The following is a 57,031-nucleotide window of genomic DNA, read 5'->3' on the forward strand; positions in this document are numbered from 1 at the left end:
GTGGTGTCGTCCCTGGCCGCCGCCGGTGTGTCCGGTGTGGCCGGCGGTTCGCTGCTGCTGATTCCGATGGCCACCAGCCTGTTTGGCGTCGATACCGAAATCGCCATGCAGGTCGTGGCCATCGGCTTCGTCATTGGCGTGGTGCAGGACTCCTTCGAGACGGCGCTGAATTCCCACACCGACGTCCTGTTCACCGCAGCAGTTTCCTACGCTGGCGAGGCAGCCATGGAGCAGGCGACTTAATCTCCCGCCGATCCGCAAGAAACGCGCCCCAGGGCGCGTTTTTTATAGCCGGTGAGGCTACACGTACTGTGCCGCGGCGTAGCCCGAGGCCCAGGCCCACTGGAAGTTGAAGCCGCCCAGGTGGCCGGTCACGTCCAGCACTTCGCCAACGAAATACAGACCGGGAGACTTCAGCGACTCCAGGGTCTTGGACGACACCTCGCGGGTGTCGACCCCGCCCAGGGTGACTTCCGCCGTGCGGTAGCCCTCGGTGCCGGCCGGCACCAGCTGCCAGTCCGACAGGCGCTCGGCAATCGCCTTGAGCTCGGCCGCTGGGTACTGCTTCATCGGCTTGGAAGCGAACCAGTGCTCGGCCAACAGGCCGGCCATCTTCTTGGTGAAAAGCTCGCCGAGCAGGGTTTTCAGCTCGCTGTTGGGGCGCTCGCGCTGTTGCTCCAGCAGCCACTCGGGCAGATCGATGTGCGGCAGCAGGTCGATGCTGACGGTGTCGCCGGGTTGCCAGTAAGACGAGATCTGCAGGATCGCCGGACCGCTGAGGCCGCGGTGGGTGAATAGGATGTTCTCCACGAAACTCTGGCCATTGCAACTCACCCGGCAATCCTCCACCGAGGTGCCGGATAGCTCCGTGCACAGGGTTTTCAGCTGTGGGTCGGTGAGCGTGAAGGGCACCAGGCCGGCGCGGGTCGGCAGCAGCTCGTGGCCGAACTGGCGGGCGACCTGGTAACCGAACCCGCTGGCGCCCAGGGTTGGAATCGACAGCCCACCGGTGGCGATCACCAGCGACTCACAGGCCACCGCGCCAAGGCTGGTCGCCAAGCGGTAACCGGTGTCGGCGCGTTCGATGGCGCTCACCGAGGTATCCAGGCGCAGGTCGACGCCGGCCTGCTGGCACTCGTCGAGCAGCATGGCGAGGATGTCGCTGGACTTGTTGTCGCAGAACAGCTGGCCAAGCTTCTTCTCGTGGTAGGGCACGCCATGCTTGGCGACCAGGGCGATGAAATCCCACTGAGTGAAGCGCGCCAGCGCCGACTTGCAGAAATGCGGGTTGTGCGACAGAAAGTTGCCGGGCTCGCAGTACATATTGGTGAAGTTGCAGCGCCCGCCGCCCGACATGAGGATTTTCTTGCCGGCCTTGTTGGCATGGTCGAGCAGCAGCACGCTGCGCCCGCGGGCAGCGGCGGTCATCGCGCACATCAGCCCGGCGGCGCCGGCACCGATGATGACAACCTGGGGTGAAAGCACGGCATGTTCCTCATTAACGCTGGGCGCCGCTCATGGCCGGCGCGAAACGGCCTAGTTTACCTGAAGGCAGGGGCCAGCCGGCGCCGCTTCAGCGCCAGCAGACCGGCCGGCGCGTTTCTCGAACCGGCGCTATATACATGGGTCTAGCAGCTAGAGGGCAAGAGCTGGGCTGCACTGGCAATTTGCCGCTATCTTGTCTATTCAGCACCGCTGTCGCCCATCCCGGCGCGGCGGTTTTCTCTTCCATCTGCAGGGCTTGCCATCATTGAACATCTGGCGCTTGTGGTTGCTATCGCTGGTGTTGTTGCCGTGGGCTGCTGGCGCGCAGCAGTTACGTCTGGTTGCCGACAGTTGGCCGCCGTTCAGCGACCAGCGCTTGCCGGGCAACGGCATGGCGGTGGAGCTGGTGACCACCGCGCTGAGCCGCGCCGGCTATACCAGCGATTACCGCGAAGTGCCCTGGCAGCGCGCGGTACTGGGGCTGCAGCGGGGCGACTACGATGTGCTGATCACCGCCTGGCACAGCAAGGAGCGTGAAGCTTTCGGGTATTTTTCCGCGCCCTATCTGGTCAACCGCATTCGCCTGGTGGCGCGCAAGGATGCCGGCATCACATTCAACAGGCTTGCGGATCTCCACGGCTACCAGATCGCCGTGCGCCGCGGTTATGCCTATTCGGCGGCGTTCGCGGCCGACCCCGGGCTGAGTACGGTGGAGGTTGGCAGTTTCGAAAGTGCTGCGCACATGGTGCAGCTTGGTCGGGTGAGCCTGGCGCTGGAAGACGAATACGTGGCGCGGTTCCTGTTCAACACTGCGCTCAAGCCGATTGCCGATGACCTGGAGTTTCTGCCCGTGCCGTTGAGCGAGAATGGCCTGCACATTCTCATTCGCCTGAGCCATGGCGAGCACGCCGAGATCGCCCGCCGTTTCGATGCTGCCATCGCCGCCATGCACGCCGATGGCAGCTATGCCACGATCATGGCGCGCTATGGCCTGCACAGCCTGCAATGACCGCTCATTGCCAGTTGGTGCGCCCGCGGCCCTGACGCTTGGCCTGGTAGAGCTGCTGGTCGGCAAGGTGCAGCAGGCTTTCCAGGTCTTCGGGCGCGCCGTGGTAGATGCCGGCACTGAACGACAGCGGTGGGGCGCCGACGGCGTAGTTGACCTGCCGGCACTGCTCGCGCAGCGCATTGAGGGCCAGGCTCAGCGACTCGGCATCGTGCGGGCTGACCATGGCGAACTCTTCGCCGCCCAGGCGACCGAGCAGGGCCTCCGGAAAGGCTGCACGGAAGGCCCGGCTGAAGCCGATCAACGCGGCATCGCCCGCCGCGTGGCCATAGTCGTCGTTGATCTGCTTGAACAGATCCATATCCAGCATGGCCACGCTCAGGTTGTGGCCACTGCGCTGCGCCTGCTGGAACTGCTGCATGCCTTGTTCGTAGAAGGCCCGGCGGTTGTTCAGGCCGGTCAGGGCATCGTACTGAGCGGCTTTCTTCAGGGCGCGCAGCATGTCGCGCCGTTCCAGGGTGAACATCACCCGGCAGGTCAGCTCCTCGGGGCAGAACGGCTTGCGCAGGAAATCATCGGCGCCATGCTTGATGAACCTGGCGCTGAGCGAGCCCTTGGTGTCGGCGGACAGGCCGAGAATCACCAGGTCTTGGCGTTTCATCTTCTGGCGCAGCAGCTTGACCAGCTCGAAGCCGCTGATGCCCGGCATGCTGTGGTCGACCACCAGCATGTCGATATCCGGCTGCTCCCTGAGGATGCTCAGGGCTTCTTCGCCGTCGCCGGCATCGATGAGCTGATAGCGGTGCGGCACCAGCACATGGCGGATGAAGTTGCGGGTGGCTTCCGAGTCCTCGGCCACCAGGATCTTCACCTGGCTGTTGTTCTCCAGGCGGTGCAGCAGGCGAAAGGCGTATTCGTAGGAGTGCTGGCTTTCCTTGAGCACGTAATCGACCACGCCCTTGAGCAACAGCTCGTCGCGGCGCCTCTCGTTGTACGAGCCGCTGAGCACGATGCAGGGCAGGCCGTAGCGCATCACCAGGTCGACGCTCTCGCCATCCGGAGCATCGGGCAGGTGCAGGTCGACGATGGCGGCGAAGAACAGCGCTGCGGAGGTTTCCAGCATCATCTCGGCTTCGCCGAGCGAGGCGCAGAACACCGGCTGCAGGTTGGGTTCCTGACGGAACAGGTGCTCGAGAATCTTCAGCACCAGCGGGCTGTCTTCGATGACCAGGATATTGCGCACGGAACCCCCTGTGCCCGCCTGCCGATAGCTTCAGTCTAGAGCGTGCGCACGCGCAGCGAGCGACCTTTTATCTTGCCTTCGCTGAGGCACTTGAGCGCTTGCACGGCCAGGCTGCGTTCAACGGCGACATAGGCCTGGAAGTCGAAAATGGCGATCTTGCCGACCTGCGCCCCGGGGATGCCGCCCTCGCCGGTGAGGGCACCGAGAATATCGCCAGGGCGCAGTTTGTCCTTGCGCCCGGCACCGATGCACAGCGTCATCATCAGCGGCTGCAGCGGCGCGCCGCCCTGATGTTTCAGGCTGCTCAGCGGGTGCCAGTTCAGCGGCGACCTTTGCAGGTTTTCGATGGCCTGGGCGCGATGGCCTTCGGCTGGGGCAACCAGGCTCACCGCCAGGCCTTTCTCGCCGGCACGGCCGGTGCGGCCAACGCGGTGGATGTGGATTTCCGAATCGCGCGCCAGTTCGACGTTGATCACCATGTCCAGGGCGTCGATGTCCAGGCCACGTGCGGCCACGTCGGTGGCGACCAGAACGGACAGGCTGCGGTTGGCGAACATCGCCAGCACCTGGTCACGGTCGCGCTGCTCCAGGTCGCCGTGCAGGGCGGCGGCGGAAATGCCCTTGGCGGTGAGGTGGTCGACGACTTCCTGGCACTGCTGCTTGGTGAAGCAGAAGGCCACGCAGGAGGTCGGGCGGTAGCTGTTGAGCACCTTGACCACGGCGTCCATGCGCTCTTCAGGGGCGATCTCGTAGAAGCGCTGCTCGATCTGGCTGTCGTCGTGCAGGGCTTCGACCTTGACCTGCTGCGGGTTGCGCATGAAGGTCGCCGACAGCTGCTTGATGCCGGCCGGGTAGGTGGCCGAGAACAGCAGGGTCTGGCGGCGCTCCGGGGTCTGGCCGATGATCTCGGCGATGCTGTCGTAGAAGCCCATGTCGAGCATGCGGTCGGCTTCGTCGAGCACCAGGGTGTTCAACCCATCGAGCTTCAGGGTGCCCTTGGCCAGGTGCTGCTGCACGCGGCCCGGGGTGCCGACGATGATCTGTGCGCCGTGCTCCAGGGAGCCGATCTGCGGGCCGAACGGCACCCCACCACACAGGGTGAGGATCTTGATGTTGTCTTCGCCGCGCGCCAGGCGGCGCAATTCCTTGGCGACCTGATCGGCCAGCTCGCGGGTCGGGCACAGCACCAGGGCCTGGCAGCCGAAATAACGCGGGTTGAGCGGCGCCAGCAGGCCGATGCCGAAGGCGGCGGTCTTGCCGCTGCCGGTCTTGGCCTGGGCGATCAGGTCCATGCCCTTGAGCATCACCGGCAGGCTCTGCGCCTGGATCGGGGTCATCTGCGCGTAACCGAGGGACTCGAGGTTCGCCAGCATGGCGGGCGACAGGGCAAGCGAGGAAAAAGCGGTGGCAGTCACGGTACGGGCCTGAAGAGCGTCGAAAAGAGCGCTAGTGTAGCAGGCGCCAGGCTGCGGCCTGACGACTGCTCGTCATTCGTCGACGTCGACCTTGACCCGCCGGGCGCTGCGCCCGTCTTCCGGCGCCAGCTGCAGGAAGATGCCGGCTGCCAGGATGGTCAGCAGGCCGATGCACAGGTAGGTGGACTGGAAGGCGCCCAGCACGCCATCGGCGGCGCTCTGGTTGTCCAGGCTGAAGCCGCTGAGCAGGGCGGCGCCGGTGGCGATGCCCATACTGATCGACAGCTGTACCACCACCGAGAGCAGGCCGTTGCCACTGCTCGCGTCGCTGTCGGGCACGTCGATCAGCGTCACCGTGTTCATCGCGGTGAACTGCAGGGAGTTGAAGGCGCCGATCAGGCTCAGCTGGATGGCCAGCTGCAGGTGCGAGGTCTGCCCGTCGACCAGCGCCATGCTGGTGATCAGCAGCCCCAGCAGCACGGTGTTGAAGGTCAGGATGCGGCGGTAGCCGAGGCGGTCGATCAGCGGCTTGGCCAGCGGCTTCATGGCCATGGCGGCGAGCGCTAGGGGAATCATGCTCATGCCCGCCTGGGCCGGTGAATAGCCCATGCCCAGTTGCAGCAGCAACGGGGTGAGAAATGGCAGGGCGCCGGTGCCCAGGCGGGCGAAGATATTGCCGAAAATCCCCACCGCGAAGCTGCGCGTGTTGAACAGCCGCGGCGGGAACAGCGCATTTGGCGTGCGCGCGGCGCGCAGCCAGTAGGCCGCCAGGCAGGCCAGGCCACCGAGCAGCAGGAGCACCACGCGCATGTGCGGCAGGTGCAGCTCGCCCAGGCCTTCGAGGGCCATGGTGATCAGCAGCATGCTGGCGCCGAACAGCAGGAAGCCGAGCAGATCGAAGCGGGTGCGCTCGCTGCCGCGCAGCTCCGGCATGAAGCGATAGGCGGCCCAGCAGCCGAGGGCGCCGACCGGCAGGTTGAGCAAAAAGATCCAGTGCCAGCTGGCGTACTCCACCAGCCAGCCGCCCAGGGTCGGGCCGATCAGCGGGCCGAGCAGGCCGGGCAGGGTGATGAAGCTCATGATCCGCACCAGCTCGGTACGCGGGTAGGCGCGCAGTACCACCAGGCGCCCCACCGGCATCATCAGTGCGCCGCCCAGGCCCTGGATGATGCGCGCGATCACCAGCATGCTCAGCGATTGCGAGACCGCGCAGAGCAGCGAGCCGAGGCTGAACAGGGCGATGGCGCCAAAGAAGATGTGCCGCGTGCCGAAGCGGTCGGCCAGCCAGCCGGAGGCCGGAATCAGCAGCGCCACGGTGAGCATGTAGGCGATCACCACCGACTGCATGCGCAGCGGGTCTTCGGACAGATCGGCCGCCATGCTGGGCAGCGCAGTGTTGAGGATGGTGCCATCGAGCGTTTGCATGAAGAACGCGATGGCGACGATCCAGGGCAGCAGGCGGGCAGTGCGGGCGTCGAGCAGGGTCATGGCGGACGGTGATCTGCGAGGAGTCAGGGCCGTTTGACTCGGCCCTGGGGTAAATGTCTCAAGAAGTGTAGCGGCGCCGTCGCGTCACTGCTGCTGACGCGACGGCGGCGTATTGCTCAGGACGCCGAGCGCATGTCCTCGACCACCCGCTGCGGCGTGCCGCGCACTGGCGCGCCGTTGGCCACGTAGTAGGGCGCGGTGCTGCGTGGCAGGGCGGCACGCTCGCGAATGCGGTCGGCGATCTTCTCGGCGATCATGATGGTGGTGGCGTTGAGGTTGCCGGTGATGATCTCCGGCATGATCGACGCATCCACCACACGCAGCCCTTGCAGGCCGTGCACCCGGCCCTGGCCATCGACCACCGCCATGTCGTCGGTGCCCATCTTGCAGGAGCAGGACGGGTGGAACGCGGTCTCCGCATGCTCGCGGACGAAGGCGTCGAGCTCCTCGTCGCTCTGCACATTGGGGCCCGGGCTGATCTCGCGGCCACGGTACGGGTCCAGCGCCGGCTGGTTGATGATCTCGCGGGTGATGCGAATGGCGTCGCGAAACTCCTGCCAGTCCTGCTCGCTGCTCATGTAGTTGAACAGGATGCTCGGGTGCTGGCGTGGATCCTTGGATTTCAGCTGTACGCGGCCGCGGCTGGGTGAGCGCATGGAGCCGACATGGGCCTGGAAGCCGTGCTCCTTCACGGCGTTACTGCCGTTGTAATTGATCGCCACCGGCAGGAAGTGGTACTGCAGGTTCGGCCACTCGAACTCCGGGCGCGAGCGAATGAAACCGCCGGCCTCGAACTGGTTGCTGGCGCCGATGCCTTCGCCGGCCAGCAGCCACTTGGCGCCGATGCCAGGCTGGTTGAGCATCTTCAGCGCCGGGTACAGCGACACCGGCTGCGTGCAGGCGTACTGCACGTAAACCTCGAGGTGATCCTGCAGGTTGGCGCCGACGCCTGGCAGTTCGTGCACCACATCGATATCCAGACCGCGCAGCAGCTCGCCCGGGCCAACGCCGGAGCGCTGCAGGATCTGCGGCGAGGCGATGGCGCCCGCGCACAGCAGCACTTCGCGGCGCGCATGGGCAATGGTCGCCTGGTTCGCGCTGCCGACCAGGTAGGCGACGCTATTGGCGCGCTTGCCCTCGAACAGGATGCGGTCGGTGGTGGCGTGGGTGACGATGGTCAGGTTCGGCCGCTCGCGGGCCTGATCCAGATAGCCGCGGGCGGTGCTGGCGCGACGACCTTCGGGCGTCACGGTGCGGTCCATCGGGCCGAAGCCTTCCTGCTGGTAACCGTTGAGGTCATCGGTACGCGGGTAGCCGGCCTGCACGCCGGCCTCGACCATGGCGTGGAACAGCGGGTTGTTGCCGGCCTTGGGCGTGGTCACGCTGACCGGGCCGCTGTCGCCGTGGTAGTCGTTGGCACCGATGTCGCGGCTCTCCGCCTTGCGGAAATACGGCAGGCAATCCAGGTAGCTCCAGTCTTCCAGGCCGGGCTGCTTGGCCCAGTTGTCGAAGTCCATGGCGTTGCCGCGGATGTAGCACATGCCATTGATCAGCGACGAGCCGCCGAGGCCCTTGCCGCGCCCGCACTCCATGCGGCGGTTGCCCATGTGCGGCTCGGGGTCGGTTTCATAGGCCCAGTTGTAGCGGCGGCCCTGCAGCGGAAAGGCCAGGGCGGCGGGCATCTGGGTGCGGAAATCCAGGCGGTAGTCGGGGCCACCGGCTTCCAGCAGCAGTACGCTGACATCCGCATCTTCGCTCAGGCGGGTCGCCAGCACGTTACCGGCCGAGCCGGCGCCAATGATGATGTAATCGAATTCCTGGGTCATGGCTCCTCCTGTTACCCGGCTGTGATCCGGGAAAACGCGGTGACTGTTCCCGGAGGGCTTCCGGGCTACGGGGCAGCGACTTTTGTGGGAGCGGATTCATCCGCGATGCTTTTCGCGGCTCAAGCGCTGCGCCGCCCGGCCGCTCCCACGCTGTGCTGGGGTTCAGAACACCGAGGCGTAGTCGCCCATCTCCACCTGCACGGACTTGATGCGGGTGTAATGGGCCAGGGTGGTCAGGCCGTTCTCACGGCCGACGCCGGATTGCTTGTAGCCGCCGACCGGCATTTCCGCCGCCGACTCGCCCCAGGTGTTGATCCAGCAGATACCGGCTTGCAGCCTGTGGATAACCCGGTGGGCGCGGTTCAGGTCGCGGGTGACGATGCCGGCAGCCAGGCCGTAGGTGGTGTCGTTGGCGCGGCGGATCACTTCGTCTTCGCTGTCGTAGACGAGGATGCTCATCACCGGGCCGAAGATTTCTTCGCGGGCAATGGTCATGTCGTCCCGGCAGTCGGTGAACACAGTCGGCGCCACGTAGGCGCCATTGGCGTAGTCGCCATCGGTAACGCGCTCGCCACCGATCAACAGGCGCGCGCCCTGCTGGCGGCCCTGCTCGATGTACCCGAGCACCCGCTCCATGTGGGCGAAGCTGACCAGCGGGCCGAAGTTGGTGGTGTCGTCCTGCGGGCTGCCCAGGCGAATGCGCTTGACCCGCTCGACGATCTTGCTCTCGAAGCGGGCCTGCAGCGCGCGGGGCACGAACACCCGGGTGCCGTTGGTGCACACCTGCCCGGAGCTGTAGAAGTTGGCCATCATGGCGATGTCCGCGGCGCGATCCAGATCGGCGTCTTCGCAGATGATCAGCGGCGACTTGCCGCCCAGCTCCATGGTCACTTCCTTGAGCGACGAGCTGGAGGCGCTGGCCATGACCTTCTTGCCGGTCACGGTGCCGCCGGTGAAGGAGATCTTCTCGATGCGCGGGTGCTCGGTCAGCCATTGACCGACTTCGCTGCCCAGGCCGGTCAGCACGTTGAACACGCCAGCCGGCACGCCGGCTTCGCTGTAGATCTCGGCCAGCTTCAGGGCAGTCAGCGAGGTGACTTCGCTGGGTTTGAAGATCATCGCGTTGCCGGCGGCCAGGGCCGGGGCGGATTTCCACAGGGCAATCTGGATCGGGTAGTTCCAGGCGCCGATACCGGCGACCACGCCCAGCGGCTCGCGGCGGGTATACACGAAGCTGGTGTCACGCAGCGGGATCTGCTCGCCTTCGATGGCCGGAATCAGGCCGGCGTAGTACTCGAGCACGTCGGCGCCGGTGACGATATCCACATAGCGGGTTTCGCTCAGCGGCTTGCCGGTGTCGAGGGTTTCCAGCTCGGCCAGCTCATCGTTGCGTTCACGCAGGATATCCACCGCGCGGCGCAGGATGCGCGAGCGCTGCATGGCGGTCATCGCCGCCCACACCTTCTGGCCTTGCTCGGCGCTGGCGACGGCGCGTTCGACATCGTCCTGGCTGGCGCGCTGCACGTTGGCGAGCACTTCGCCGTTGGCCGGGTTGATGCTTTGAAAGGTGGCGCCACTGCTGGCGTCCACGTACTGGCCGCCAATATAGAGCTGCTGGTCTGCGAATCGGGCCATGGGGCGTCCTCCTGAGCGGGGCAAGACGCGCTGCGGGCGCCTTGGCGAATGAGTCGGCTGAGCGAGGTGAAAAGGAATGTCAGCCGATTTGGTTAAAAAACAGCCTAGTTTATTTTTATTGATCGATCAATCAATAAAAATCCCAGGCACGACCAGAACCGTGCCAGATGCGCCATGGGCGCTGGCTTTCGAGGAGATTTTGGCTGCGGTCGAGATACCAGGATGGGTCACTGTGGGAGCGGGCCATGCCCGTGATTTCGCGCCCATGGACCTAGGCGTCCCCGCACGCTCCCACATATGAGTTCGTAGGATGGGTGAAACCCATCGAGGGTTGATGGGTTGCACCCATCCTACGGGCTGCGTTGGGATTTTTAGGATGGTTCGGGCCGCGCAGGTGAAACCCATCAAATGATCAGGTTCATCACCTCAGCGGGTCACCGTGGGAGCGGGCCATGCCCGCGATTTCGCGCCCATGGACTAGGTGTCCCCGCACGCTCCCACATGAGTGTCGGTCCAGCGAAGGCGGCTGGCTTTACTCGGCTTTGGCCAACTGCAAATCGAGGTAGTCGTAGGCGATCTGCGCGGCCTGGCGGGTGTCGAAGCTCTCGCCGGTCAGGGCACCGCGCAGCCACAGGCCGTCGATCAGTGCGGCCAGGCCGCGGGCCGCGGCGCGGGCTTGCGGTTGCGGCAGCACGCGGCGGAACTGGCCGCACAGGTTGGAATACAGGCGCTGGTCGTTGACCCGCTGCAGGCGGCGTAGGGCCGGCTGGTGCATGCTGCTGGCCCAGAACGCCAGCCAGGTTTTCATCGCCGGGCCGCTGACCTGGGTTTCGTCGAAGTTGCCGTCGATGATGGCGCGCAGGCGTGCCCGCGGAGTGTCTTCGCGCAGCAGCCGATAGCGCGCGTGCACCGCCTCGCGCAGGGCCTGCATGAGGTGGCGCATGGTCGCTTCGAGCAGGCCGTTCTTGTCCTGGAAGTAGTGGCTGATGATGCCGTTCGATACGCCGGCAAGCCGCGCGATGTAGGCGATGCTGGCATCGCTCATGCCAACCTGGTCGACGGCTTCCAGGGTTGCCGCAATCAGCTGGGAGCGGCGGATCGGTTGCATTCCGACCTTGGGCATCGTGTTCTCCGGCAGGGGGTGTTTTTCGAGTCTAACAGAGCGCGTGGAGTTGCCGGCGCGTTCAAGTTTCTCAGAGCCTGTTCACGATTTTTATGCGTATGAAGCGGCAACTACAAGTCAAAGGCAGCCGACATCGACCTATTGTGGGAGCGGGCACTGCGGCGATGACCGCTAACGCCGCTTAGCTACCAAAATCGACGAATCTGAGCTGAAAGATCATGAACAGGCTCTCAGGCGATCAGCCGGTAGCCGACACCCGCTTCGGTGACGATCAGCCGCGGTGACGCCGGGTCGTCGCCGAGCTTCTGGCGCAGGTGGGCGATGACGATACGCAGGTAATGGCTGTGCTCGGTGTGGGTCGGGCCCCAGATATCGCGCAGCAGTTGCTGCTGGGTGACGACCATGCCGGGGTGGCGCGCCAGGGTTTCGAGCACCGCGTATTCCTTGCGGGTCAGGCTGACCTCCTGATCCTCCAGAGTGACGCGGCGAAAGGCGAAGTCGACCCGTAGCGGGCCACTGGCCAGGGCGGCGGCAGGTTTCTCGCTGGCCGGACGGCTGCGCAGCAGGGCGCGCACGCGGGCGAGGAATTCCTGCACGCCAAAGGGCTTGCTGACGTAATCGTTGGCGCCGTTGTCCAGGGCCTGCACCTTGTCCTTTTCGCCCGCACGTACCGACAGCACCAGCACCGGCACGGCCGACCATTCGCGCAGGCGGGTCAGCACCTCCTGGCCGTCCAGGTCGGGCAGGCCAAGGTCGAGCACCACCAGGTCGGGTTGCTCCAGCGCCGCCAGGCGCAGCGCCGCTTCGCCGCCATCGGCTTCCAGTACCTGATAACCCTGGGCCTGCAGGCCGATGCGCAGGAATTTGCGGATCGCCGCCTCGTCGTCGACCAGGAGGATGCGCGTTTCAGTCATGCCGGCTGTCCTCGGCGGGCTGTTGCAAGGGCAGTTGCAGGATCAGGGTGGTGCCCTGGCCGGGCGCCGACTCGACCCGCGCCGTGCCGCCGTGGGCGTTGAGCATGCCCAGGCAGATCGCCAGGCCCAGGCCGGTGCCCTGGCCGCCGCGATCACCACGGGCCGCGGTGTAGAAGAGGTCGAAGATCTGTGCCTGTTCCTCGACGGGAATGCCGGGGCCCTGGTCGCTGATGGCGAAGCAGAAGGTCTCGCCATCATGGCTCAGGCGAATGTCGATCACCCCAGCGGGCGGCGAGAAGCGTGCCGCGTTGTCCAGCACGTTGACCAGCGCCTGTTCGATCAACGCGCCCTGCACCCACAGCAGCGGCAGGTCGGCGGGCACCTCCAGGTGCAGGCGCAGAGGCTGCAGCACCGGCTGCAGGCGCTGCAGGGCGGCGGCGAGCAGGTCGCCGGCAGCCACCCAGTCACGCTCCAGGTGCAGGCCGCCGTGGCCCAGGCGGGTCATGTCCAGCAGGTTCTGGATATAGCGGTCCAGGCGCGAAGCCTCGCTGGCGGTGCTTTGCAGCAGGTCGTCGCGGGTCGCCGCATCAAGGCTGTCGATGAACAGCTGCAGGGTTTCGATATTGCCGCGCATGGCGGTCAGTGGCGTGCGCAGGTCGTGGGATACCGACGCCAGCAGGGCGCTGCGCAGACGCTCGGTTTCATGTTGCAGGCGCGTCTGGCCGAGGGTCTCGACCAGTTGCACGCGGGCCAGGGCATGGGCCAGCAGGGGCAGCAGCACGTCGATCAGCTGGCGCTGCTCGCCCGCCGGCGGGTCACCCTGGGCGGTGCGCATGCCCAGCAGCGCCAGCGGTTGGTCGCCGTCCATCAGCGGCCACCACCACCAGTGCGGATGGGTCAGGCTATGGCTGTCGTAGCCGCGCGGGCGGCGGCTCTGCCAGGCGTGTTCGGCGCTGATGCGCTCCAGCTCGCTGAGCGCCAGCGGGCTGCCGTTGGCCTGCTGCCAGTGGCCCTGGGTATCGCGGCTGAGCAGGCACAGGCGCTCGGCCGGCAGGTCCAGCTGGCTGAGCATGGCGGCCAGCAGGTCGTGCTGATCCTGGGCGCTGGACAACCGCTCGGCGAAGCCCAGCAGGCTTTCGGTCTGCCGCTGGGCTACCTGCAGGTCGCGAAACTGCTGGCGCTGGCGGGCGGCGAGGTTGCCGGTCAGCAGGGCAATCAACAGGAAGAACAGCAGGGTCAGCACGTCCTGCTCGCGGTGCACCACCACCGACCAGGTGGGCGGCAGGAAGCAGAAGCCGTAGGCGGCGAACGACAGCAGGGCACACAGCAATGCGGGGCCGATGCTGCTGCGCGCCGCCACCACCAACACCACGGCGAGAAACACCAGGGAGATGTTCGGCAGGTCCAGCCAGCGCGAGACGCCCAGGGCCAGCAGGCAACCGAGGCCGGCGCCGAGGGCGGCCAGCAGATAGTCACGCGCGGGGGCGGTGGGGCGGTGGGGCAGGCGATCGACGGCGGTGGGCATGGGGATGTCCGGTACGGTGCGTAGGCAGATCATGGCGTCGTGCAAGGTTGGCGTAAAGAAGCGCACGCACGCGTAAAGAAGCCGTAAAACTGTATGAAGCGAAGCTGCCGAACGCCTGAAGCCGGCGTATACCTAGGGGCAATCGAGTCCACCTGGGATACCCTGCAACGTGAGCACCCCCTCCCGCACCTCGCCCATTGCCTTGCTGGTCGGCGCCGCCGGCATCGTTTACGGCGATATCGGCACCAGCCCGCTGTACAGCCTCAAGGAGATCTTCTCGCCGCATTATGGCGTCGGCCTTTCCCAGGCCAGCGTGCTGGGCATCCTGTCGCTGATCTGCTGGTCACTGACCCTGGTGGTGACCGTCAAGTACGTGATGTTCATCCTGCGTGCCGACAACGGCGGCGAGGGGGGCATCATGGCGCTCACCGCCCTGGCGCAACGGGCCGCCGCCGACTACCCGCGGCTGCGTACCCTGCTGATCATGCTCGGTTTGTTCGGCGCCGCGTTGTTCTATGGTGACAGCATGCTCACCCCGGCGGTATCGGTGCTCTCGGCGGTGGAAGGCGTGGGCCTGGTGGTCGACGGCATCGACCACTGGGTGGTGCCGCTGGCCTTGCTGATCCTGATTCCGCTGTTTCTGCTGCAGCGCCACGGCACCGCACGCATCGGCTACCTGTTCGGCCCGGTGATGGTGGTCTGGTTCCTGGTGCTCGGCGCCCTGGGCGTGCATGGCATCGTCCAGCGCCCGGAAGTGCTGCTGGCGCTCAATCCCTACTGGGCGCTGCACTTCTTCATCGCCAACCCGCTGATCGGGCTGACGGTGATGGGCGCCGTGGTGCTGACCATCACCGGGGCCGAGGCGCTGTACGCCGACCTTGGCCATTTCGGTCGCAAGCCCATCGTCCACGCCTGGCTGTTTCTGGCCTTCCCGGGCCTGCTGCTCAACTACTTCGGCCAGGGCGCCCTGTTGCTGATCGACCCGGCAACCGTACGCAACCCGTTCTATCTGCTGGCGCCGGGCTGGGCGCTGATCCCGCTGATCGGCCTGTCCACGGTGGCCACCATCATCGCCTCCCAGGCGGTGATCACCGGCGCCTTCTCGGTCACCCGCCAGGCCATCCAGCTCGGCTACGTGCCGCGCATGCAGATTCTCCACACCTCCAGCGCCGAGCAGGGGCAGATCTACATTCCGCTGATCAACAGCCTGCTGCTGGTTGGCGTGGTGCTGCTGGTGCTGGGCTTCCAGTCGTCCAGCGGCCTGGCCGGTGCCTACGGCGTGGCGGTGACCGGTACCATGTTGTGCACCAGCTTGCTGGTGTCCTCGGTGATCCTGCTGCTGTGGCGCTGGCCGAAGGTGCTGGCCGTGCCGCTGCTGGCGGTGTTCCTGCTGGTCGACGGGATCTTCTTCGCCGCCAACGTGCCGAAGATCATCGGTGGCGGCGCGGTGCCGATGATCGTCGGCATCCTGTTGTTCGGCCTGATGAGCACCTGGAAGCGCGGTCGCCAACTGGTGCTCGAGCGGCTCGATGAACACTCCCTGGTACTGCGCGACTTCATCGCCAGCATCGCCCTGCAGCCGCCGCATCGGGTGGCCGGCACTGCAGTGTTCCTGACCAGTCGGGTCGAGGTGGTACCCCATGCACTGCTGCACAATCTGCTGCACAACCAGGTGCTGCACGAGCGGGTGATGCTGCTTACCGTGCTTTACGAGGATCGCCCGCGGGTGCCGCTGGCCGAGCGTTTCGAGCTGGAGGCCTACGACCAGGGCTTCTACCGGGTGCGCCTGCGCTTCGGTTTCATGGAGGCCCCGGACATTCCCCGTGCCCTGGAGCAACTGAGTGACAAGGGCATCGACTGCCCGCCAATGCAGACCACCTACTTCCTCAGTCGCGAGACGGTGATCCCGTCCGAACGCATAGGCATGGCCATGTGGCGCGAGCGCCTGTTCGCCGTGCTGCAGAAGAATGCTGGTAGTTCGCTGGGCTTCTTCAGGTTGCCGGTGAACCGGGTGATCGAGCTGGGCACGCAGGTGGAGATCTAAGCCGCTACATGGTGCCTTCTGCGTGGTAATGCCTCTTGGGCGCTCTGCGTCCGCTGTTGAGGGCGGCTGGATAGCAGAATTGAGCGCAGAGCGCTGTTCCACGAGCCACTCAAGTCTGAGAATTTTCCAGGGCATGCGCACTGCAACGGTGCGCGATAACGCGTAGTGGTGCGCGCTACTGAGGCCTGTCACCGCTATGTGGGGCCTGGGGTAGCACGTTGGCCCCAGGTGCCGGCGCAACGCTGTATCACCCACGAGAATTTATCTGGCTGATTTGCAAGCTGTTTGTTGCTTGCGGTTTCCCCTGTTGCTGCGTATGGCACACTTTCTGCTGTTTATTCCGTTGTTACATACCAAGTTCCGGTATAGCGGAATAAACAACTCCTGGAGTGCTTGCCATGCATAACCGACCTTCCGTGTCTAAAGCCTGTGTTTTTCTCTTCGCCGCATCGGCTTCCCTCGCAAGCGTCGTGCACGCGGCGGACAGCAAGCTCGATGATGTGCTCAAGCGCGGGCACCTGATCGTGGGTACGGGCAGTACCAATGCGCCGTGGCACTTTCAGGGAGCGGATGGCAAGTTGCAGGGTTTTGATATCGACATCGGCCGTGTCGTGGCCAAGGGTTTGTTCAACGACCCGAGCAAGATCGAGTTCGTGGTGCAGTCGTCCGACGCGCGGATTCCCAACCTGCTGACCGACAAGGTCGACATGAGTTGTCAGTTCATTACCGTAACCGCCAGCCGCGCGCAGCAGGTGGCCTTTACCCTGCCGTACTACCGTGAAGGGGTGGGCCTGCTGCTGCCGGGCAACAGCAAGTACAAGGAAATCGAAGATCTGCAAACCGCCGGCGATGACGTCACCGTGGCCGTGCTGCAGAACGTGTATGCCGAAGAATTGGTGCACCAGGCGTTGCCGAAGGCCAAGGTCGACCAGTACGACAGCGTCGACCTGATGTACCAGGCCGTGAACTCCGGTCGCGCCGATGCCGCCGCCACCGACCAGTCCTCGGTCAAGTACCTGATGGTGCAGAACCCTGGTCGCTACCGCAGCCCGGCGTACGCCTGGAGCCCGCAAACCTACGCGTGCGCCGTCAAACGTGGCGACCAGGACTGGCTGAACTTCGTCAACACCGCGTTGCATGAAGCCATGACCGGTGTGGAGTTCCCCACCTACAAGGCTTCGTTCAAGCAATGGTTCGGTGTGGACCTGCCGGAGCCTGCGATCGGCTTCCCCGTCGAGTTCAAGTGATTCTTGAAAACCGGGGCGCCGCCAACGGCGCCCCCATCAGGTACTGCTGACCATGAACTATCAGTTGAACTTTGCCGCCGTCTGGCGTGATTTCGACACCTTGCTGGCGGGGCTCGGTCTGGGCCTGCAACTGGCTGTGCTGTCGATCGCCATCGGTTGCGTGATCGGCCTGTTGATGGCGTTTGCCATGCTGTCCAGGCACCGCGCGTTGCGCATCTTCGCCTCGGTGTACGTGACGGTGATCCGCAATACACCGATCCTGGTGCTGATCCTGTTGATCTACTTCGCCTTGCCCAGCCTGGGTATCCGCCTGGACAAGATCCCCTCGTTCATCATCACCCTGTCGCTGTATGCCGGTGCCTACCTGACCGAGGTGTTCCGCGCCGGGCTGCTGAATATTCCCAAGGGCTTGCGCGAAGCCGGGCTGGCCATCGGCCTCGGCGAGTGGCGGATCCGCGCCTACATCACCGTGCCGGTGATGCTGCGCAACGTGCTGCCGGCGCTGTCGAACAACTTCATCTCGCTGTTCAAGGACACCTCGCTGGCCGCTGCCATCGCGGTGCCCGAGCTGACCTACTACGCCCGCAAGATCAACGTCGAAAGCTACCGGGTGATTGAAACCTGGCTGGTCACGACCGCGCTCTACGTGGCGGCCTGTTACCTCATTGCCATGCTGCTCCGTTACCTGGAACAGCGTCTGGCGATCCGTCGTTAAGGAGGTTTGCATGTACGAGTCTCCCAGCTGGTTGCATGAGCTGTGGATCGCCCGGGAGACCCTCTGGGCGGGGTTTCAGACCAGCATCTATTGCTCGGCGCTGGCGATTATCTTCGGCACCCTGATCGGCATCTTCGCCGGGCTGGTGTTGACCTACGGCAAGTTCTGGATGCGTGCGCCGTTTCGGCTCTACGTGGATCTGATCCGTGGTACGCCGGTGTTCGTGCTGGTGTTGGCGTGTTTCTACATGCTGCCGGCGCTCGGCTGGAAAATCAGCGCCTTCCAGGCTGGCGCCGTCGGGCTCACCCTGTTCTGCGGCTCCCATGTCTCGGAGATCGTGCGCGGTGCGCTGCAAGCCATTCCCCGTGGTCAGCTGGAAGCCGGCAAGGCGATTGGCCTGACATTCCGGCAGTCGCTGGCCTACGTGCTGCTGCCCCAGGCGCTGCGCCAGATCCTGCCGACCTGGGTCAATTCCTCTACGGAAATCGTCAAGGCCTCGACGTTGCTCTCGGTGATCGGCGTGGCCGAATTGCTGCTCAGTACCCAGCAAGTGATCGCGCGTACGTTCATGACCCTGGAGTTCTACCTGTTCGCCGGTTTTCTGTTCTTTGTCATCAACTACGCCATCGAGTTATTCGGGCGCTACATTGAAAAGCGGGTGGCCTTGCCATGAACCAACCTCAAACAACCCACCCGCTGCTGAGCATTCGCGGGCTGCGTAAACAATACGGCGAGGTCGAAGTGCTCAAGGGCGTCGACCTGTCCATGCAGCGCGGCAACGTGGTGACGTTGATCGGCTCCAGCGGCTCGGGCAAGACCACCTTGCTGCGTTGCGTCAACCTGCTCGAAGAGTTCCAGGGCGGGCAGATCACCCTGGATGGCGAGTCCATCGGCTACAGCGACATCGGCGGCAAGCGCGTGCGTCACCCCGAGCGCGTGATCGCCCAGCACCGGGCGATGACGGGCATGGCCTTCCAGCAGTTCAACCTGTTCCCGCATTTGAGCGCCATGCAGAACGTTACCCTCGGTCTGCTCAAGGTCAAGAAGATGGGCAAGGACGAAGCCGTGGCCCTGGCCGAAAAATGGCTGGACCGTGTCGGCCTGCTGGAGCGCCGCAATCATTTCCCCGGCCAGCTGTCCGGCGGTCAGCAACAGCGTGTGGCGATTGCCCGTGCGATTGCCATGAACCCCAGCCTGATGCTGTTCGACGAGGTCACCTCGGCCCTCGACCCGGAGTTGGTTGGGGAGGTGCTCAGCGTGATCAAGGGCCTGGCGGAAGAGGGCATGACCATGTTGCTGGTCACCCACGAAATGCGCTTCGCCTACGAAGTATCGGACAAGGTCGTTTTCATGAACCAGGGGCGGATTGAAGAGCAGGGCTCGTCGCAGGATATCTTCGAGCGGCCGCAATCGCCGCGCCTGGCGGAATTTCTCAAGAACATTCGTTTTTAATCAGGAGCATCGTTTTATGAGCATCACTCGTTACGGCACCGGCAGCACCGCCGGCGGTGGCCAACCCCGTCCTTTCGCTCGCGCGGTGGAGGCGGACGGCTGGCTCTACGTCTCGGGCCAAGTGCCTGCGGTGGACGGCGAAATCATCACCGGCGGGATTATCGAGCAAACCCGGCAGACCATGCGCAATGTGGTGGCGATCCTCGAAGAGGCCGGCTACGAGTTGAAAGACGTGGTGCGGGTGGGTGTATGGCTGGAAGACCCACGGGACTTCTGGAGCTTCAACAAGGTGTTCGGCGAATACTTCACCTCGGAACACGCCCCGGCACGGGCGTGCGTGCAGGCCAACATGATGGTCGATTGCAAGGTGGAGATCGATTGCGTGGCCTTCAAGAAAAAAAGCTAAATGAGCGTTCCCACGTGCCATGTGGGAGCCCTGCCCTGGACGCTCCGCGTCCGCTTTTGTGACGCGGAGCGTCACGGTATGCGTTCCCAAACAGAGTGTGGGAACGATCATCGGATCGAATTGCAATGACCGAAAACACCATCAAACGCCGCGCCAAGGGCCTGGACCGTGCATTCGATATTCTCGATTTTCTCAAGGAAGTCGGCCAGCCCCTGCGCCCGAATGATATTGCCAGCGGTATCGGCAGCCCCAAATCCACCGTCTACGAGCTGGTTGCATCGTTGCTTGAGCGGCGCATCCTGGAAACGGTGGGCAAGGACGGTCACGTCTACCTGGGCCGTCAGCTGTACTTTCTCGGCCAGGCGCATCTACGCCATTTCGACCTGACCCGCGAGGCCGACCACGCCTTGCAGGAGATCGTCAGCCAGACCCACGAAACCGCGCAGATGTGCCTGCTCAACGGGCGCAAATACACGGTTGCGCTGATGCGCGAAGGCGAGCGGCATTTCCGCATTTCCTCGGATATCGGTGAAGACGCGCCGATCCCCTGGACTGCCTCCGGGCGCCTGCTGCTGGGGCACTTGAGCGACCAGCAGATCATCGATCTGATCGACCACGACGACTTCATCCTGCCGGACGGCCAGCGCCTGCCGTTGGACACCTTCCTGGCACAGATCCGCCAGGCCACGCTCGATGGGTTCTTTTCCTTCGACAGCGTGGCAGACACCTTTACCCATTGCTTTGCCGCCCCGGTTCTGGACGCGCAGGGCATCTGCATTGCGACCCTGTGCATCGTCGCCCCCCGTGCCGATGCCAGCAAAAACTACAACGACTATCGCCGGGTGTTGATCGACACCGCCAACAACCTGGCCCGTCGCATCAACGAGTAGGAGCGTTTGCATGTCTGCCATCAACGCCGTTGAAAAAGGTGCCGCCGTCGTCGGTGCCCATCTGGTCCGCGACGTCAGCCTGCCGGCCCTGGTGCTGCACCGCGACGCCCTGGAACACAACATCCGCTGGATGCAGGCGTTCGTCAGCAAGAGCGGCGCCGAACTGGCCCCCCACGGCAAGACCAGCATGATGCCGGCGCTGTTCCAGCGCCAGATCGACCAAGGCGCCTGGGGCATCACCCTGGCCAACGCGGTGCAGACTCGCGCCGCGTATGCCGGTGGCGTGCGCCGCGTGCTGATGGCCAACCAACTGGTGGGCGCGGCGAACATGGCGTTGATCGCCGAGCTGCTGGTCGACAAGGATTTCGACTTCCACTGCTTGGTCGACCACCCCGACAACGTCGCTGACCTGGGCCTGTTCTTCGCGGCCCGTGGCCTGCGCCTGAACGTGATGATCGAATACGGCGTGCTCGGCGGCCGTTGCGGTTGCCGCAGCGAGCAGCAAGTGCGCGAGCTGGCCAAGGCGATCAAGGCCCAGCCGGCCCTGGCCCTCACCGGTATCGAAGGCTATGAAGGGGTGATCCATGGCGAGCACGCCATCAGTGGTATCCGCGCGTTCGCGGCAAGCCTGGTGCGCCTGGCGGTCGACCTGCAGGACAGCGGCGCATTCGCCATTCCCAAGCCGATCATCACCGCGTCGGGTTCGGCCTGGTACGACCTGATCGCCGAATCGTTCGAAGCGCAGAACGCCGCCGGCCGCTTCCTCAGCGTGCTGCGCCCGGGCAGTTATGTCGCTCACGACCATGGCATCTATAAAGAGGCGCAGTGCGGCGTGCTCGAGCGTCGCAGCGACTTGAACGAAAGCCTGCGCCCGGCGCTGGAAGTCTGGGCCCATGTGCAGTCGTTGCCAGAACCGGGCTTTGCGGTGATCGCCCTTGGCAAGCGTGACGTGGCCTACGACGCCGGTTTGCCGGTGCCGCTCAAACGCTACCGAGCCGGTATCCTGCCGGCCAAAGGCGATGATGTGAGCGCCTGCACCGTTACCGCCGTGATGGACCAGCACGCCTTCATGAGCGTGGCACCAGGTGTCGAGTTGCGCATCGGCGACATCATTTCCTTTGGCACCTCGCACCCTTGCCTGACCTTCGACAAGTGGCAGGTCGGTTGTCTGGTGGATGAGCAGTTGCAGGTGGTCGAGTCCCTGGAAACCCGTTTCTGAGTGTAAAACCATGACCACCGCCTTTCCACGCATCGCCCTGATCGGCGAATGCATGATCGAACTGCAACACCGCGCCGATGGCAGCCTGCACCAGAGCTTCGGCGGCGACACCCTGAACACGGCGGTGTACCTGCGCCGTGAACTGGGCGAGACCGGCAGTGTCGACTACGTCACCGCCCTGGGTGATGACAGCTTCAGCGACGCCATGTGCCGGCAGTGGGCCGAAGAAGGCCTGGGTCTGGCCATGGTCCAACGCCTGCCTGGGCGCCTGCCGGGCTTGTACTGCATCCAGACCGACGCCAAGGGCGAGCGCAAATTCCTTTACTGGCGCAACGAAGCGGCCGTGCGTGACTGCTTCACCATGCCTGCGGCGGAGCCGATCCTGGCTGCCTTGCCGGGTTTTGATGTGGTGTATTTCAGCGGAATTACCCTGGCGGTACTGGGTGAGGTTGGGCGTAAGCGCTTGCTGCAAACCCTTGTCGAAACCCGTCGTCGCGGCGGCCAGGTGGTGTTCGACAACAACTACCGGCCACGCCTGTGGGCGAGTGTCGAGGCGGCGCGTGCGGCGTATCACAAGGTATTGGCCGAGGTGGATATCGCCTTGTTGACCGAGGATGACGAGCGCGCATTGTTTGGTTATGGCGACAGCGAGCAGGTGTTTGCGGCCTATCCAGGTATTTCAGAGGTGGTGCTCAAGCGTGGCGCGGATGACTGCCTTATCCGGTGTAAGGGCGAGCGCTTTGCTGTGCCGGCGCTGAAGGTCGAACGTGTGGTGGATACCACGGCGGCGGGGGACTCTTTCAGCGCCGCCTACCTGGCCTGCCGCCTGAAAGGCGGCTCGTCGCAGCAGGCCGCTTTGGCCGGCCACTGCCTGGCTAGCCGGGTCATACAGGTGCCCGGCGCGCTGATTCCCGAGGCCCATGGTCGGCACCCAGACAAGTCTTTAGCAGGCCGTTGAAAAGCGTGGTCAGGCAGGCTGCACAAGGTTTGGACGGCCCACAAGAGCGGGCGAAAAACGTACTGTGCTGGCACGCGAGTTGGCGAGTCGTAGATGAGCATGTTGATGGGGCTCGCATCCGTGAGAGCGGCACGCATCTCAGTGCGTGGCAGCTCCCGATGAAGCATTCGCCGGCAGGCGCAGATCAAGCTTTTCGTCGGGGCGGGCACGAGGTTTCGTCCCGCCGCCGCCACACACTGGCCAGCCACGGCTGCTGGTCGCGGGGCAGGCCGGTGGGGCGGTAGTAGTGTTCCAGTTCGTCGAAGCCAGCGGCGTCGAGCAGGCGGCGCCAGCTGTCCAGGTCGTGCCAGGCGCCGTAGCGTTCGCCGCTCCAGCCTTCCTGGTTTTCACCACGCGGGTTGGAGGCGAACAGGACGCCGCCCGGCTTCAGGCTGGCGCGCAGTTCCCTGAGCACCCGGGGCAGTTCCTGGCTGGGGATATGGAACAGCACGGCGTTGGCGAAGATGCCGTCGAAGCGCTCGGCTGGTAGATTCAGGGCGAGAAAGTCCTGCTGCCACACTTCACAGCCGCTGTCGGCGCGGGCCATGGCGACGAACTCCGGGCAGCCGTCGACGCCGATTGGCTGGTGGCCCAGGGCGCTGAACGCACGCAGATCACGACCGGGGCCACAGCCGAAATCGAGGATGCTCAGGGGCGCATTGCCCTGGATGTGACGCAGCAATGCCTCGATGTTCTGGCTGACGTCATGGTCGCGGGTGCCTTCTCGAAAGCCTTCGGCACTGGCCTGGTAATGCGCCAGGGTGCGGCGGGTGATCTGTTGCAATTGTTCGTGGTCGAGGGGCATGACGGATCTCGGTGCAAAACCTGGTAGCCATTTAACCCCATTCTGCAGCGCTTGCGCGGGCGGGTTACCATCGCACCCTGAATGGCATTCGAGGTGGCAGGGTGGATCTACAGCAGGGCTTCGTCCTGACCCGGCATTGGCGCGACACGCCGGCCGGCAGCCAGGTGGAATTCTGGCTGTCGACCGACAGCGGCCCGCGCCTGGTGCGCCTGCCGCCGCAAACCTCGGTGGCCTTCATTCCTGCCGAACAGCGCGCCCGTGCCGAGGCGTTGATCGCGGGCGACCAACAGTTCGCGCTGCGCCCGCTGCAACTGCGTGATTTCCACCAGCGGCCGGTGCTCGGCCTGTACTGCCCTCAGCAGCGCCCGCTGATTCAGCTGGAACAGACCCTGCGCCAGGGCGGGGTGGATGTCTACGAAGCCGATATCCGTCCGCCCGAGCGTTACCTGATGGAGCGTTTCATCACCGCCCCGGTGCTGTTTGGCGGTACCGAGGCGGCGGACGGTGTGCTGATAGATGCCCAGCTCAAACCGGCGCCGGACTACCGCCCGCAGCTCAGGCTGGTGTCCCTGGATATCGAAACCACCGAGCGCGGCGAGCTGTATTCCATCGCCCTGGAAGGCTGTGGCCAGCGTCAGGTGTACATGCTTGGCCCGCCGAACCGTGATGCCGAGGTGGACTTCGACCTCGCTTACCTGGACAGCCGCGGCGCATTGCTGGAAGCGCTCAATGGCTGGCTGGAGCGCCATGACCCGGACGCCATCATCGGCTGGAACGTCGTGCAGTTCGACCTGCGCGTGCTGCACGAACATGCCCAGCGTCTGCAGGTGCCGCTGCGCCTGGGCCGTAGCGGCGAGCTGCTGAGCTGGCGTGAACACGGCGCCAAGCAGCATTTCTTCGCCAGCGCGCCGGGGCGGCTGATCATCGATGGCATCGAGGCGTTGCGCTCGGCGACCTGGAGCTTCCAGTCCTTCAGCCTGGAGAACGTCGCCCAGCAGCTGCTTGGCGAAGGCAAGGCGATCGACAACCCTTACCAGCGCATGGACGAGATCAACCGCATGTTCGCCGAGGACAAGCCGGCCCTGGCCCGCTACAACCTCAAGGACTGCGAGCTGGTGACGCGGATCTTCGCCAGGACCGAGCTGCTCACCTTCCTGCTCGAACGCGCCACGGTCACCGGTCTGCCGGTGGATCGCAGCGGCGGCTCGGTAGCCGCCTTCAGCCACCTGTACATGCCGTTGATGCACCGCCAGGGTTTCGTGGCGCCCAATCAGGGCGAGCGCCCGCCCGAGGCCAGCCCCGGCGGCTTCGTCATGGATTCGCGGCCCGGCCTTTACGAGTCGGTGCTGGTGCTCGATTACAAGAGCCTGTATCCGTCGCTGATCCGCACCTTTCTGATCGACCCGGTGGGGCTGATCGAGGGCCTGCGCCAACCCGATGATGAGCATTCGATTCCAGGTTTCCGCGGCGCGCGCTTCTCGCGCACCCAGCATTGCCTGCCGGCCATCGTCGAGCGCGTGTGGCAGGGCCGCGAGGCCGCCAAGCGCGCCGGCAACGCACCGCTGTCCCAGGCGCTGAAGATCATCATGAACGCCTTCTACGGCGTGCTCGGCTCCAGCGGCTGCCGCTTCTTCGATACCCGGCTGGCGTCGTCCATCACCCTGCGCGGCCATGAGGTGATGCGCCGGACCCGCGAACTGATCGAGGCCGAAGGCCACGCGGTGATCTACGGCGACACCGATTCCACCTTCGTGTGGCTGCGCAGCGCCCACTCGGAGGCGGATGCCGAGCGCATTGGTCGTGGCCTGGTGCAGGGCGTCAACGCCTGGTGGCGCGAGCACCTGGAGGCCGAGTTCGGCTTGCAGAGCGCCCTGGAACTGCAGTTCGAAACCCACTTCAGCCGCTTTCTGATGCCCACCATCCGCGGTATGGAGGAGGGCAGCAAGAAGCGCTATGCCGGGCTGATCCGCCGCGCCGATGGCAGCGAGGAAATGGTCTACAAAGGCCTGGAAACGGTGCGCAGCGACTGGTCGCCGCTGGCCCGGCAGTTCCAGCAGGAGCTGTACCTGCGCATCTTCAAAGGCCAGCCCTACCAGGACTACGTGCGCGATTATGTGCAGCGCACCCTGGCCGGCGAGTTCGACGAGCGCCTGGTGTACCGCAAGCGTCTGCGCCGGCGCCTCGACGACTACCAGCGCAACGTGCCACCCCATGTGCGTGCCGCGCGCCTGGCCGATGCCCATAACCACGAAATGGGCCGCCCGCGCCAGTACCAGAGCGGCGGCTGGATCAGCTACGTGATCAGCGTCGCCGGCCCGGAGCCCCTGGAGCTGCGCCGTGCGCCCATCGACTACGGCCATTACCTGGGCAAGCAGCTGCAACCGGTGGCCGATGCCATCCTGCCGTTCGTGGATGACGACTTCGGTGCGCTGATCGGCGGGCAGCTGGAGCTGTTCTGAGTGTGCCTGGCGCTCGCGCCGCCGCTCTGGCATGGTCGTGCTTGCTTTCATCACCCGCTGGAGCCCCGATGAGCCATCCCCTGCATGCCGAGCTTGGTTGCCTGCAGATCCAACACGTCGCCGTCGATAGCCAGGCCGCGCACATCCAACTGCGCAACGGCCAGCAGTTCGCCCTCAAGTTCGACGGTTATCTGCGCCTGGACAGGCTGACGACCGAGCAGCGCGAGCAGGTGCAACTGGAGAATGCAGGTTTCGTCGCCAGTTGGCGGCAGCATGGCGCGGGCCAGTGCGACAGCATCGACCTGGCCTGGGACGATCTGCAGGATCAGGCCCTGCGTCGTCTCGATGCGGCCGGCTGGGAGCTGCAGGCGATTAGCCCACGGGATCGCCATCTGGTGGTGCTGTGGCGCCTGCAGGCCGATTACTACAACGGCGGCCTGATGCAGTTCTTCGCCAACTGGGGCATGCCGACCTTCGAGCTGGCGCAGCAGGCGCTGACCTTGATCGGCCTGCCCGCTGCCTGCCAGGCATTGTGTGATTTGTATGCGGTATTTGCCCGCCTGGAGGATGAGCCCGAGGCGATCGAGCTGTGGAGCATCTGCAGCTGGCTCAACGAGGCGGAGAACGCCCGCATCGACGAGCTGGACGATGGCTTCGCGGCGCTGATCGCCGACCTGCCGGTGGTGGCCCTGCATCACTTTCTGCTCGTCGACGCCGAGCGACCTTCGGCCGATTAGCCGGAACCTCGGCCCTGCCCCGGGCTCTTTACTGGACATTCGTAAGGAGGCGACCCGCCATGGCGCTCAGTGAAAAACACAAGATGCTCACCGGCGAACTCTATCTGGCCAGTGACCCGGAACTGCAAGCCGAAAGTGCGGCCACGGTGGCCTGGCTGGCGCGCTACAACGGCAACCTCGGGCTGTCCCAGGCCGAGCGTAACCAGGTGCTGGGCGAGCGCCTGGCGGCGGTCGGCAAGGGCGTGGTGGTGCGTTCGCCGTTTCACTGCGACTACGGCTTCAACATCAGCCTGGGCGACGGCGTATTCATCAACTTCAACTGCGTGATTCTCGACGTGGTGGCAGTGAGCATCGGTGACAAGACGCAGATCGGCCCAGGTGTGCAGATCCTTACTGCCGATCATCCGCGCGACCCGGCCGAGCGCGAGTCCGGCCTGGAATTCGGCCGACCGGTGAGCATTGGCCGCAATGTGTGGATCGGCGCCGGGGCGTTGCTCCTGCCGGGGGTAACGATTGGCGACGATGCGCTGATCGGCGCGGGCAGCGTGGTGACCCGCGACGTGCCAGCCGGCGCCAAGGTGGCTGGCAACCCAGCGCGAGTCCTGGGTTGAGCTGATGACAGCAGGCTCGCTGGCCATAAAGCTGGCGAGCTTTTGGTTATAAATAAATCATTATTTATTCTTTTTAATATTTTCTGTTCCTCAGCATAGTGAGCGCCACGCAACCACTTACCTGAGGAGCACAGCCATGAGCATCCGCCTGGGCGACATCGCCCCCGACTTCGAGCAGGACTCCAGTGAAGGCCGCATTCGTTTCCACGAGTGGCTGGGCAATCAGTGGGGCGTATTGTTCTCTCACCCGGCCGATTTCACCCCGGTGTGCACCACCGAGCTGGGCTTCACCGCCAAGCTCAAGGACCAGTTCGCCAAGCGCAACGTCAAGGCCATCGCCCTGTCCGTCGACCCGGTCGATTCGCACATCAAGTGGATCGACGACATCAACGAAACCCAGAACACCGCCGTCAACTTCCCGATCCTTGCCGATGCCGACCGCAAGGTGTCCGAGCTTTACGACCTGATCCACCCGAACGCCAACGACACCCTGACCGTGCGTTCGCTGTTCGTCATCGACCCGAACAAGAAGGTGCGCCTGACCATCACCTACCCGGCGAGCACCGGACGCAATTTTCACGAAATTCTGCGGGTGATCGATTCGCTGCAGCTCACCGACAGCCACAAGGTGGCCACGCCGGCCAACTGGCAGGACGGTGACGAGGTGGTGATCGTGCCGTCGCTCAAGGACGAAGACGAGATCAAGCAGCGCTTCCCCAAGGGCTATCGCGCCGTAAAGCCATACCTGCGCCTGACCCCGCTGCCCAACAAGTAAGGACGCCCCCATGTTGGTGGTTTTTCTGGGCGGCAGCCCGAGCCTGAAGTCGCGCTCCAATGTGCTGCTGAGCAAGGCGCGGCAGTGGCTGCAGGCCCGCGGCGTGGAAGTGGTGACCTACCAGGTGCGCGACTTCGCGGCCGAGGAGCTGTTGTTCGCCCGCTTCGACAGCCCGCGCATTCAAGGTTTGCAGGCCCATGTAACCGCCGCCGATGGTTTGGTGGTGGCGACGCCGGTGTACAAGGCGTCGTTCTCCGGTGCCCTGAAAACCTTGCTCGATGTTCTGCCCGAGCGCGCGCTGCAGCACAAGGTGGTGTTGCCGGTGGCTACCGGTGGCAGCAACGCGCACATGCTGGCGGTGGATTACGCCCTGAAGCCGGTGCTGTCCGCGCTCAAGGCCCAGGAAGTGCTGCACGGCGTGTTCGCCGATGACAGCCAGATTACCTACAGCGAGGCCGGCGGCGACCTGTCGCCGGCCCTGGAACAGCGTCTGGAAGACGCCTTGCAACAGCTGACTCAGGCGCTCTATCGCCGGCCCCAGCCCATCGCGCCGGGCCTGCTCAACGAGCGACTGCTAAGCGGGCGCTGGAGCGCCTAAGGTAACCCGCACCTGAATTCCAGGCAGTTCGCTGCCGCCCCACCTTACTAGCCCGTCAACGAGGCAGCAGGTGGCCACACACTCAATGCAGAGGAGAGCGCCATGCGCACTATCACCCTGCGTCGGAGTCTGGTCGCCTTGTTTGCCGCGGCCATTTCCTTCGGCGCCATTACTCAAGTTCAAGCCGAGACACTACGTATCGGCTACCAGAAGTACGGCACCCTGGTGCTGCTCAAGGCCAACGGTGCCCTGGAAAAACGCCTGGCGGCCAAGGGCGTCGACGTCAAATGGACCGAGTTTCCCGGTGGCCCGCAGCTGCTCGAAGGCCTGAACGTCGGCTCGGTGGACTTCGGCACCACCGGCGAAACCCCGCCTGTGTTCGCCCAGGCCGCTGGCGCGGATCTCCTGTACGTGGCTTTCGAGCCGCCCGCGCCGACCAGCGAAGCCATCCTGGTGCCGAAGGACTCACCGATCAAATCGGTCGCCGAGCTCAAGGGCAAGAAAGTCGTGCTCAACAAGGGCTCCAACGTGCACTACCTGCTGGTCCGTGCCCTGGAAGACGCCGGCCTGAAATACAGCGACATCCAGCCCGTGTACCTGCCACCGGCCGATGCCCGCGCCGCGTTCGAGCGTGGCAGCGTCGACGCCTGGGTGATCTGGGATCCCTTCCAGGCGGCTGCCGAGCAACAACTGCAGGCCCGCACCCTGGTCGACGGCAAGGGCCTGGTCAGCAACCACCAGTTCTACCTGGCGACCCGCCCCTACGCCGAGCAGCACCCGGAAGTGATCGAGGCGCTGGTCGAGGAAATCCGCGCCATCGGCGAGTGGATCAAGGCCAACAACGAGCGGACCGTTGCCCAGGTCGCACCGCTGCTCGGCCTGTCCGCGGACATCACCCGCCTGGCGGTGCAGCGGCAGAGCTATGGCGCCCAACTGATTACCCCGGAGGTGGTCGAGGCCCAGCAGAAAATCGCCGACACCTTCACCGCGCTCAAGCTGATCCCCAAGCCGCTGAACATCAGCGAGGTGATCTGGCACGCGCCGGCCACCCAGGTCGCCGGGCAATAAATTCCCGCCCCCGCCGGTTGGGCAGGGGCATCTGATTTCCAAGGAGACCACTCCATGAGCCTCAACATCTTCTGGTTCCTGCCCACCCATGGCGATGGCCATTACCTCGGTACCTCGCAAGGGGCCCGCGCCGTTGACCACGGCTACCTGCAACAGATCGCCCAGGCGGCTGACCGCCTCGGTTTCGGCGGCGTACTGATTCCCACCGGGCGTTCCTGCGAGGATTCCTGGCTGGTCGCCGCCTCGCTGATCCCGGTGACCCAGCGCCTGAAATTCCTCGTCGCCCTGCGCCCGGGGATCATTTCGCCGACCGTGGCGGCCCGCCAGGCGGCGACCCTGGATCGTCTGTCCGGTGGCCGCGCGCTGTTCAACCTGGTCACCGGTGGCGACCCGGACGAGCTGGCCGGTGATGGGCTGAACCTGTCCCACGCCGAGCGCTACGAAGCCTCCGTCGAATTCACCCGCATCTGGCGCCGCGTGCTGGAAGGCGAAGTGGTCGACTACGACGGCAAACACATTCAGGTCAAGGGTGCCAAGCTGCTCTACCCGCCGGTCCAGCAGCCACGCCCGCCGCTGTATTTCGGCGGGTCGTCGGAGGCGGCCCAGGATCTGGCCGCCGAGCAGGTCGAGCTGTACCTGACCTGGGGCGAACCGCCCGCCGCGGTGGCCGAGAAGATCGCCCAGGTGCGTGAGAAGGCCAAGGCCCAGGGCCGCGAAGTGCGCTTTGGCATTCGCCTGCACGTGATCGTGCGGGAAACCAATGAAGAGGCCTGGAAGGCCGCCGACAAGCTGATCGCCCATGTCGACGACGACACCATCGCCCGCGCCCAGGCCTCCCTGGCGCGTTTCGACTCGGTCGGCCAACAGCGCATGGCCGCCCTGCACGGCGGCAGCAAGGACAATCTGGAAGTGTCACCCAACCTGTGGGCCGGGGTCGGCCTGGTGCGTGGCGGTGCCGGTACCGCGCTGGTCGGTGATGGCCCCACGGTCGCCGAGCGAGTCAAGGAATACGCCGCGCTGGGCATCGATACCTTCATCTTCTCCGGTTATCCACACCTCGAAGAGTCCTACCGCGTCGCCGAGCTGCTGTTCCCCCATCTGCAGGTGAACCGCCCGGCGCTGCCGGAAGGTGCCAACTACGTGAGCCCGTTCGGTGAAATGGTCGCCAACGACATTCTGCCCAAGGCGGCTTCGGCCAGTTGAACAATGGCCGGGCGCAGATGCCCGGCCCTCGCGATGATCGTCGAGGTACGCGATGAGCAACACGTCGTTAAACAGCCTGGCCCTGCGCCTGGCGCCCTGGGCATTGCCGGTGGCGCTGCTGGTTGCCTGGCAGGCTTCGGTGGCCTTCGGGCTCTTGTCCACACGCATTCTGCCGGCGCCCAGCGCGGTGCTCGAGGCCGGCTGGCAGCTGCTCGCCAGCGGTGACATCTGGACCCACCTGGCGATCAGCGGCTGGCGCGCCGCTGTCGGCTTCGCCATCGGCGGCGGTATCGGCCTGGTGCTGGGTTTCATCACCGGCCTGTCCACATGGGGCGAGCGGCTGATCGACAGCTCGGTGCAGATGATCCGCAACGTGCCGCACCTGGCGCTGATCCCGCTGGTGATCCTGTGGTTCGGCATCGACGAGAGCGCGAAGATCTTCCTGGTCGCCCTCGGCACCCTGTTTCCGATCTATCTGAACACCTACCACGGCATCCGCAACGTCGACCCGGCGTTGGTGGAAATGGCGCGCAGCTATGGCCTGTCCGGCTTTGCGCTGTTCCGTCAGGTGATCCTGCCTGGCGCGTTGCCATCGATTCTGGTCGGCGTGCGCTTCGCCCTCGGCCTGATGTGGCTGACCCTGATCGTCGCGGAAACCATTTCCGCCAGCGCCGGTATCGGTTACCTGGCCATGAACGCCCGGGAATTCCTGCAGACCGACGTGGTGGTGTTGGCCATCCTGCTCTACGCCGTGCTCGGTAAGCTGGCCGACCTGGCCGCCCGTGGCCTGGAGCGTGCCTGGCTGCGCTGGCACCCGGCTTATCAGGGAGCGGCTGCGAAATGAATGCGCCATTGAACGCGTTGCATGACCTCAAGCGAGGCACGCCGTTGACCATTCGCGGTATCCGTAAATCCTTCGGCGAGCGTGAGGTGCTCAAGGGTATCGACCTGAACATTCCAGCCGGTCAGTTCGTCGCCGTGGTCGGCCGCAGTGGTTGTGGCAAGAGCACCTTGCTGCGCCTGCTGGCTGGCCTCGACCAGCCCACCGCTGGTGAACTGCTGGCGAGCAATGCGCCGCTGGCCGCGAGCCGCGACGATACCCGGCTGATGTTCCAGGAAGCGCGTCTGCTGCCCTGGAAGCGGGTGATCGACAACGTTGGCCTGGGCCTGACCGGCAATTGGCGGCCCAAGGCCCAGCAGGTGCTGGACGCCGTGGGCCTGGCGGACCGCGCCAACGAGTGGCCGGCTGCGCTATCCGGCGGCCAGAAGCAGCGCGTTGCCCTGGCCCGTGCGCTGATCCACGAGCCGCGCCTGCTGCTGCTCGACGAGCCGCTGGGCGCCCTGGATGCGCTGACCCGCATCGAGATGCAGCAACTGATCGAAGGGCTGTGGAAGCAGCATGGCTTCACCGTGCTGCTGGTCACCCATGACGTCAGCGAAGCGGTGGCGACGGCGGATCGGGTGATCCTTATCGAGGACGGCGAGATCGGCCTCGACCTGTCGGTGGATCTGCCGCGCCCGCGGGCTCGTGGCTCTGCCTACCTGGCGGCCCTGGAGGCCGATGTGCTCAATCGCGTATTGCAAATACCTGCGCTGCCGGCGCAGCCCGACCCGGTTTCACCGCTGCCGACCCAGCTGCGCTGGGCGCTCTGACTTCATGCCCGAGTGGGCACCTCACTACCCAGGAGATTTACCCATGACCATCAAAGCCATCAACGTGCGTAACCAGTTCAAGGGCACCATCAAGGAAATCGTCGAAGGCGACGTGCTGTCGGAAATCGACGTGCAGACCGCCGCCGGCATCGTCACCTCGGTGATCACCACCCGTTCCGTGCGCGAGCTGGAGCTGGGCGTGGGCAGCGAAGTGATTGCCTTCGTGAAGTCCACCGAAGTGTCGATTGCCAAACTCTGATTGCTGCAGTTAACAGTTTGTGGGAGCGGGCGGGGACGCCTAGTCCGTGCCCGCGAAAAATCGCGGGGGCGCCTTCCGCTCATAGGTGACCTGCAGTCGAACAACCCCAAATAGAGAGGCCGGCATGTATGCCGGCCTCTCTCATCTCTACTGCTGAATCGCTAGCGCTCTTCGCGCAGCTTGGCCATCTGCCGTTCGAGCAGCGCCGGGTATGGGTCGAGCAGGCGCTCGACGCAGCTGGCGCCCTCGGGGCTGGCGATGGCGCGGATGCGCGCACGCTGGCGCAGGGTGGCATCTTCAGCCACGCGGCGCTCGACCAGCAGCAGGTTGCGGCTGTGCTGCGAGAGTGCCAGGGCATCCTGGGCGGTTTCGCTGAGCAGCAGGTCACCCTGACTCAGCCCTTGCAGGCCTTCGCCGAGGGTCAGGCCCAGTTGCAGGTGCAGGGTGATGCCGCTGTCGGCGACCTCGATCTGCAGGGCATGGCCGAGGGCGCGCAGCAATTCGCCACAGCAGATGGCGTGGGTCAGGTAATCGTCCTGGCTGGTGTCGTGATGAAACAGCATCAGGCTGCTGCCATCGTTGAGCGTGTGCAGTTCGGCCTTGTAGAGTGTGGCGGCCTTGTCCAGGCAGCCGCGATAGCTTTCCAGCAGCTCCATCAGGCGGCTGCGGGGCAAGCGACGCAGCTGCTCCTGGGCGCCCAGTTGAACGGCCAGCACCGCGCTCTTGCGTGGTTTCGGCGGGGCCGCTGGTGCGGGCTCGGCCGGGCTGTCTTCATCGTCGTACAGGTCGGCGAAGGCGTCGTCGTCGTGCTCGTCGCGGCGACGGCTTGGCGGATCGTAGTCGTCCTCGCTGTCGAAGCGGGTGTCGCGCAGGTCACGCATCGCGAAGCTCGGGGCGGCGCGCTGGTCGCGCCCATCGCGGTCGTCCTCGTGCTCGTCGTCGAGGAAATCGTCGCCCAGGTCATCGAGGTCGTCGAATTCCGGCTCGGGTTCCGGTTCCGGCTTCTCGGGAGCCAGGCGTGCCTGCAGCTGGCGCGCCAGGTCACCGATCTCGTCCTGGCGGTTGCCGCCCGGGGCATAATCGTCCGGGTCGCGCAGCCAGACGCGCATCTGCATCAGCGGCGTGGAGATCTGCCGGCCCAGGCGCAGGCTCAGCGACAGGGTCAGGGCCAACAGGATCAGGCTGAGAATGCCCATGCTCTGCAGGCTGATGGTCATCGGCTGTTCGAACTGCTGCATGTCCAGGCTGATGCGCAGCTGCCCGGCCATCACCTCCTGAAAGGTGATGGGCGTCGAATACAGGCCTTCGGTTTCGCCGAGCATGCTCTTGCTGGGGCGGGTACCGGCTTCGGCGAGGATGCGGTTGTCCACGCTGTAGATGGCCGCATGGGCCACCAGCGGATTTTTCACCAGGTTATTGAGCAGCACGTTGAGGCTGAGGATGTCGTTGGACACCAGCAGTTCGGTGGCCGACGCGGCGGTCTGGGTGATCAGGCTGCTGCCCAGCGCCTCGGCCTGCTGCTGCATGGCCTGCTTGAACTGCATGCCGATCACCCAGGCATAGATCACCAGCGCCATGGCCACCAGCAACAGGCTGTGACTGACGATGCGCAATGCCAGTGGCACGCGGCGTTGGCGCAGTGCACGGAAAAGCAGGAGGAAGAAATTGTCGGGCTTTACGGGGGCGGGCCGGTTCACAGAGCTCGGCTCTCGTTGACTGGAAGTGGCGCGCAGTATAGCGAGCGGCCCGCACAGGGCAAAGCGCTGCGCGTACCCGTAGGGGGCTGAAATGGTTAGAATGTGCGTTTTTTCACCGGCCCTGCTGCACATTGCCGTTCGGCAGACCGTTCATAGTCCTGCGAGCCCCGGAGTACGTCTTGCGCGAAATCGTCCTGATCAAGGTTACCGGTGAAGATCGGCCTGGCCTCACTGCCGCCATTACCGGCGTGCTGGCCCAGGCTGGCGTCAACATCCTCGATATCGCCCAGGCTGCCGTGCACGGCGCTGCATCGCTGGGCATCCTGATCGAGGTGGCCGATGGCACGCAGACGCCAGCGCTGTCCAGGGCGGTGCTGAGCACGGCGCAGGAACTGGGCCAGCAGGCGCTTTTTACCCAGGTCGATGAAGCCGATTACCGGCGCTGGGTCGAGGGGCAGGGGCGCGAGCGGCATATCGTCACCCTGCTGAGCCGTCAGGTCACGGCCGAGCAGGTGCAGCGCGTCAGTGCGCTGAGCACCGAGCAGGGCCTGGCTATCGAACGTATCGAGCGGCTGTCCCTGCCGGTGGCGCTTGGTGCGCAGCCGGGCAACGCCTGCATCGAGTTCTCCCTGCGTGGCGAGCCCGGCGATGCCGCCGGGCTGCGCGCCGAGTTCCTCCGCGCCGCCGATGAGCTGGGCGTGGACATCGCCTTCCAGGCCGACTCGTTGCAGCGCCGTCACCGCCGCCTGGCAGTGTTCGACATGGACTCGACGCTGATCGAAGCCGAAGTGATCGACGAGCTGGCCAAGGCTGCCGGTATCGGTGACAAGGTGTCGGCGATCACCGAGCGGGCGATGCGCGGCGAGCTGGATTTTCGCGCCAGCTTCAAGGAGCGCCTGGCGCTGCTCAAGGGCCTGGACGTCGGCGTGCTCGACGAGATCGGCGCCTCGCTGCGCCTGACCGAAGGCGCCGAGCGGCTGTTCGCCGAGCTCAAGCGCCTGGGCTACAAGACCGCCATCCTCTCCGGCGGCTTCAGCTACTTCGCCAACCAGCTGCAGGCCAAGCTGGGCATCGACTACGTGTTCGCCAACGAGCTGGCGGTGGTCGATGGCAAGGTCACCGGTGTCGCCGTCGAGCCGATCGTCGATGCCCAGCGCAAGGCCGATCTGCTGCGCGAGCTGGCGCACAGGGAAGGCTTGCAGCTGGAGCAGACCATCGCCGTGGGTGATGGTGCCAACGACCTGCCGATGCTGGCCATCGCCGGTCTCGGGGTAGCGTTTCGTGCCAAGCCGCTGGTGAAACAGTCGGCCAGGCAGGCGATCTCGACCCTGGGCCTGGATGGTGTGTTGTATCTGCTGGGTGTGCACGAGCGCGATCTGCAGCGCTAAGAACCTGCTCACGATCTTTGTGCGCATGAAGCGGCAACTACAAGGCGAGAGCGGACGTTCGCGTGACTCGGAAGGGGGGCTTTAGCCGCAAGTTCTTTACGTTCCACATGCGATGCGTGAGCTGTGGTTTTCCATCGTTATCGCGTTGCTCATACGTCCGGTTCCGCTCTGACGAGCGGGTTTCTTTTGGCATCGCCCCAAAAGAAACCAAAAGGTCTAGCCCCGGCATCCGGCCCCAGCTGCGCTGGGGTTCCCTCGCTCCATCATTGTTCCGAGGGCACGCCGCGAAGGGCCGTCCCTGGCCCATCGCGGCTCTCGCGACATCCATGTCGCTCAACCCTCTCCACAACGATTCCGCTCGGCCTCCTGAAGGGGCGATTGGTGTCGTCTGATAATTCTGTGGCACGAGGAGCACCATAAAGGCAAAGCGGCCGAACGGCCGCTCCCGCCACTTAGCTGCCAAAATCGACGAACCCGGGCTGAAAGATTATGACCAGATTCTAAGGTATCTGAGGCGCGAGCGGGGCAGCCAGGCTGCCCCGTCGGTCAGTCGTCCGACGAGAAGTTGTAGTCCATCGACTGGCTCGGGCCCTGCAGGTAGTAGCCCTGGATGTAGTTGGTACCCGCCTGCCACAGGGTGGCCAGCACGCTGGCCGATTCCACGAATGGCACGATGGTCAGCTTGGCCTGGCTGTGCAGGCTGGCCAGCATGGTTTTCAGGTTTTCCTGATTGACCGGATCGCCCAGCTCCTTGGTGAACGAGCCATCCACCTTGACGAAGTCGACCGGCAGGTGACGCAGCGTGTTGAACGGATTCAGGGCGCAGCCGAACTGGCTCAGCGCCAGGTGGCAATGCAGGTCCTTGAGGCCCTGGGCCAGTGCCTTGGCCTGCTTCAGGTAGGTGACCGCATCCGGCTCGCTGAACTGGAACACCAGGGCGTCGGACGGCAGCCGTGCGGCTTTCAACGCCACGCTCAGCCATGCCAGCAACGTCGGATCCTGCAGGCTGGCGCTGGACAGGTGCACGAACAGGCGCGTCGCGTGGCCCTTGGAACGGTGATCGGCCAGCAGCTTGATCGAGCTGAGGATCACCCAGCGGTCGATCTTCTCACCCATGCCCGAGTCCCTGGCCACGGCGAGGAATTCATCTGGCGGCACTTCCTCGCCGGACGGGCTGAGCAGGCGTAGCAGCACCTCGTAGTGCTCGTGCTCGTCGCCGCGCAGGCTGATAACCGGCTGGAACAACAGGCGGAAGCTGTTCTGTTCCAGCGCCTGCTGCACCATCGCCACCACGCTGCCACGGCTGGCGGCGGCGGCCAGTTCCTGGGCCGGGTCGAACAGCTTGAGGGTGCCGGGCTCGTCGAGTTGGTCAGCACAGCGCTGCGCGCGGTCGATGACTTCCCCGGCCTTGGGCGTGGTCTCGTTGAGGCCGGCCACGCCGATGGACAGCGTGGTCTGCGCGGTGCGCCCGTTGATATCGAACAGGTGCGCTTCGGCCTTCTTCAGCAGGGCTTCGAGCAGCGGGCGCTGCTGCTGCGGCGACAGGCCGGTCTGCAGCACGGCGAACACGTCGTCGCCGAAGCGCGCCAGTTGCGCGTCCTGCGGGAAGTGGGCGCGCAGCAGGGTGGCCAGGTCGGTGAGCAGCAGGTCGATGGCGCCCAGGCCCATGTCGGCGAGCAGGGCGGCGTAGCGGTCGACGCGAATGTAGGCCAGGCTGGCCGGCTGCTCGTCATGGACGGCGCGGTGGGCGGCCTGGTCCATCAGTTCGAGGAAGTGGGTGCGGTTGTACAGGCCGGTGACTAGATCCAGGCTGCTGATCTCGCGCAGCTTCTCTTCCAGCTCGGCGTTGGCGGTTTCCGCGCGGATCACCACTTGAATGCACGGCTCGCCATCGTAGGCCGCCGGCGACAGGCTGATGCGCGCCGGGAAGCTGCTGTCGTCGGTGCGCACACCGGCGCAGCCGAGCTCGTGGTTGTCCATCTGCTGGTGGTTCTTGAGGAATTCCTTGAAGGCTCCCTGATCGCTGGCGCCGATCAGGTCGATCATCGGCAGGCCTTCGAGCTCTTCGGCGTCATCGAAGCCGAACAGCTCCAGGTAGGCGCGGTTGGCATAGATGTGCATGCCATCGTGCACGTAGGCGATGGCGTCGACCGAGCTGTCGAGCAGCAACTGGCAGCGTTTCTCGGCTTCGCGCAGGGCTACTTCGGCAGCGCGGCGGGCGCGGCGCTCCTCGAGGTTGACCAGTTCGCGGCGGGCGACCAGCACCAGGCGCTCGTCTTCACCCTGGGGCAGGGCATCCTGGGCGCCGAGCATCAGCGCTTCGGTGACGCTGTCCGGCTCGTTGTCGGCCAGCAGCATGATGATCGGAATGTCCTTGCCCTGCTTGCGGATGCTGGCGAGCGCTTCATGGGGATCGAGGCAGTCGCTGGCCGGCGAACAGATCAGCAGATCCCAGTTGTGTTTGAGCGCTTCGAGCAGGTCTTCAGGGGAAATCAGGCGGTGCACGCGGGTGGCGTTACCGGCATTGCGGAACAGGCTGACGAGACGCTCGGCCTCATTCTGCGAGTCTTCGAGAATCAGCAGGCGGATGGTTTTCTTTTCGATGGCCATTAGCGAAGTCGAATCTGCGATAAAACAGCAGAAGAGGGCGGGAAATTAGGGTTTCCCGGCAATCTACAGCGACTTCCAGAGTGAGTCAAAGTCTTCCTCCCCGGCAGGTCGCTGGGTACCGGAGGCTGTGACGGAGGTCGCGTGGTGCGCGGCTTTCTGCTCCAGATCGTGGTACTCGAACTGGCTGAAACTGCCGGTGCTGACCTGCTTCTGGCTGAGCACCGCGCGGCGCTCCTTGCCGTTGATGTTGATCAGCACCTTGCTGCCTTCCTGGAACGGCAGGCGCGGGGTGATCAGCGTGGCCGGCCGCGAGATGGCGGCGATTTCCGGCAGCAGCAGGGCGCGCAGGTACTGGCTGTTCTGCTCGGTCTTGCGCACCAGTTGCAGGCCACAGGACTGCGCGTGGGGGGCGATCAGCTCGATGCCCATCTGCGTACCGCCACCGCGTACCTGGCGGATCCAGCGCACCACGGCGACGCTCCAGCCCTGCTGGGGGTTGTCGCGGATGCCGAGAATCTCGCCGGCCTGCAGCTGGCTGGGTACTTCCTTGGGCCACGACAGGCAATAGCCGCCGGGGCTGTGGTTGACGATGGACAAGGCGAAGGTCGGGTAGCTTTCCACCGCGTTGGCTTGTTCGTCCTGCTCGGAAGCGGGTTTGGGGTATTCGATCTCTTCGAAGGGCAAGCCGTTGTCCCAATCGTTGACGCGGCGCGCGTCGTGGGCGTTGGCCCAGACGTCGGGCTCGCCGCTCAGCGGCTTGAACGACGCGGTGGTGTCGACCTGCTGCTTGAGAATTTCGCTGAACGCACGGCCGTTGGCCAGGTAGTAATTCAGGGCGCTCATGCCGATGCACAGGGTCATGCTGCCAGTGCCCTGGGTGCGCTGGAAGGTACGCTCGGAGATATCCCCCCAGGCCGCGGCGGCATGCTGCAGCATGTCCACGCTGAAACCCTCGGGTACCGACAGGCGCGAGCGAGGGCGCTCCTCGGGCAGCAGCTCCAGGTGATCCTTGATGGCATCGACCAGGGGGGTAGGGTCGATGCCCAGGGCACCCTGCAGCTCGCTTGGCTGAAACAGCGAGGTGTAGCGCGGCGGGCCGTCCAGTTGCGGCGCCACGGCGAAGATGCTGGTCGGCTGGCCGCCGCCCTGCAGGTTGACCAGCGTGCTCCAGGCTTCCAGGGCTTCGGCCAGGCGGGCAATGGCGCTCTGGCGCATCTGGTTGCAGCGCGAGCAACCGATCAGCAGGGCAACGATATAGCCCTGCTCGACGCTCATTCCCTGGGTATGGCGGGCCAACGGGTCGCGAATCACCACCCTGTGCAACTCGTGTCGACGGGCAATCAGGTACAGCTGGTGCAGCTCCAGCCACAGGCCTTCGGGCACCGGGCAATACAATTGGCTGGTGCGAATCAGCGGGCCGTTGAGGCTGTGCACGGCGCGTTGCAACGCGGTGCCGAGCAGCGCATTGCGCTCGCGGTTGGGCTGCGTGGCCAGGCGCGAGATGATCAGTTTGTAACCGATGGCCAGGTGGTTCTGCAACGCCTGGCAGAGGTTGGCGACCTTGCGCGGACGCTCATCGAGCACGATGGCCTGGTTGAGGAAGTGGCGCTCCAGGTGCTGGCAGACGAAATACACTTCGGGACGCAGCAGCTCGAGCAGCTGGATACGATTGTCCGACGGGGTCAGCAGTTGGTTGAGCTCGATCAGCGCCTGGTACAACTGGCGGGCGGTTTCGCCGATATTGGCCTTGGGCAGGCCGGCGATCCAGCGTTTCAGGTCACGTGGCGTGGCGTCGCAGAAAGTCAGGCCCTGCTTGGTCGGCGTCGGGACGCGGAGCAAAAGGTGGGGGCTCTGTTTATCCATCTAGCTTCGTTACTCCAGCGCCAGCATTCGAGCGACTCGTTGGTCAGGGTGCAGCGACTCTAGCAGCATCCGGCCATCATCGCAGCCTTTGCCGCGCCACGGGCCGGGGCTGCGGGATGGGTGAACGGTTCATTGGCCAAGCAGTTGGCCCATGCGCACCGGGCTATTGGCACCCAGCTCTTCGGCCCATTTCACCTGCTCGGGGCCGAACAGCACGATGGCCGTGGAACCCAGCTTGAAGCGGCCCAGCTCGGCACCTTTTGCCAGGCTGATCGGCGCCCGCGCGGCTTCGTCGTAGCGCACGGTTTTCAGCTCGCGCTTGGGCGGCGTGATCAGCCCGGCCCACACGGTTTCGATGGAGGCGACGATCATCGCGCCAACCAGTACCACGGCCATCGGCCCGCGCTCGGTATCGAACAGGCACACCACGCGCTCGTTGCGGGCGAACAGCTCGGGGACGTTTTCCGCGGTGGTCTGGTTGACGGAGAACAGCCGACCCGGCACGTAGATCATCTCGCGCAGGGTGCCGGCCAGCGGCATATGCACGCGGTGATAATCCTTGGGCGACAGGTACACGGTGGCGAAGTCGCCACCCATGAAGGGAGCGGCGCGCGCGCTGTCACCGCCCAGCAGCTCGGTCACGCTGTAGCTGTGGCCCTTGGCCTGGAATACCCGGCCATGTTCGATGCGGCCCAGCTGGCTGATCGCGCCATCGGCGGGGCTCAGAACGGCGCCGGGCTGGTTGTCCAGCGGCCGGGCGCCTTCCTTGAGGGCACGGGTGAAGAAGGCGTTGAAATGCTCGTAGGCGGTGAGGTCTTCGACCTGTGCCTCGCTCATGTCGACCTGGTACTGCTTGGCGAACCAGCCGATCAGGCGGTTCTTGAACCAGGCAGCACGGCACTCCGCGGCGCAGCCGATCAGGCGCGACAGCAGGTGGTGCGGGGTCAGGTGCTGGCTGAGGATAAACAGGCGTTCTTTCATCGTTATTCCTTGGCTGCCCGGCCATGCTTGCCGGGCATATGAGAATGGACAGTCAGGTCGAACTCAACGTTCGACAGGTGTGTCGGTCAGGTTGCCCCACTCGCCCCAGGAGCCGGCGTAGGCCTTGACCCGCGGGTAGCCCAGGGCCTTGGCGACCAGGTAGGTGAAGCCGGAGCGGCGATGGCTCTGGCAATGGGTGATGATTTCCTTGTCGGCGCTCAGCCCCAACTGGTTCAACTGCTCGGCGATGTCCTGGCGGATGCGCAGGCCACGGGCGGGATCCATGCCCGCAGTCCACTCGAAGTGAATCGCGCCGGGGATGTGCCCACCCCGTGCGGCCTGCACCTTTTCGCCGCGGTACTCCTCGGCCGAGCGTGCATCCCAGATGGCCAGGTCGGCGGCGCCCAGGCGCGATTGCAGGTAGCTGGCGCTGGCCGTCGGCTCGTCGCTGAGCGACAGCGACACCGCCGTGTGCTGCGGCGCCGGCGTGTCCTGGCTCAGCGGCCGGCCTTCGGCTTGCCAGGCGGTCAGGCCGCCATTGAGAAAGTGGTAGCGCGAGTGGCCGATCACGTCCAGCAGCCAGATGAACCGGCCGGCCCAGCCACCGCCCTCGTCGTCGTACACCACGTAGGTCGCGTGTGGATGGTGGCCCAGCTCGCTGAACAGTGCCTCGAGTTGCGCCAGCTCGGGCAGCAGGCCGGGGGCCGGCGGCTTGCTGGACTGCGTGCGCTTGCCGTCGACGAAGCGGGCACCGGGAATGTGGCCGGCCAGATAACGCTGGTGGCTGCTCAGATCGACCAGGATCAGCTCGGGCGCTTGCAGGCGTGCGGCGAGATCCGCCGGCTCTATGACCAGCGGCAATTCGTCGAAGGCTGTCATACAGGCCTCGTTGGCGGAATTAAAGGGGCGATTGTAGCGCAGAAGAATGCGCCAAAGCGGCGCCGCTCAACGCTGACGTTTGCTGAAGGTGTCCAGCGCGCGCTCGATGCATTGGCCGGTCTTGGTGAAGGCCTGCGCGATGGTGTCGCCGATCGGCTGGCCACTCTGGTCGGCGAACAGCAGCATCACCACCCGTTGGTTGCTGGCCAGGGAGCGGATCAGCAGGTGTTCGCTGGGCAGCAGGGCTTTCAGGTCGCCGGGCAGCAAAGCCGAGAACTGCGCGACATTCGCCGGGGTAAGACGCAATTGCGCCGGCTTTTCCAGCAGGCGGCGCAGCACCTGGCTCTGCTTCGGATCGAGGGTCAGGCCGCTGGCGCTGGGCGTCACGCCAGCGTGCTGTTGCACCTGGAGGCGGCTGTGGCTGCGATCGGCGAGCAGCATTACCACCCGTGACAAACCGGCGGCCTGCACCGCCTGGCGGGCGCAAGTGGTGAGCTGCTGCACGTTGCTGAATGCCGAGGGCTGGGCGAGCAATTGGCCACACAGCTGTCGCCAGTCACTGACCTGGGGGGGCGCGGCCGCTTTGGGCGCTTGAAAGTGACGGGCATTCCACGGCCACAGCAAGGCTTCGGCAGGGTGCCAGAGGCCGACGGTATCCAGTTGCCGTGCGCTGTGCGCCGCGTTCTGGTGGATCTGCTGTTGCAGTTCGCCGAGCGGCAACTGCAGGTACAGGCTGTTGAGCCCGTGCCAGCGCTTGGTATGCGGGCCGCTCCAGGCGTTGTGCGCCGATACGGCGAGCACATTGGCCAGCAGGATGCTGTTGGCAGGTTGGGTGAGCCAGCGCTGCAGGGCCGGGTCGGCGTCCAGCTCCTGCTGCTGGCGCAGCGGTTCGTCATGGCGGCGCGCCAGGTGCAGGGCCTTGCCCAGCAGCCGGCGGTCATCGATCAGCAGGCGATAACCCTGGATGATCCACGCCGGCAGGCGCCAGCGTTCGGCCAGCGCCAGGCACAGATCGAACAGCGCGACGCCGAGCATGTCGCGCTCGACCTTGACCGGCGGCTCGCCGTTGATCAGCACGCGCTGTTCCCAGGCTTCGAACAGATGGGGGTGAGCGGCCAGCAGGACCCATACGGGGGATAGAAACAGCAGGCTGCCCCAATGGATTTCCTGCCACAGGCGCGCCAGGCGCGCGGCGAACAGGCCGTTGGCCTGGTGGGCGGCATGCTGGCTGATCAGCTGGATCTGCCGAAGCGGCAAGGGGATGTCCGTGAGGGCTCGGGCAGGCAGGCGAGCCAGCAGCTCTTCGGCGCGCTTGAGGCCCAGGCGGGTCAGGGCCGTTTCCAGGCTTTCCGCCGCTTCGCCCAGGGTACTGCCCTTGCTGTTGGCCTCGCGCAGCACGCTGAGCACCAGCGCCGGGCTGTCCTGCATCAGGTCGGCAATCTCGCGCAGCGAGCGGCGGCTGTCACCCAGTGCGCGGCGCACCTGCTGATGGTGATGGGCCGCGATGGGCAACAGCTGGCCGTCCAACTGCTTGAGCCAGGCATCGAGAGTGCGCGGTAACGGCGTGCTTGCGACCATGGGGGTGTGCCAAAATGGCTTTTTTTAGACTTAACTGACTATAGTCTGGCGTATCTCTTCCGATAAGTAGAAGGGGATTCGCGCGCTCACCCTTTCTTTCTCACCTGCTCAAGTTTCTTTCTATGGCCAAAATCATCGGCATCATCGTTGTATTCGCTTGCGTGCTCGGCGGTTTCGTCGCGTCCGGCGGCAAGATCATGGCACTGGTGCACCCCTTCGAGGTGCTGATCATCGGCGGGGCGGCGCTGGGTGCCTTCCTGCAGTCCAACCCGGGCAGCATGTTCATGACCGTCTTCAAGAAGTCCTTGAAGATGTTCAAGTCGCGCTTCACCCACGACTACTACCTTGAAGTGCTGCGCCTGCTCTACGAGATCCTCAACAAGGCGCGCCGCGAGGGGATGATGGCCATCGAGGCCGACCTCGAGGATCCGGCGGCCAGCCCGATCTTCAGCAAGTACCCGGCGGTGCTGGGCGACGAGCGGATGGTCGCGTTCATCTGCGATTACCTGCGAATCATGTCCTCGGGCAACATGGCCCCCCACGAGCTCGAAGGCCTGTTCGACATGGAGCTGGTCGGCCTCAAGGAGGAGCTGGAGCATCCCGCTCACGCCGTGGCGAAGGTCGCCGATGGTATGCCGGCAATGGGGATCGTCGCCGCGGTACTGGGGATCGTGATCACCATGTCGATCCTCGCCGAAGCGGACAACGCGCAGATCGGTGAGAAGGTCGGTACCGCGCTGGTCGGTACCTTCCTGGGCATTCTCGCCTCCTACGGCTTCTTCGGTCCGCTGGCTGCCGCGCTCGAGCACGATGCCAAGGAAGAACTCAACGTCTACGAGGCCATCAAGGCCGGCCTGGTGGCGTCTGCCTCCGGCATGCCACCAACGCTGGCCGTGGAGTTCTCGCGCAAGACCCTTTATCCGGCGCATCGCCCAAGCTTCAGCGAGCTTGAACAGGCCATGCGCGGAAGCTAAGCACCATGGAAAACAACCAGCCGATTATCGTCAAACGGGTCAAGAAGGTTGCCGGCGGCCACCACGGTGGCGCCTGGAAGATCGCCTTCGCCGACTTCGCCACGGCGATGATGGCGTTCTTCATGGTGATGTGGCTGATGTCCTCGGCCACCCCCGAGCAGAAGAAGCTGATTTCCGGTTACTTCAAGGACCCCATCGGCTTTTCCGAGAGCGCCAGCCCCTACGTGATCGACCTGGGTGGCTCGCCGACGCCATCGCCGGACCGCACTCTCAACGAGCAGCCCCAGGAAGCACCGGGCGACGAAGCCGACACCGACCCCAAGGCCCCCGCCGAGCTGGACGCCGAACAGGCCGAGGCCAAGGCCGAGGAGGTCGAGCGCGAACGCCTGGAGCTGCTGCTGCAGGAATTGCAGAACAAGGTCGAGCTGGACCCGCAACTGCAGCGCTTCAAGGATCAGATCCTGTTCGAGATCACCCAGGACGGCCTGCGCATCCAGATCGTCGATGCCGAGAACCGACCGATGTTCGCCCTCGGCAGTGCCCAGTTGCAGCCTTACTTCGAGGACATCCTGTTTGCCCTGACCGACACCATCAAGGCGGTACCCAACAAGATCAGCATCAGCGGGCATACCGATGCCAAGCCGTTCGCCGGGGCGGGCGGCTTCGGTAACTGGGAGCTGTCGGCCAATCGCGCCAACGCGGCGCGGCGCGTGCTGATCGCGGCGGGCTACGACGATGCACAGGTGGCGAGGGTGGTCGGCTACGCCTCATCGGCGCTGTTCGACCGTGACGATCCGTTCAACCCGGTCAACCGGCGTATCGATATCGTGGTGCTGAACAAGAAGGCGCAGCGCGACATCGAAGGCGAGCAGAGCGGTGGCGCGCTGGCGCCCGATCCGGCCCCGGACGCGCCCGCAGGTGGCGCAGGTGCTGCGCCTGCCGGCGAGCCGCTCTCCAATGATCAGCTGCGCGAGAAGCTGAACATCTTCGAGGACGGCACGCTGCAGATGGACCAGCCGGCCGAGTGATCGGCCGGTGCCCTGATCAGTACTCCGGTTCCGGCAGGCTGGCCAGAATGTGCCGGTAACTGTTCATCCGCTGCGGCTGAATGCGCCCATCTTCAAGCGCCTTCAGCAGTGCGCAGCCAGGCTCGCGGTCGTGCTTGCAGTCGCGGAAGCGGCAATGGCCGAGCAGCTCGGCGAACTCGATAAAGCCCGCTTCCACATCGTCACGGCTGACGTGGCCAAGGCCGAATTCACGGATACCCGGTGAGTCGATCAGCTGACCGCCACCCGGGAAGTGAAACAGCCGCGCCGTGGTGGTGGTGTGCGTACCCTTGCCGGTCAGCTCGGACAGCGCGCCGACGCGGGTATCGACGCCCGGCAGCAGGCTGTTGACCAACGACGACTTGCCCACCCCCGATTGGCCGACGAACACGCTGATGTTGCCGTCGAGCTGCTTTTTGAGCAGTTCCATGCCGTCGCCTTCCAGCGCCGAGACTTCCAGCAGCGGATAACCCAGCTGGCGATACACGGCGAGCAGCGCATTCAGCGCGCTTTCGTTCTGCGCGTCGATCAGGTCGGCCTTGTTGAGCAGCAGTAATGGGCGAATGCCGGCGTGCTCGGCGGCGACCAGGTAGCGGTCGATCAGGTTGGCGTGCGGCTCGGGCAGTGGTGCGAAGACGATCACGATCAGGTCGACGTTGGCCGCCACCGGCTTCAGCTGGCCGCGGGTGTCCGGGCGGCACAGCTCGGTGTCGCGGGGCAGCTGGGCGACGATCACGCCAATGCCCTGGTTGCCCGGGCGCCACACCACGCGGTCGCCAGTGACCAGCGTCGGCAGGTTGGCGCGCAGGTGGCAGCGGAACACCTGGCCGCTGAGCGCACCATCGGTGGCTTCGACCTCCACCTGCACGCCGAAGTGGGCGATCACCAGGCCGGTCTGCTCCGGGCCCAGGTCGCCGCCTTCCAGGGTTTCCACCACGCGGGATTCGCGCTTGGCGGCGCGTGCGGCGCGCTCGCCCTGGATCTTTTCGATGCGCCAGTTTTGCCGGCGGTTGAGTTGGCGTTTGGCCATGGGGCTTCCGAGTTGTGCTGCGCTTGAAATGGCGGCGATTCTAGCACGCCTGGAGAAGCGGCAATTTGCGGATGCTAGACTGGCCAGCCGTCTTTCAAGAGCCCTGTCGGCATGGCAGCTTTTCAACGCGCATTGCAGCGCCTGGGCGAACGCTACCCCGCCTTGCTGGCCCTGCTTATCCAGCTTGTGGTTACCCTTGGCATGGGCCTGGCGATCGTGGTGGTGGCCCATCTGTCGGCCTGGCGGCCCAGCCCGCTGGCTGCCGGGCTCCTGCATGGCCTGCTCTGTGCCTGCCTGGCGCGCTGGCTGGGGCTGTCGCGCTGGTGGTGGTGGCTGAACCTGCTGTTCGTGCCGGGGCTGCTGCTGGCCAGTGGGGCGCCCTTGCCCTCCTGGCTGTTCCTGCTCGGCTTTGTGCTGGTGTTGCTGCTCAACTGGAACAGCTTCGGCGAGCGCGTGCCGCTCTACCTGACCGGCTCGGGCAGCCGCAATGAGCTGGCGCGCTTGCTCGAAGGGCGTGCTGAACGCTTCAGTTTCGTCGACCTGGGCTGCGGCCCGGCAGGCACCTTGCTGTGGCTGGCGCGGCGTTTTCCACAGGCGCAATTCGTGGGCGTGGAAACGGCGCCGCTATCCTTTGCCATCGCCTGGCTGCGCTGTATCGGGCAGGGTAACTGCCGGATTCGCTACCAGAACCTGTGGCGCGCCGACCTGAGCAGTATCGACGTCGCCTACTGCTTTCTGTCGCCGGCGCCGATGCCCGCACTCTGGGATAAAGCTCGCGCAGAGCTGCCGGAAAACGCCTGGCTGATCAGCAATACCTTCGAGATCCCCGGCGTAGCGCCGCAGCGTGTGGTGGAGCTGAAAGACTGGCGTGATTCGCGCCTGCTGCTCTGGGAGATTGGCTAGAATGGCAGTTCTATAGAGGAGCGCAGCATGCAGAACCCAGAGAACCTGATCTGGATCGACCTGGAAATGACCGGCCTCGATCCCGAGACGGATGTCATCATCGAAATGGCGACCATTGTCACCGATACCCAGCTCAACGTGCTGGCCGAAGGCCCGGTGATCGCCGTGCACCAGAGTGACGAGCGCCTGGCGGCGATGGATGAGTGGAACACCCGCACCCACGGCGAGAGCGGCCTGACCCAGCGCGTGCGCGACAGCCGGATCAGCCAGGCCGAGGCCGAGGCGCAAACCATCGCCTTTCTGGAAAAGTGGGTGCCAAAGGGCAAGTCGCCGATCTGTGGCAACAGCATCGGCCAGGATCGCCGTTTCCTCTACAAGTACATGCCGGCGCTGGAAGCCTACTTCCATTACCGCTACCTGGACGTCTCGACCCTGAAAATTCTCGCCGAGCGCTGGGCCCCGGGGGTCAAGGAAGGCTTCGTGAAAACCGGTACGCACCAGGCGCTGGACGATATCCGCGAGTCGATCGCCGAGCTCAAGTACTACCGCCAGCACCTGCTCAAGGTCTGAAAGCTGCCATTGCGTAGCCCGGGTTAGCCGCAGGCGTAACTCGGGAAAACTGCGCAAACCTGGGTATCGCTGCGCTCGACCCAGGCTATGGAGTTGACTCAGCCCTGGCGCTGGGCATGCTGCGCCAGCGCCCACTCCACATGTTCGCGCACCAGCGCCGACGGATGCTCGCGGCGGGCCTGCAGTGCCTCCAGCACCGCAATGCTCGACGGCGCGTTGCCCAGGCCGACGGCCAGGTTGCGCAGCCAGCGCTCGTAACCGGCGCGGCGCAGCGGTGAGCCCTCGGTACGGCTGAGAAACTCCTCCTCGCTCCAGCGAAACAGCGCGGCCAGCTCGGCATTGTCCAGGCTGTGGCGCGGCTGGAAGTCGCCCTGCTCGGTGGCCTTGGCGAAGCGGTTCCAGGGGCAGACCATCTGGCAGTCGTCGCAGCCGAACACCCGGTTGCCGATGGGCGCGCGCAGCTCCTCGGGAATCGGGCCCTTGAGCTCGATGGTCAGGTAGGAGATGCAGCGCCGCGCATCCAGCACATAGGGGCCGACGAAGGCGGCGGTCGGGCAGATGTCCAGGCAGGCGCTGCAGCGCCCGCAGTGTTCGCTGGCGTGGGGCTCGTCTGTCGGTAGCGGGATGTCGACGAACAGCTCGCCGAGAAAGAAGTAGCTGCCGGCCTTGCGGTTGAGCACCAGGGTGTTCTTGCCGATCCAGCCGAGGCCGGCCTGCTCGGCGATGGCCTTTTCCAGCACCGGTGCGCTGTCGACGAAGGCGCGGTAGCCGAATGGCCCGATGGCCTGCTGAATGCGCTCGGCCAGCTGTTGCAGGCGTTTGCGGATCAGCTTGTGGTAATCACGGCCCAGGGCGTAGCGCGACACATAGGCCTTTTCCGGCTCCTGCAGGCGCCGGGCCATCTGCGTGTCACCGGGCAGGTAGTCCATGCGCAGCGACACCACGCGCAGGGTGCCGGGCACCAGCTCGTCGGGATGTGAACGTTTGCGGCCATGCGCGGCCATATAGTCCATCTCGCCCTGGTAGCCGGCATCCAGCCAGCGTTGCAGGTGGGCTTCGTGCTCGCCCAGCTGCAGGCCACTGATGCCCACCTGCTGGAAGCCCAGCTCACGGCCCCAGTCCTTGATGGACTGGGCGAGGCTGGCGAGGTCGAGGGTGGCGTCGGTCATGCTGGGCGGGAATCTGCAGTAGGCGGCGTATAATTCTGCCAGACATCGGAGCTCAGGCATGCGGCATTCATCAGACCATCTTCCTCTCGCGCTCTACAGCGCCGCCCAGGTGCGCGCGCTGGATGCTGCGCTGATCGCTGCCGGTACGCCCGGTTTCGAGCTGATGCGCCGCGCCGCCCAGGCCATCTGGCGGGCCCTGCGCCGCGAATGGCCGGCCGCCGGCGCGGTCACCGTCCTGGCTGGCCACGGCAACAATGCCGGCGACGGCTACCTGATCGCGGCACTGGCACAGCGTGCCGGCTGGCAAGTACAGGTGCTGGCGGTCAGTGAGCCGCGACGGTTACAGGGCGATGCCGCGCGGGCCTACCACGAGGCCCGCGCGGCCGGTGTCGAGGTGCTGGCCTGGAGCGAGAGCTGCCAGGCGCGCGGGGTGCTGGTCGATGCGTTGCTCGGTACCGGCCTCAGGGGTGAGGTGCGCGAGCCTTATGCGGCGGCCATCGAGTGGGTCAAACGCAGTGGCTGCCCGGTGCTGGCGGTGGATATTCCCTCGGGGATCTGCGCCGATACGGGGCAGGTGCTGGGCGCGGCGGTAAAGGCGCAGCTCACCGTCACCCTGATCGGTTTGAAACTCGGCCTGTACGTTGGCGCAGCGCTCGATCATGTCGGCCGCCTGCTGTTCGATTCACTAAAGGCCGATGCCGAGCTCGTTGCCAGCCAGCAATCCACTGCGCGGCGCCTGGCGGGTGAGCTACTGCCGCAGGTGCCGGCGCGCCAGCCCACCACCCACAAGGGCCAGCTTGGCCATCTGTTGGTGGTTGGCGGTGATCAGGGTACCGGTGGCGCGGCACTGCTCTCGGCGCAGAGCGCGCTGCGCGGTGGCGCCGGCATGGTGTCGCTGGCCACTCGCGCCGAAAATATCGGCGCCGCGCAGACCCGGCTACCCGAGGTGATGAGCCTGGCGGTCGCCTCGGCCAATCAACTGCACGCCCTGGCGGACAGGATCACGGTGTGGGTCGTCGGCCCTGGGCTTGGCCAGGGCGCCTGGGGCCGCAGCCTGCTGTCGGCAGCGGTGGCCGCTGGCGGCGCCCAGGTGTGGGATGCCGACGCGCTCAACCTGTTGGCCACGGGCGCGGTGCATATCGCCCCCGGCAGCGTCATCACCCCCCATCCCGGTGAGGCGGCACGCTTGCTGGGCATCTCGACAGCGGCGCTGCAGGCGGATCGACCGGCAGCGGCCAGGGCGCTGGCCACGCGTTATGACGTGGTCTGCGTACTCAAAGGTGCCGGCACCCTGGTCGCCGACCCTGGCGGGCGCCTGCTGGTGTGTGATCGCGGTGACCCGGTGATGGCCGGTGCCGGGCTGGGCGATGTGCTGGCCGGGTTGATCGGCGCGCTGCTCGCCCAGGGCTGCAGTGCGTGGGATGCGGCCGGCCTCGGCGTCTGGGTGCATGCCTGCGCGGGTGAGGCATTGGCCGGCAAAGGAAATGGTCTGGCGGCCAGCGATCTGTGCGACGCTATCCGCGATTTGTTAAAGGAGCGAGCCGCTTGTCGGAATTAGAACTGTTCGCCGCCGATGAAGACGCCATGCTGGCGCTCGGCGCGCGCATTGCCGTTGCCACCCAGGGGCGCGGAATGATTTACCTGGAGGGTGATCTGGGCGCCGGCAAGACCACGCTGTCACGGGGCATCCTGCAAGGCCTCGGGCACCGCGGCGCGGTGAAAAGCCCCACGTTCACGCTGGTCGAGCCCTACGAGATTGGCGAGGTTCGCGCCTTCCATTTCGACCTCTATCGCCTGGTCGATGCGGAGGAGCTGGAGTTTCTCGGTATTCGCGATTACTTCGACGCTGATGCCCTGTGCCTGATCGAGTGGCCGCAGCGCGGCGCCGGCGTTTTGCCAAAGGCCGACCTTGACATTACCATTAGCCCGCGAGCGGGTGGCCGGTCGCTGCTGCTTCGCAGTCATGGCGCGAAGGGTGAAGGCTGGTGTGCCGTTTTGGCAGCCGGAGCATGAATAATAGAGTGGGGGCGGGTATGCGCATAGGCGCGCGAATGATCGCGGTGGGGCTGATGTTGGCGGTCATGGCTGCCGATGTGTGGGCCGCATCGGATGTGCGCAGCGTTCGCCTGTGGCGCGCGCCGGACAACACGCGCCTGGTCTTCGACCTGTCCGGGCCGGTGCAGCACAGCGTCTTCACCCTGACGGCCCCGGATCGTATCGTCATCGACATCAGCGGTGCCAAGCTGGCCACGCCGCTGGACAAGCTGGCGCTGAGCAATACGCCGATCACGGCTGTGCGCTCGGCGCAGCGCACGCCGGAAGATCTGCGCGTGGTCATCGACCTGTCGGCCCAGGTCACGCCCAAGAGCTTTACCCTGGCGCCCAACCAGCAGTATGGCAATCGCCTGGTGGTCGACCTGTTCGACCAGGCGTCGGACGCGGCGCCAAGCCTGCCGTCCACCACCACGGCCAGCGCGCCGCCGGTGCCCGTCACGCCGACCCAGGCACCGCCCAGGCTGGCCCCGGTGCCCGGCGGCAAGCGCGATATCGTGATCGCCATCGACGCCGGCCACGGTGGCGAGGACCCCGGCGCCCTCGGCCCCACCAAGGGGCAGTTCGAGAAGAACGTGACCCTGTCCATCGCCAAGGAACTGCAGCGCCAGATCAATGCCCAGAAGGGCTTCCGCGGTGAGCTGGTGCGTACCGGCGACTACTTCATTCCGCTGCGCAAACGCACCGAGATCGCCCGCAAGAAGGGCGCCGATCTGTTCGTCTCCATTCACGCCGACGCGGCGCCCCGTGCGGCCGCCTTCGGGGCCTCGGTGTATGCGCTGTCCGACCGCGGCGCCACCTCGGAAACCGCACGCTGGCTGGCCGACGCCGAGAACCAGTCCGACCTGATCGGTGGGGCCGGCAACGTCAGCCTCGAAGACAAGGACCGCATGCTCGCCGGGGTGCTGCTCGACCTGTCGATGACCGCGTCGCTGTCCTCCAGCCTCAACGTCGGGCAGAAGGTACTGGGGCAGATGGGCCAGATCACCCCGCTGCACAAGCGCCGCGTCGAACAGGCCGGCTTCATGGTGCTGAAGTCGCCGGACATTCCGTCGATTCTTGTGGAAACCGGCTTTATCTCCAACCCCAGCGAGGCGCGCAAACTGCATTCGGCCAGCCATCAGAAGAGCCTGTCGCGCTCCATCGTCACCGGCGTGAAGCAGTTCTTCGAGCAGAACCCGCCGCCCGGCACCTATATCGCCTGGCTGCGCGACAACGGCAAGATCGCCCAGGGGCCCCGTGAACATGTGGTCACCTCCGGCGAAAGCCTGGCGCTGATCGCCCAGCGTTACCAGGTCAGCCTGGCCAACCTGCGTACCGCCAACTCGCTGAAGTCCGATGTGATCAAGGTCGGCCAGACGCTGCACATCCCGGCGACCTCGCTGGCCGCACAGCCATGAGTGAAGCGCTGCGCATCCAGCTGCTCAGCCCGCGGCTGGCGAACCAGATCGCCGCTGGCGAGGTGGTCGAACGTCCGGCATCGGTGGCCAAGGAGTTGCTGGAAAACAGCCTGGACTCCGGTGCCAGACGCATCGAGGTGGATGTCGAGCAGGGCGGCGTGAAGCTGTTGCGCGTGCGCGACGACGGCCGCGGCATCGCCGCCGATGACCTGCCGTTGGCCCTGGCGCGCCATGCCACCAGCAAGATTCGCGAGCTCGAAGACCTCGAGCAGGTCTTGAGCATGGGCTTTCGCGGCGAGGCCCTGGCCTCGATCAGCTCGGTGGCGCGGCTGACGCTGACCTCGCGCACCGCCGATGCCGATCAGGCCTGGCAGGTGGAAACCGAAGGCCGCGACATGCAGCCGCGCGTGCAGCCGGCCGCCCATCCTGTCGGCACCTCGGTGGAGGTGCGCGACCTGTTCTTCAATACCCCGGCGCGGCGCAAGTTCCTCAAGGCCGAGAAGACCGAGTTCGATCACCTGCAGGAAGTCATCAAGCGCCTGGCGCTGGCGCGTTTCGACGTGGCCTTTCACCTGCGCCACAACGGCAAGAGCGTATTGTCGCTGCATGAAGCCAATGACGATGCCAGCCGCGCCCGGCGCGTCGCCTCGGTGTGCAGCGCCGGCTTCCTCGAGCAGGCGTTGCCCATCGATATCGAGCGCAACGGCCTGCACCTGTGGGGCTGGGTGGGCTTGCCGACCTTCTCGCGCAGCCAGGCGGATCTGCAGTATTTCTACGTCAATGGCCGCATGGTGCGTGACAAGCTGGTCGCCCACGCGGTGCGTCAGGCGTATCGCGACGTGCTGTTCAACGGTCGCCATCCGACCTTCGTGTTGTTTCTGGAGATCGACCCGACGGCTGTCGACGTCAATGTGCACCCGACCAAGCACGAAGTGCGTTTCCGCGAAGGGCGCATGGTTCACGACTTCCTGTATGGCACCCTGCACCGCGCGCTCGGTGAGGTGCGCCCGGAAAGTCAGCTGGCCACCCCGGCTGCCATGGAAAGTGTATTGCGGCCAACCGGCCAGGCGGCGGGCGAGTTCGGCCCACAGGGCGAAATGGGCTTGTCCGCCAGCGTGCTCGAGCGCCCCGTGGAATCGGTCTGGCGGTCGCCGGGCGCCGGTTACCAGGGGCAGCGCAGCGAATCGCCGCTGCCTGCTGCAGAGGCCCAGGGTGTTTACCGCGAGTTCTTCGCACCGCTGCCTGCGGGTGCGGCTGCCGCCACGTTGCCGGAGCAGCAGGGCGACATTCCGCCGCTGGGCTACGCCATCGCCCAGCTCAAGGGCATCTACATTCTGGCGGAAAGCGCCCACGGCCTGGTGGTCGTCGACATGCACGCGGCCCATGAGCGCATCATGTACGAGCGACTCAAGGTGGCGATGGCCAGCGAAGGGCTGCGCGGTCAGCCGCTGCTGGTGCCCGAGTCCATCGCGGTGAGCCAGCGCGAGGCGGATTGTGCCGAGGAGCACGGCCAGTGGTTCCAGAAGCTGGGCTTCGAGCTGCAGCGCCTGGGGCCGGAAACCCTGGCCATCCGGCAGATCCCGGCGCTGCTCAAGCAGGCTGAAGCCACGCGGTTGGTCAGCGACGTGCTGGCCGATCTGCTCGAATACGGCACCAGTGATCGGATTCAGGCGCACCTCAACGAGCTGCTGGGCACCATGGCCTGTCACGGTGCGGTGCGCGCCAACCGTCGCCTGACCCTGCCGGAAATGAACGCCCTGTTGCGGGACATGGAGCAGACCGAGCGCAGTGGCCAGTGCAACCACGGCCGGCCGACCTGGACGCAGATGAGCCTGGATCAGCTGGACAAATTGTTCCTGCGCGGTCAGTAACGGGGCGTTGAAAAACGACCGGCGTTGGCAACACTGCGTCAAGAACGGCCTGGTAACCTCGGCGCCACGCTTGCGGCCGGCGGTTCATGCCCTGAAAATGGGCCGCCGTTCATTCGAGTCGCGCTGATGTCTTCGCTTCCTCCCGCCATCTTTCTGATGGGCCCGACCGCCTCCGGCAAGACCGATCTGGCCCTGGCCCTGGCGCGCGTATTGCCCTGCGAGCTGATCAGCGTGGACTCGGCGCTGGTCTATCGCGGCATGGACATCGGCACGGCCAAGCCCGACCGGGCCACGCTCGACGCCTTTCCTCACCACCTGGTGGATATCCGCGACCCGGCCGAAGCCTATTCGGCGGCCGATTTCCGCCGCGATGCCCTGGCGGCCATGGCCGACATCACCGCGCGTGGGCGTATTCCCCTGCTGGTCGGCGGCACCATGCTGTATTACAAGGCGCTGCTCGAGGGCCTGGCCGATATGCCGGGCGCCGATGCCGAGGTGCGCGCCGAGCTGGAAGCGCGTGCCGAGCGTGACGGCCTGGTGGCGCTGCACGCCGAGCTGCAGGCGGTGGACCCACAGTCGGCGGCGCGCATTCACCCGAACGACCCGCAGCGTCTGGTTCGGGCGCTGGAGGTGTGGCGGGTCAGCGGCATGACCATGACGCAACTGCGCGCGCAGCAGCGCGACGCCGCCTCGCAAGACGGCGGCTTGCCTTATACTGTGGCGCAACTGGCGATAGCCCCTGCGCAGCGGCAGACGCTCCACGAACGAATTGCACAACGATTTGATCTGATGCTGGAACAGGGCTTCGTCGCCGAGGTCGAACGCCTGCATCGGCGAGCTGACCTGCACGCCGAGATGCCCTCCATCAGGGCGGTAGGCTACCGGCAGGTATGGGATCATTTGGAAGGGCGGCTCAGCGCGGCGCAGATGCGCGAGCGCGGCATCATCGCCACCCGCCAGTTGGCCAAGCGGCAGTTCACCTGGTTACGCAGTTGGCAAAATGTGCAGTGGCTGGACAGTCTTGATTGCGACAATCTGCCACGTGCCTTGAAATACCTGGCGACGGTCTCCATATTGAGCTGAGACCTTGCCGCGGGCCGTCTATCCTTGGGGGAAGGCGTGCCAAAGCCGTTCACAGGCTAAGCAAACCGTTCAAAAACTATTCAATTATCGATTTATTTAGGAGTGCGGCACATGTCAAAAGGGCATTCGCTACAAGACCCTTACCTGAACACCCTGCGTAAGGAGCGCGTCCCGGTTTCCATCTACCTGGTCAACGGCATCAAGCTGCAGGGGCAGATCGAGTCCTTCGACCAGTTCGTCATCCTGCTGAAGAACACCGTCAGCCAGATGGTCTACAAGCACGCGATCTCCACTGTGGTACCGAGCCGTCCGGTTCGCCTGCCAACTGCATCCGAGACCGATCAGGCTGAATCCGAGCCTGGCAACGCCTAACCCAGGGGGTCGCATTGTTCTTCGAGCGCCATGAAGGGGGTGAACGGGCCATCCTGGTTCATCTGGATAGTCAGAACACCGAGGCGAGCGAGGATCCCCAGGAGTTTCAAGAGCTGGCTCTCTCCGCCGGTGCCGATACCGTGGCATTTTTCAGTGTGCCCAACAGTCGGCCCACCGCTAAATTCCTTATCGGCAGCGGCAAGGTGGAAGAGCTGCGCGACCAGGTACAGGCCCATGAGGCCGACCTGGTCATCTTCAATCACGTCCTCACGCCCAGCCAGGAACGTAACCTCGAGCGCATGTTCGAGTGCCGTGTGCTGGACCGTACCGGGCTGATTCTCGATATTTTCGCCCAGCGCGCACGTACCCACGAAGGCAAGCTGCAGGTCGAGCTGGCTCAGCTCGACCACATGAGCACGCGCCTGGTGCGTGGCTGGACTCACCTCGAGCGGCAGAAGGGCGGTATCGGTCTGCGCGGCCCGGGCGAAACCCAGCTGGAAACCGACCGTCGCCTGTTGCGCGTGCGCATTCGCCAGATCAAGCAGAAGCTCGAAAAGGTGCGCAGCCAGCGCGAGCAGGCTCGCCGTGGCCGCAAGCGTGCGGATATCCCGTCGGTGTCGCTGGTTGGCTACACCAACGCCGGCAAGTCCACCCTGTTCAACGCCCTGACCGAATCCGAGGTCTACGCGGCCGATCAGCTGTTCGCCACCCTCGATCCGACCCTGCGCCGTCTGCAGCTCGATGATCTCGGGCCGGTGGTGCTGGCC

At 65.2% G+C, this 57,031-nt stretch carries 51 protein-coding genes (2 of these 51 only partly in view); 33 read left to right on the forward strand and 18 right to left on the reverse strand.

From position 1 onward, the window contains the following. Window positions 1-243, forward strand: the final stretch of a protein-coding gene (gene sstT / locus QYS36_RS01330; protein WP_308837782.1) for a serine/threonine transporter SstT. 987 nt of this gene lie to the left of the window's left edge; the window shows 243 of its 1,230 coding nt (coding positions 988-1,230); the start codon falls outside the window, past its left edge; it ends in the stop codon at window positions 241-243. Between the two features lie 57 nt (window positions 244-300). On the opposite strand, the gene QYS36_RS01335 is transcribed toward sstT, so the two are convergent. After that, window positions 301-1,485: an NAD(P)/FAD-dependent oxidoreductase gene (locus tag QYS36_RS01335; protein WP_308837783.1), complete on the reverse strand. Its 1,185-nt coding sequence runs from the start codon at window positions 1,483-1,485 to the stop codon at window positions 301-303. Window positions 1,486-1,750: 265 nt separating this feature from the next. On the opposite strand from QYS36_RS01335, the gene QYS36_RS01340 reads away from it, so the two are divergent. Next, window positions 1,751-2,494: a substrate-binding periplasmic protein gene (locus QYS36_RS01340; RefSeq protein ID WP_374990405.1), complete on the forward strand. Its 744-nt coding sequence runs from the start codon at window positions 1,751-1,753 to the stop codon at window positions 2,492-2,494. 4 nt (window positions 2,495-2,498) lie between these two features. Here QYS36_RS01340 and QYS36_RS01345 read toward each other — a convergent pair whose 3' ends face one another. The 8 genes from QYS36_RS01345 to QYS36_RS01380 all read right to left on the reverse strand — a co-directional run bounded on the left by QYS36_RS01345 (window position 2,499) and on the right by QYS36_RS01380 (window position 13,660). Continuing rightward, complete coding sequence (locus QYS36_RS01345; RefSeq protein ID WP_308837784.1) at window positions 2,499-3,734, reverse strand: diguanylate cyclase domain-containing protein; 1,236 nt, start codon at window positions 3,732-3,734, stop codon at window positions 2,499-2,501. 35 nt (window positions 3,735-3,769) lie between these two features. Further along, window positions 3,770-5,149, reverse strand: coding sequence for an ATP-dependent RNA helicase DbpA (dbpA, locus tag QYS36_RS01350; RefSeq protein WP_308837785.1), 1,380 nt, complete (start codon window positions 5,147-5,149; stop codon window positions 3,770-3,772). Between the two features lie 72 nt (window positions 5,150-5,221). Continuing rightward, window positions 5,222-6,637, reverse strand: a complete 1,416-nt coding sequence (mdtD, locus tag QYS36_RS01355) for a multidrug transporter subunit MdtD (protein WP_374990406.1) — start codon at window positions 6,635-6,637, stop codon at window positions 5,222-5,224. Between the two features lie 116 nt (window positions 6,638-6,753). Beyond that, window positions 6,754-8,463, reverse strand: a complete 1,710-nt coding sequence (gene betA, locus QYS36_RS01360; protein ID WP_308837786.1) for a choline dehydrogenase — start codon at window positions 8,461-8,463, stop codon at window positions 6,754-6,756. A 162-nt stretch (window positions 8,464-8,625) separates the two neighbouring features. Further along, complete coding sequence (gene betB / locus QYS36_RS01365) at window positions 8,626-10,098, reverse strand: betaine-aldehyde dehydrogenase (RefSeq protein ID WP_308837787.1); 1,473 nt, start codon at window positions 10,096-10,098, stop codon at window positions 8,626-8,628. 532 nt (window positions 10,099-10,630) lie between these two features. Next, window positions 10,631-11,221 (reverse strand): transcriptional regulator BetI, encoded by a 591-nt coding sequence (gene betI, locus QYS36_RS01370; protein WP_308837788.1) that lies wholly within the window; start codon window positions 11,219-11,221, stop codon window positions 10,631-10,633. 230 nt (window positions 11,222-11,451) lie between these two features. Then, entirely contained in the window at window positions 11,452-12,135 is a 684-nt protein-coding gene (locus QYS36_RS01375) for a response regulator (protein ID WP_308837789.1), read from the reverse strand. Next, on the reverse strand, window positions 12,128-13,660 hold the full coding sequence (locus QYS36_RS01380) for an ATP-binding protein (protein WP_308837790.1): 1,533 nt from the start codon (window positions 13,658-13,660) through the stop codon (window positions 12,128-12,130). The genes QYS36_RS01375 and QYS36_RS01380 overlap by 8 nt, the downstream gene beginning before the upstream one ends. A gap of 169 nt (window positions 13,661-13,829) precedes the next feature. On the opposite strand from QYS36_RS01380, the gene QYS36_RS01385 reads away from it, so the two are divergent. The 9 genes from QYS36_RS01385 to QYS36_RS01425 all read left to right on the forward strand — a co-directional run bounded on the left by QYS36_RS01385 (window position 13,830) and on the right by QYS36_RS01425 (window position 22,591). Then, the gene (locus QYS36_RS01385; protein ID WP_308837791.1) at window positions 13,830-15,704 is read left to right on the forward strand and encodes a potassium transporter Kup; all 1,875 of its coding nucleotides are present in this window, start codon (window positions 13,830-13,832) and stop codon (window positions 15,702-15,704) included. 398 nt (window positions 15,705-16,102) lie between these two features. Beyond that, window positions 16,103-16,951: a transporter substrate-binding domain-containing protein gene (locus QYS36_RS01390; RefSeq protein ID WP_308837792.1), complete on the forward strand. Its 849-nt coding sequence runs from the start codon at window positions 16,103-16,105 to the stop codon at window positions 16,949-16,951. Window positions 16,952-17,003: 52 nt separating this feature from the next. Continuing rightward, the gene (locus tag QYS36_RS01395; protein ID WP_308837793.1) at window positions 17,004-17,666 is read left to right on the forward strand and encodes an amino acid ABC transporter permease; all 663 of its coding nucleotides are present in this window, start codon (window positions 17,004-17,006) and stop codon (window positions 17,664-17,666) included. Between the two features lie 10 nt (window positions 17,667-17,676). Then, complete coding sequence (locus QYS36_RS01400; RefSeq protein ID WP_308837794.1) at window positions 17,677-18,339, forward strand: amino acid ABC transporter permease; 663 nt, start codon at window positions 17,677-17,679, stop codon at window positions 18,337-18,339. After that, the gene (locus QYS36_RS01405) at window positions 18,336-19,118 is read left to right on the forward strand and encodes an amino acid ABC transporter ATP-binding protein (RefSeq protein ID WP_308837795.1); all 783 of its coding nucleotides are present in this window, start codon (window positions 18,336-18,338) and stop codon (window positions 19,116-19,118) included. The genes QYS36_RS01400 and QYS36_RS01405 overlap by 4 nt, the downstream gene beginning before the upstream one ends. Window positions 19,119-19,134: 16 nt before the next feature. Further along, complete coding sequence (locus QYS36_RS01410) at window positions 19,135-19,524, forward strand: RidA family protein (RefSeq protein WP_308837796.1); 390 nt, start codon at window positions 19,135-19,137, stop codon at window positions 19,522-19,524. Between the two features lie 125 nt (window positions 19,525-19,649). Continuing rightward, on the forward strand, window positions 19,650-20,414 hold the full coding sequence (locus QYS36_RS01415) for an IclR family transcriptional regulator (protein WP_308837797.1): 765 nt from the start codon (window positions 19,650-19,652) through the stop codon (window positions 20,412-20,414). 10 nt (window positions 20,415-20,424) lie between these two features. Continuing rightward, a complete protein-coding gene (locus tag QYS36_RS01420) occupies window positions 20,425-21,633 on the forward strand; it encodes an amino acid deaminase (protein ID WP_308837798.1) in 1,209 nt (402 codons plus the stop codon). Window positions 21,634-21,643: 10 nt separating this feature from the next. Then, window positions 21,644-22,591, forward strand: a complete 948-nt coding sequence (locus tag QYS36_RS01425) for a sugar kinase (protein WP_308837799.1) — start codon at window positions 21,644-21,646, stop codon at window positions 22,589-22,591. Window positions 22,592-22,775: 184 nt separating this feature from the next. On the opposite strand, the gene QYS36_RS01430 is transcribed toward QYS36_RS01425, so the two are convergent. Further along, window positions 22,776-23,435 carry a class I SAM-dependent methyltransferase gene (locus QYS36_RS01430; RefSeq protein ID WP_308837800.1) on the reverse strand — a complete coding sequence of 220 codons (660 nt, stop codon included), beginning with the start codon at window positions 23,433-23,435 and terminating at the stop codon, window positions 22,776-22,778. Between the two features lie 101 nt (window positions 23,436-23,536). On the opposite strand from QYS36_RS01430, the gene QYS36_RS01435 reads away from it, so the two are divergent. From QYS36_RS01435 to QYS36_RS01480, 10 genes are all read left to right on the forward strand, one after another. Next, complete coding sequence (locus QYS36_RS01435; RefSeq protein ID WP_308837801.1) at window positions 23,537-25,894, forward strand: DNA polymerase II; 2,358 nt, start codon at window positions 23,537-23,539, stop codon at window positions 25,892-25,894. Between the two features lie 68 nt (window positions 25,895-25,962). Further along, on the forward strand, window positions 25,963-26,631 hold the full coding sequence (locus tag QYS36_RS01440; RefSeq protein ID WP_308837802.1) for a DUF4375 domain-containing protein: 669 nt from the start codon (window positions 25,963-25,965) through the stop codon (window positions 26,629-26,631). A 59-nt stretch (window positions 26,632-26,690) separates the two neighbouring features. Further along, window positions 26,691-27,242 (forward strand): sugar O-acetyltransferase, encoded by a 552-nt coding sequence (locus QYS36_RS01445; RefSeq protein ID WP_308837803.1) that lies wholly within the window; start codon window positions 26,691-26,693, stop codon window positions 27,240-27,242. Window positions 27,243-27,378: 136 nt separating this feature from the next. Beyond that, window positions 27,379-28,017, forward strand: coding sequence for a peroxiredoxin (locus tag QYS36_RS01450; protein ID WP_308837804.1), 639 nt, complete (start codon window positions 27,379-27,381; stop codon window positions 28,015-28,017). 10 nt (window positions 28,018-28,027) lie between these two features. Continuing rightward, window positions 28,028-28,615 carry an NADPH-dependent FMN reductase gene (ssuE, locus tag QYS36_RS01455; protein WP_308837805.1) on the forward strand — a complete coding sequence of 196 codons (588 nt, stop codon included), beginning with the start codon at window positions 28,028-28,030 and terminating at the stop codon, window positions 28,613-28,615. Between the two features lie 102 nt (window positions 28,616-28,717). Continuing rightward, a complete protein-coding gene (locus tag QYS36_RS01460) occupies window positions 28,718-29,683 on the forward strand; it encodes a sulfonate ABC transporter substrate-binding protein (RefSeq protein ID WP_308837806.1) in 966 nt (321 codons plus the stop codon). 54 nt (window positions 29,684-29,737) lie between these two features. After that, entirely contained in the window at window positions 29,738-30,886 is a 1,149-nt protein-coding gene (gene ssuD / locus QYS36_RS01465; protein ID WP_075962910.1) for an FMNH2-dependent alkanesulfonate monooxygenase, read from the forward strand. A gap of 52 nt (window positions 30,887-30,938) precedes the next feature. After that, window positions 30,939-31,730: an aliphatic sulfonate ABC transporter permease SsuC gene (gene ssuC, locus QYS36_RS01470; RefSeq protein ID WP_192427391.1), complete on the forward strand. Its 792-nt coding sequence runs from the start codon at window positions 30,939-30,941 to the stop codon at window positions 31,728-31,730. Further along, the gene (ssuB, locus tag QYS36_RS01475; RefSeq protein ID WP_308837807.1) at window positions 31,727-32,539 is read left to right on the forward strand and encodes an aliphatic sulfonates ABC transporter ATP-binding protein; all 813 of its coding nucleotides are present in this window, start codon (window positions 31,727-31,729) and stop codon (window positions 32,537-32,539) included. Before ssuC ends, ssuB begins: the two co-directional genes overlap by 4 nt. 43 nt (window positions 32,540-32,582) lie before the next feature. Then, window positions 32,583-32,798: a molybdopterin-binding protein gene (locus tag QYS36_RS01480; protein ID WP_013793202.1), complete on the forward strand. Its 216-nt coding sequence runs from the start codon at window positions 32,583-32,585 to the stop codon at window positions 32,796-32,798. Between the two features lie 161 nt (window positions 32,799-32,959). Here the strand turns inward: QYS36_RS01480 and QYS36_RS01485 are convergent, their stop codons facing one another. Continuing rightward, on the reverse strand, window positions 32,960-34,495 hold the full coding sequence (locus QYS36_RS01485) for an AhpA/YtjB family protein (RefSeq protein WP_308837808.1): 1,536 nt from the start codon (window positions 34,493-34,495) through the stop codon (window positions 32,960-32,962). A gap of 179 nt (window positions 34,496-34,674) precedes the next feature. Here QYS36_RS01485 and serB point away from each other — a divergent pair, with 179 nt between their 5' ends. Beyond that, a complete protein-coding gene (serB, locus tag QYS36_RS01490) occupies window positions 34,675-35,883 on the forward strand; it encodes a phosphoserine phosphatase SerB (RefSeq protein WP_308837809.1) in 1,209 nt (402 codons plus the stop codon). Between the two features lie 546 nt (window positions 35,884-36,429). Here the strand turns inward: serB and QYS36_RS01495 are convergent. From QYS36_RS01495 to QYS36_RS01515, 5 genes are all read right to left on the reverse strand, one after another. Further along, complete coding sequence (locus tag QYS36_RS01495; RefSeq protein WP_308837810.1) at window positions 36,430-38,493, reverse strand: EAL domain-containing protein; 2,064 nt, start codon at window positions 38,491-38,493, stop codon at window positions 36,430-36,432. A gap of 63 nt (window positions 38,494-38,556) precedes the next feature. Then, the gene (locus QYS36_RS01500; protein ID WP_308837811.1) at window positions 38,557-40,356 is read right to left on the reverse strand and encodes a molecular chaperone; all 1,800 of its coding nucleotides are present in this window, start codon (window positions 40,354-40,356) and stop codon (window positions 38,557-38,559) included. Between the two features lie 129 nt (window positions 40,357-40,485). Beyond that, window positions 40,486-41,343 (reverse strand): archaetidylserine decarboxylase, encoded by an 858-nt coding sequence (asd, locus tag QYS36_RS01505; protein WP_308837868.1) that lies wholly within the window; start codon window positions 41,341-41,343, stop codon window positions 40,486-40,488. A 57-nt stretch (window positions 41,344-41,400) separates the two neighbouring features. Continuing rightward, window positions 41,401-42,216 (reverse strand): rhodanese-like domain-containing protein, encoded by an 816-nt coding sequence (locus QYS36_RS01510; protein WP_308837812.1) that lies wholly within the window; start codon window positions 42,214-42,216, stop codon window positions 41,401-41,403. 66 nt (window positions 42,217-42,282) lie between these two features. Further along, window positions 42,283-43,794: an HDOD domain-containing protein gene (locus QYS36_RS01515; protein WP_308837813.1), complete on the reverse strand. Its 1,512-nt coding sequence runs from the start codon at window positions 43,792-43,794 to the stop codon at window positions 42,283-42,285. A gap of 122 nt (window positions 43,795-43,916) precedes the next feature. Between QYS36_RS01515 and motA the strand changes: the two genes are divergently transcribed. Next, the gene (gene motA / locus QYS36_RS01520) at window positions 43,917-44,768 is read left to right on the forward strand and encodes a flagellar motor stator protein MotA (RefSeq protein WP_308837814.1); all 852 of its coding nucleotides are present in this window, start codon (window positions 43,917-43,919) and stop codon (window positions 44,766-44,768) included. 5 nt (window positions 44,769-44,773) lie between these two features. Next, the gene (motB, locus tag QYS36_RS01525) at window positions 44,774-45,796 is read left to right on the forward strand and encodes a flagellar motor protein MotB (RefSeq protein WP_308837815.1); all 1,023 of its coding nucleotides are present in this window, start codon (window positions 44,774-44,776) and stop codon (window positions 45,794-45,796) included. Between the two features lie 16 nt (window positions 45,797-45,812). Here motB and rsgA read toward each other — a convergent pair whose 3' ends face one another. Next, entirely contained in the window at window positions 45,813-46,844 is a 1,032-nt protein-coding gene (gene rsgA, locus QYS36_RS01530; protein ID WP_308837816.1) for a small ribosomal subunit biogenesis GTPase RsgA, read from the reverse strand. Between the two features lie 111 nt (window positions 46,845-46,955). Between rsgA and QYS36_RS01535 the strand changes: the two genes are divergently transcribed. Further along, window positions 46,956-47,747, forward strand: a complete 792-nt coding sequence (locus tag QYS36_RS01535) for a class I SAM-dependent methyltransferase (protein WP_308837817.1) — start codon at window positions 46,956-46,958, stop codon at window positions 47,745-47,747. A 27-nt stretch (window positions 47,748-47,774) separates the two neighbouring features. Continuing rightward, window positions 47,775-48,317 carry an oligoribonuclease gene (gene orn, locus QYS36_RS01540; RefSeq protein ID WP_308837818.1) on the forward strand — a complete coding sequence of 181 codons (543 nt, stop codon included), beginning with the start codon at window positions 47,775-47,777 and terminating at the stop codon, window positions 48,315-48,317. A 98-nt stretch (window positions 48,318-48,415) separates the two neighbouring features. Here the strand turns inward: orn and queG are convergent, their stop codons facing one another. Next, entirely contained in the window at window positions 48,416-49,486 is a 1,071-nt protein-coding gene (queG, locus tag QYS36_RS01545) for a tRNA epoxyqueuosine(34) reductase QueG (protein WP_308837819.1), read from the reverse strand. A 58-nt stretch (window positions 49,487-49,544) separates the two neighbouring features. Between queG and QYS36_RS01550 the strand changes: the two genes are divergently transcribed. From QYS36_RS01550 to hflX, 7 genes are all read left to right on the forward strand, one after another. Continuing rightward, window positions 49,545-51,044: an NAD(P)H-hydrate dehydratase gene (locus tag QYS36_RS01550; RefSeq protein ID WP_308837820.1), complete on the forward strand. Its 1,500-nt coding sequence runs from the start codon at window positions 49,545-49,547 to the stop codon at window positions 51,042-51,044. After that, on the forward strand, window positions 51,032-51,499 hold the full coding sequence (gene tsaE / locus QYS36_RS01555; RefSeq protein ID WP_308837821.1) for a tRNA (adenosine(37)-N6)-threonylcarbamoyltransferase complex ATPase subunit type 1 TsaE: 468 nt from the start codon (window positions 51,032-51,034) through the stop codon (window positions 51,497-51,499). The genes QYS36_RS01550 and tsaE overlap by 13 nt, the downstream gene beginning before the upstream one ends. 8 nt (window positions 51,500-51,507) lie before the next feature. After that, window positions 51,508-52,938, forward strand: a complete 1,431-nt coding sequence (locus QYS36_RS01560; RefSeq protein WP_308837869.1) for an N-acetylmuramoyl-L-alanine amidase — start codon at window positions 51,508-51,510, stop codon at window positions 52,936-52,938. Then, entirely contained in the window at window positions 52,935-54,809 is a 1,875-nt protein-coding gene (gene mutL, locus QYS36_RS01565; RefSeq protein WP_308837822.1) for a DNA mismatch repair endonuclease MutL, read from the forward strand. Before QYS36_RS01560 ends, mutL begins: the two co-directional genes overlap by 4 nt. Window positions 54,810-54,935: 126 nt before the next feature. Next, window positions 54,936-55,892, forward strand: a complete 957-nt coding sequence (gene miaA / locus QYS36_RS01570) for a tRNA (adenosine(37)-N6)-dimethylallyltransferase MiaA (protein WP_308837823.1) — start codon at window positions 54,936-54,938, stop codon at window positions 55,890-55,892. A 111-nt stretch (window positions 55,893-56,003) separates the two neighbouring features. Beyond that, window positions 56,004-56,264: an RNA chaperone Hfq gene (hfq, locus tag QYS36_RS01575; protein ID WP_070880850.1), complete on the forward strand. Its 261-nt coding sequence runs from the start codon at window positions 56,004-56,006 to the stop codon at window positions 56,262-56,264. A 14-nt stretch (window positions 56,265-56,278) separates the two neighbouring features. After that, window positions 56,279-57,031, forward strand: the 5' portion of a protein-coding gene (gene hflX / locus QYS36_RS01580) for a ribosome rescue GTPase HflX (protein ID WP_308837824.1). The gene runs 549 nt beyond the window's last position; 753 of the gene's 1,302 nt are visible here — the first part of the coding sequence; its start codon is at window positions 56,279-56,281; the stop codon falls past the right edge of the window.

Source organism: Pseudomonas sp. G34, from assembly GCF_031119625.1.
In the GTDB taxonomy this organism is placed as follows: domain Bacteria; phylum Pseudomonadota; class Gammaproteobacteria; order Pseudomonadales; family Pseudomonadaceae; genus Aquipseudomonas.

What these genes read in the sequence shown, in the direction of transcription:
- mdtD (WP_374990406.1), bottom strand. Translation starts at nt 6,637, where the DNA reads ATGACCCTGCTCGACGCCCGCACTGCCCGCCTGCTGCCCTGGATCGTC.
- betA (WP_308837786.1), bottom strand. Translation starts at nt 8,463, where the DNA reads ATGACCCAGGAATTCGATTACATCATCATTGGCGCCGGCTCGGCCGGT.
- betB (WP_308837787.1), bottom strand. Translation starts at nt 10,098, where the DNA reads ATGGCCCGATTCGCAGACCAGCAGCTCTATATTGGCGGCCAGTACGTG.
- betI (WP_308837788.1), bottom strand. Translation starts at nt 11,221, where the DNA reads ATGCCCAAGGTCGGAATGCAACCGATCCGCCGCTCCCAGCTGATTGCG.
- QYS36_RS01375 (WP_308837789.1), bottom strand. Translation starts at nt 12,135, where the DNA reads ATGACTGAAACGCGCATCCTCCTGGTCGACGACGAGGCGGCGATCCGC.
- QYS36_RS01380 (WP_308837790.1), bottom strand. Translation starts at nt 13,660, where the DNA reads ATGCCCACCGCCGTCGATCGCCTGCCCCACCGCCCCACCGCCCCCGCG.
- QYS36_RS01390 (WP_308837792.1), top strand. Translation starts at nt 16,103, where the DNA reads ATGCATAACCGACCTTCCGTGTCTAAAGCCTGTGTTTTTCTCTTCGCC.
- QYS36_RS01395 (WP_308837793.1), top strand. Translation starts at nt 17,004, where the DNA reads ATGAACTATCAGTTGAACTTTGCCGCCGTCTGGCGTGATTTCGACACC.
- QYS36_RS01400 (WP_308837794.1), top strand. Translation starts at nt 17,677, where the DNA reads ATGTACGAGTCTCCCAGCTGGTTGCATGAGCTGTGGATCGCCCGGGAG.
- QYS36_RS01405 (WP_308837795.1), top strand. Translation starts at nt 18,336, where the DNA reads ATGAACCAACCTCAAACAACCCACCCGCTGCTGAGCATTCGCGGGCTG.
- QYS36_RS01410 (WP_308837796.1), top strand. Translation starts at nt 19,135, where the DNA reads ATGAGCATCACTCGTTACGGCACCGGCAGCACCGCCGGCGGTGGCCAA.
- QYS36_RS01415 (WP_308837797.1), top strand. Translation starts at nt 19,650, where the DNA reads ATGACCGAAAACACCATCAAACGCCGCGCCAAGGGCCTGGACCGTGCA.
- QYS36_RS01420 (WP_308837798.1), top strand. Translation starts at nt 20,425, where the DNA reads ATGTCTGCCATCAACGCCGTTGAAAAAGGTGCCGCCGTCGTCGGTGCC.
- QYS36_RS01425 (WP_308837799.1), top strand. Translation starts at nt 21,644, where the DNA reads ATGACCACCGCCTTTCCACGCATCGCCCTGATCGGCGAATGCATGATC.
- QYS36_RS01430 (WP_308837800.1), bottom strand. Translation starts at nt 23,435, where the DNA reads ATGCCCCTCGACCACGAACAATTGCAACAGATCACCCGCCGCACCCTG.
- QYS36_RS01440 (WP_308837802.1), top strand. Translation starts at nt 25,963, where the DNA reads ATGAGCCATCCCCTGCATGCCGAGCTTGGTTGCCTGCAGATCCAACAC.
- QYS36_RS01445 (WP_308837803.1), top strand. Translation starts at nt 26,691, where the DNA reads ATGGCGCTCAGTGAAAAACACAAGATGCTCACCGGCGAACTCTATCTG.
- QYS36_RS01450 (WP_308837804.1), top strand. Translation starts at nt 27,379, where the DNA reads ATGAGCATCCGCCTGGGCGACATCGCCCCCGACTTCGAGCAGGACTCC.
- ssuE (WP_308837805.1), top strand. Translation starts at nt 28,028, where the DNA reads ATGTTGGTGGTTTTTCTGGGCGGCAGCCCGAGCCTGAAGTCGCGCTCC.
- QYS36_RS01460 (WP_308837806.1), top strand. Translation starts at nt 28,718, where the DNA reads ATGCGCACTATCACCCTGCGTCGGAGTCTGGTCGCCTTGTTTGCCGCG.
- ssuD (WP_075962910.1), top strand. Translation starts at nt 29,738, where the DNA reads ATGAGCCTCAACATCTTCTGGTTCCTGCCCACCCATGGCGATGGCCAT.
- ssuC (WP_192427391.1), top strand. Translation starts at nt 30,939, where the DNA reads ATGAGCAACACGTCGTTAAACAGCCTGGCCCTGCGCCTGGCGCCCTGG.
- ssuB (WP_308837807.1), top strand. Translation starts at nt 31,727, where the DNA reads ATGAATGCGCCATTGAACGCGTTGCATGACCTCAAGCGAGGCACGCCG.
- QYS36_RS01480 (WP_013793202.1), top strand. Translation starts at nt 32,583, where the DNA reads ATGACCATCAAAGCCATCAACGTGCGTAACCAGTTCAAGGGCACCATC.
- QYS36_RS01495 (WP_308837810.1), bottom strand. Translation starts at nt 38,493, where the DNA reads ATGGCCATCGAAAAGAAAACCATCCGCCTGCTGATTCTCGAAGACTCG.
- QYS36_RS01500 (WP_308837811.1), bottom strand. Translation starts at nt 40,356, where the DNA reads ATGGATAAACAGAGCCCCCACCTTTTGCTCCGCGTCCCGACGCCGACC.
- QYS36_RS01510 (WP_308837812.1), bottom strand. Translation starts at nt 42,216, where the DNA reads ATGACAGCCTTCGACGAATTGCCGCTGGTCATAGAGCCGGCGGATCTC.
- QYS36_RS01515 (WP_308837813.1), bottom strand. Translation starts at nt 43,794, where the DNA reads ATGGTCGCAAGCACGCCGTTACCGCGCACTCTCGATGCCTGGCTCAAG.
- motA (WP_308837814.1), top strand. Translation starts at nt 43,917, where the DNA reads ATGGCCAAAATCATCGGCATCATCGTTGTATTCGCTTGCGTGCTCGGC.
- motB (WP_308837815.1), top strand. Translation starts at nt 44,774, where the DNA reads ATGGAAAACAACCAGCCGATTATCGTCAAACGGGTCAAGAAGGTTGCC.
- rsgA (WP_308837816.1), bottom strand. Translation starts at nt 46,844, where the DNA reads ATGGCCAAACGCCAACTCAACCGCCGGCAAAACTGGCGCATCGAAAAG.
- QYS36_RS01535 (WP_308837817.1), top strand. Translation starts at nt 46,956, where the DNA reads ATGGCAGCTTTTCAACGCGCATTGCAGCGCCTGGGCGAACGCTACCCC.
- orn (WP_308837818.1), top strand. Translation starts at nt 47,775, where the DNA reads ATGCAGAACCCAGAGAACCTGATCTGGATCGACCTGGAAATGACCGGC.
- queG (WP_308837819.1), bottom strand. Translation starts at nt 49,486, where the DNA reads ATGACCGACGCCACCCTCGACCTCGCCAGCCTCGCCCAGTCCATCAAG.
- QYS36_RS01550 (WP_308837820.1), top strand. Translation starts at nt 49,545, where the DNA reads ATGCGGCATTCATCAGACCATCTTCCTCTCGCGCTCTACAGCGCCGCC.
- mutL (WP_308837822.1), top strand. Translation starts at nt 52,935, where the DNA reads ATGAGTGAAGCGCTGCGCATCCAGCTGCTCAGCCCGCGGCTGGCGAAC.
- miaA (WP_308837823.1), top strand. Translation starts at nt 54,936, where the DNA reads ATGTCTTCGCTTCCTCCCGCCATCTTTCTGATGGGCCCGACCGCCTCC.
- hfq (WP_070880850.1), top strand. Translation starts at nt 56,004, where the DNA reads ATGTCAAAAGGGCATTCGCTACAAGACCCTTACCTGAACACCCTGCGT.